This is a genomic window from Georgenia sp. Z1344, from assembly GCF_049856295.1.
Lineage (GTDB): Bacteria > Actinomycetota > Actinomycetes > Actinomycetales > Actinomycetaceae > JB111.
The window spans coordinates 1-56,009 of the sequence record NZ_JBNDMZ010000008.1 but is presented as its reverse complement, the minus strand read 5'-3'; the positions used below and the strand labels follow the sequence as shown (position 1 = coordinate 56,009).

Genomic DNA, 56,009 nt, shown 5'->3' with positions numbered 1-56,009 from the left:
TCTTCATGCGATGAAGCCAGCCTGCCAGGCCTAGCGCCACGGTCAGGATCACCTTGATCAGGATGAGCTGACCGTAGGGGTGCACGAACAGGTCCAGCGGCGTGGAGAGCCGGATCCACGCATTCGCCGCGCCGGCAACGGTCGCAACCGCAAAGGCCCAGAACGCAATGCGGGAGTACCGCTGAGTGACCTCCGCCAGGCCGGGTCCGATCCGGGAGGCGACCACGCACAGGACGCCCAGGCCCCCGACCCAGATCGCGACAGCTGCTACGTGCAACCACCACGAGGTCACAGCGAAGTCGTGGTTGGCCGCACCGGCGGCATGACCGGTCACTGAGACCGGTGAGAACGCGGCGATGGCCAGCACGGCGGCCCAGGCCGCCGACGTGTGGCCACCGATCGCCGCGGCCGCAGGTGCGACGGCCGCGGCCAGGAGAGTGGCCACACCCAGGTACCGGCCCATGTCGATCTGTGTGACGAACTGGATGAGCTGAGCACCGTATCCAGGCCCGTCGATCACCGTATCGAACGCCGCGGCATGGGTCAGGAGCAGGTGCGCCAGCTGCGCCAGTGCCCACACGGCTGCGGCGATGACGGCGATGTTGGCCACGCGCCGCCACGTCGGATCCTCGGGCACCGTGGCCGGACGGTCCGCGAGCGAATGATGACCACCAACGTCCTGCGCCGGCCCGGGCGTGTCGCGAGGCAGGACCACCGCGCACAGCACGAGCGCTCCGATCGCCACGGTCGCGGCTACGCGAGCCAGTGCGGTCACAAGTGGCAGGCCCCACCGCACCAGGGGACCGGGGTCGATGAGCTCGCGCGGAGCGGCCGCTCCACTGAGCGTGAGGCCCGCCACCATACCCACGACCACCAGCGGCAGGGCGGCCACCGCCCACGGCCACGCCGATCTGGCCACCGGCGTCCTCCCCGGGGGGAGACTGTCGAGCGTGCTCCTCGTCGGGGCGGTGCGGCCACCGCGCTCCGTCACCGCACCACCGTGGTCGCGGTCATCGCCACGGACGTCAGCGCGATCAGGTCGGCGCCGAGCCGCGCCACGAAATACCGAGCCCGGCCCGGTCGTCGGCCGTCACCGGGCCGAGGACCTCTGCCCTGCCGTGCTGCCATCGCGGACTCCTTGACATCGGCTTGAAGTTGAAGGTGCGTATCCCCACGCGCGAATGCTCGTGTTCTGGCTGCTACCAGCTCAGGTCGTGACAGCCGCCGCCGGCAACTGGTTCGACCTGCAAGGTGGCGTGGTCGATACCGTAACGATCACGCAGCACCCCGTGGGCGCCGGCAAGGACAGTGCCATGGTCGGCGCCTGTCTCGGCAACCAGGTGAGCGGTGGCCACGTTCATCCCCGACGTCAGGGTCCACAGGTGCAGGTCGTGGACCTGGGCCACGCCCTCGACCGCGTCCAGGGCGCCGGCGACATCCTCGGGGTCGATCCCCTGTGGGGCGTGCTGGGCCAGGACCGCCACCACCTGCCGGCCCAGGACGACCGCCCGGATGATGACGAAGACGGCGATGAAGGCCGCGACCACGATGTCCCAGATCGGCTGGCCGGTGAGGATGATCAGGACGCCGGCGACCATGACGCCCACCGACCCGGCGGCGTCGGCGATGACCTCGTAGTAGGCGCCCTTGACGTTCAGGCTCTCCTTGGACCCGCTGCGCAGCAGCAGCATGGAGGCGATGTTGATCACCAGGCCGGCGAACCCGACCGCGAGCATCGCCCCGGAGGCAACCTGCGGCGCATCGCCCAGCCGGCTGATGGCCTCGACCACCACATACACCCCGACCGCGAGCATCGCCAGCACCGCCAGGCCCGAGGCGAACACCTCGGCCCGGTAGGAGCCGTAGGTACGCCGGCCCGTGGAGTCCGGGCGACTCGCGATCCGGGTGGCCAGCAGGGCCGCACCCAGCACCACCACGTCCGCGGCCATGTGCCCGGCATCCGACAGCAGCGCCAACGACCCCGACACCAGCCCCGCGACGAGCTCGATGAGGAAGAAGCTGGCGGTCAGGGCGAACGCGCCGGCCAGCCGCCGGCGGTAACGGCCACCGGCGTGCCCGGCCGTCGGGGCGTGGCCGTGTCCCGCGCCCATCAGATCTGCCCCTCGTGCCGGGTGTGCTCCCGGGAGACGTCCAGCAGCATCCGCACGTGAGTGTCGGCCAGGCGGTAGTACACCATCCGCCCCTGGCGCCGGTTGGCTACCACCCCAGCGGTGCGCAGCACCCGCAGCACCTGGGACAACGACGCCTCCGGGACGTCCACGACGGCGGCCAGGTCGCACACGCACAGCTCGCCCGCCTCCAGCAACGCGTACAGCACCCGGGCCCGTCGCGGGTCCCCGAGCAGCTTGAACAGCGCGGCCAACCGGCCGGCCTCACCCTCGTCGGGGATCTTCTCCCGGGTCAGCGCCACCTTCTCCGGGTGATGAGCGGTGGCGACCTCACAGGCATCCGATGCCAACGCAACACTCATAGTATGACCATACACCTATAGAGATATGCAGGTATTGCGCGTGGCGAGCACCCGCGCCGACCGGAGAGTTCAGCGCCTGCTGTATGGTCAGCGCATGCTGACTATTGCTTCGCGGCTGGACGTGATGAACCGCTTGGGTCGGTCGATGGCCGACCCCACCCGCTCCCGGATCCTCATGACGCTCCTCGAGGGGCCGAGCTATCCGGCGGTGCTCGCCCGCGACCTGGGCCTGACCCGATCGAACGTGTCGAACCACCTCACCTGCCTGCGGCATTGCGGCATCGTCGTGGCCGAGCCCGAAGGCCGCCAGACACGGTATGAGATCGCCGACCCGCACCTGACGGCAGCGCTGACCGCGCTGGTCGAGGTCACTCTGGCCGTCGATGAGAACGCGCCGTGCGTGGATGCCACCTGCACGGTGCCCGGCTGCTGCCCGAGCGGGACCGTCGCATGAGCGCGACCACCCACGCCCCCGTCGAGCAGCACGAGAGCGACGACGAGCACGAGGCCCCGTGGTGGGGTGACCGTGCCGTCATGATCCCCGTCGCCTCGGGGGCAGCGTTCGTCGCCGGGGTCGCCTGTGAGTGGACCGGCGCCCCGACAGCGGCGCTGGTGCTGTTCTGGGTCGGCCTGCTGCTGGGGGCCTCCACGTTCGTTCCCGGTGCGCTGCGCAAGCTCGCCACCGGCAAGCTCGGCATCGCGCTACTGATGACGATGAGCGCCACCGGCGCGGTCATCCTGGGACACGTGGAGGAGGCCGCCGCCCTGGCCTTCCTCTACTCCATCGCCGAGGCCCTCGAAGACCGCGCCATGGACCGGGCACGCGCCGGGCTACGCGCGCTGCTCAAGCTCGTGCCCCAGAGCGCCACCGTGCTCACCCACGGCAAGACCGTGACCGTCCCGGCGCGTGACCTGACCCCCGGGCAGGTCATGGTCGTCAGGCCCGGTGAGCGGATCGCCACCGACGGCATCGCCCGGACCGGTCACAGCAGCCTGGACACCTCCGCCATCACCGGTGAGTCCATCCCCGTCGAGGTCGGCCCGGGCGCCGAGGTATCCGCCGGGGCGATCAACACCGCCGGGGTCCTGCGGGTGGAGGCGACCGCACCCGGCACCGACAACTCCCTGACCACCATCGTGAGCCTGGTAGAGCAGGCCCAGGCCGAGAAGGGACAACGCGCGCGGCTCGCCGACCGCATCGCCCGCCCCCTCGTGCCCGGCGTCCTGGTCCTGGCCGTGCTCGTCGCCGTCATCGGCTCCCTCGCCGGTGACCCGCAGACCTGGATCACCCGCGCCCTGGTGGTGCTCGTGGCCGCCTCACCGTGTGCGCTGGCGATCGCGGTGCCCATCACCGTGGTCTCCGCGGTCGGTTCGGCCAGCAAGTTCGGCGTCATCATCAAGAGCGGCGCGACCTTCGAACGCTTCGGCGACATCAGACACGTCGCCTTCGACAAGACCGGGACCCTGACGGCCAACCGGCCCACCGTCACCGCTGTCGTCCCCACCACCGATGGCACCGAGGAGCGGGTCCTGGCCTGGGCCGCCGCGCTCGAGCAGCACAGCACCCACCCGCTCGCCGCCGCCATCACCCAAGCCGCCCCCGCAACCCCCGCGGCCCAGGGCATCACCGAGGAAGCCGGCCTCGGCATCCACGGCTCCGTCGACGGCGTCATGATCAGGGCCGGCAGCCCGCGCGGGGTCGACCCCGGCCACCTCACCGAACGGGTCCGTGACCTCGAATCGCAGGGGATGACCGTCGTTGTTGTCCACCGCGACGGCACGGTCGCCGGGGCGATCGGGGTGCGTGACGAGCTGCGTCCCGAGGTCCCCGAGGTCATCAAGACCCTGGCGGGCCAGGGCATCGGCGTCACGATGCTCACCGGGGACAACGAGCGGGCCGCCCGCGCGCTGGCCGCGCAGGCCGGCATCAGCGACGTCCGCGCCGAACTGCGCCCCGAAGGCAAGTCAGCCGCCGTGGACGAGCTCAGCGCCCGCCGGCCCACCGCGATGATCGGCGACGGCATCAACGACGCCCCGGCCCTGGCCGCGGCCGATGTCGGGATCGCGATGGGGGCCACCGGCTCCGACGCCGCGATAGAGTCCGCCGACATCGCCTTCACCGGCCAGGACCTGCGCCTCCTGCCCCAGGCCATCACCCACGCCCGACGCGGGCGGCGCATCGTCAACCAGAACATCGTCCTTTCGCTGCTCATCATCGCCGCCCTACCGCCGCTAGCCGTCACCGGCGTCCTGGGCCTGGCCGCCGTCGTCCTCATCCACGAAGTCGCCGAGGTCCTGGTCATCCTCAACGGCCTGCGCGCGGCACGCACCCACCACACCACCACCCCCGGACACTGACCGCCCGCCGCGGGCCATCGTCGTGCACCGGCGGCAGCCGGCTGCGCTCTGAAAGGTACTCATGGAACTGCTCACCCCCGTCCTGCAGGCCATCGGCCTGTTCGTGGCCACGAACATCGACGACATCATCATCCTGTCCCTCTTCTACGCCCGCGGGGCCGGCCAACCGGGCACCACCCGCAAGATCCTCGCCGGCCAATACCTCGGCTTCGGCGGCATCCTGCTGGTCGCCGTGGTGGTCTCGCTGGGAGCTCGCACCTTCCTGCCCGAGGCCGCCCTGCCCTACTTCGGTCTCATCCCCCTCACCCTGGGCCTGTACGCGGCCTGGCAGGCGTGGCGCAACCGCGGAGATGACGATGACGACGACGAGGCCAAGGTCGGTGACCGCCAGGTCGGGACCCTGACCGTCGCCGCCGTGACCTTCGCCAACGGCGGGGACAACATCGGGGTCTACGTCCCCGTCTTCGCCACCGCCTCCACCACCGCCGTCATCGCCTACTGCGTCGTCTTCCTCGCCCTGGTCGGACTGCTCGTGCTCACCGCGCGGTACGTCGCCACCCGCCGGCCCATCGCCGAGGTCCTCGAACGCTGGGAACACGTCCTCTTCCCGCTCGTCCTCATCGGCCTGGGCATCGTCATCCTCCTCGACGGCGGTGCCTTCGGCCTATGAGGTCGCTGACGCTCGACGCATCGTTTGAAGGAGCAACCGTGAGCCCTCACGTGCAGGATGCAGGAGTCCACGCGACCGACACAGGAACGGCGGCCCCATGACCACACCGAATCGCGCCTCACCGAGGAGCGGCACCAGGGCCCGGGTCACCCTCGTCATCACCGTCGTGCTGCTGGCGGCGGTAGACCTGGCGGTGAAGGCGTGGGCCGGTGGGGCACTGGCCGACGGTCACTCGATGGACTTGGGGCCCATCGAGCTTCGGCTCGGTTTCAACGCTGGAATGGCCTTCAGTCTCGGCGATCATCTGCCAGCCGGTGTCGTGCTCGCCACCACGGGGCTCGCCATCGGCGCGCTGGCTGTTTTCGCCTGGCGTGCCACCCGCACCGCAACACGCTCAACGTGGTTGGCGCTGACCGTGATCATGGCAGGCGCGGTGGCAAACCTGATTGACCGTGCCTCCGACGGTGTCGTGACCGACTACCTGCACACCGGCTGGTTCCCCACCTTCAACCTCGCGGACGTCTACATCACTGGTGGGGCCATAACCCTGGTGCTGGTAGCCCTCACCAGCGGCGACAGGACCGAGAACCCGACCGCCGCAGAACTGTGACTCGACCCGAGGAGACCCATGGCCGCCGAGACCGCCGCCGCTGCGGCACTGACCCTGTACCTGGCCGGCTTGGCGGCCGCATTCGGCGCGCCTCCTGGCGCAGAGGTGTGGACACCACCGAGCGCACCGACCTCGTGACCTCGGGCATGTTCGCCGTGGTCCGCAAGCCCATCTTTACCGCCATGCTCACCGTCATGCTCGGACTGGCCCTGCTGGTCCCCACCGGCGTGACCGTCGCGGCGCTCCTCTGCCTGTTCCTGGCCGTGGAGATCCAGGTCCGCCTCGTCGAAGAGTCCAACCTGCTGCGTACCCACGGCCCCGCCTACACCCGCTACGCCCAGCGCGTCGGCCGGTTCCTGCCCGGTCTCGGCACGCTCGCGCCGCATCCCTCCCAAGCCGACGAACGACCTCGATCGCCTGAGCTGGTGGCGCTCTATCGGTGGGGCGGCGCCGACGACGACACCCCAGACCGGCGGCCCGGGCCTCACCAGGCCGCGCAACGCGGTGGCCGTGGTACCCGGGCGAGAAGGTACGGTACAGCCGACGCCGCACTATGAGACCTAGCCGCCGCACACCGCACCGACGAGCCGGTGGAACGCATCGCGTGAAGCAAGGATCCGAATGACCAAGAACGTGAAGCTGTCGCTGCTCCTCGTGGGCTTCTTTGCCGCCGTGGTGGCGGCCATCGTCTTCATCACCACATCTGGCTCCGGCCCACAGACCACGGCCAACGCCTCCAACGAAGGCGCCGCCGCACCGCTGGTGCGCGACGACAGCCACCACCTGTCCACCGCCCCCGACGGGCGGGTGACGCTGGTGGAGTTCATGGACTTTGAGTGCGAGGCCTGCCGGGCCGCCTACCCAACGGTGGAGCAGCTGCGCCAGGACTACGCCGGAGAGGTCACCTTCGTGGCCCGGTACTTCCCCCTCCCCGGCCACGTCAACTCCGAGAACGCGGCCGTAGCGGTCGAGGCCGCCGCCCAACAGGGCCAGTTCGAGGCGATGTACCACAAGATGTTTGAGACCCAGCCGCAGTGGGGCGACCAGCAGACCTCCCAGGCCGACCTGTTCCGCACCTTCGCCCAGGACCTCGGCCTGGACATGGCCACCTACGACCAGACCGTAGCCGACCCGGCCACCCTCGACAGGGTCCGCCAGGACATGGCCGACGGGGTGGCGCTGGGTGTACAGGGCACCCCCACGTTCTTCCTCAACGGGCAGATGATCTCCCCGGCCAGCCTCGAGGAGTTCAGCGCCCTCATCGACGCCGCGCTGGCCAGCTGATCAGATGTTGCCCCTGGCACCACCTCGCGGTCAGCGGGCCGCGGACAGCGCCACGCCCGGCCCGCCGCGCCATCTGACGGCGCTGCTGGTCGCGGCCGGCACGATCGGGCTGGTCGCTGCCGTGGTGCTCCTGGTGGAGAAGATCGCCCTCATCGCCGACCCCACCTACGTGCCCAGCTGCAGCATCAACCCGGTGCTGTCCTGCGGGTCGGTGATGAACACCCCCCAAGCCGATGCCTTCGGGTTCCCCAACCCCATCATCGGGGTGGCCGGGTTTGCGATCCTGCTCACCGTCGGTATGGGTCTGGCGGCCGGCGGCAGGTACCGGCGGTGGTTCTGGCTGGGCCTGCAGGCCGGGGTCACCTTCGGGGCCGGGTTCGTGCACTGGTTGATCTTCCAGAGCCTGTACCGCATCGAGGCGCTGTGCCCGTACTGCATGGTCGTGTGGGCCGTGACCATCCCCGTGTTCTGGTACACCACCCTGCACAACCTCAGCGCCGCCCACCTGCCCGCGCCCCGCGTCCTGCGCCGAGTTCTGCTGGAGTATCACGGGGTGCTCCTCACCGGCTGGTACCTGGTGATCCTGACGCTCATCGGCGCCCAGTTCTGGACCTACTGGCAGACCCTGCTGCCCTGAACACCACCAACCACGCGAAAGAAAAGTCTTCACCGATGCTTGACCATGCCCCAGGCCCAGGCCCAGGCCCAGGCCCAGGCCCAGGCCCAGCCCCAGGCCCAGGCCGCCGGGCTCACCGCAGCTGCGCACAGTCGCGGCGACCCGGCTTGCCCTGGCCACCCTCCCTGGCCATGTGGACCCCCGACCAGCGCGGTGAACCGATCGACATGACGGGTACCAGCTACCCCGGGGAGAGCATCGACCTGGTCAACTGGCTCGGGAACGTGGTCATGCGGAACTTCTGGTACGCCGCACGCCCCCCGTGCCGGGCCGAGGCACCAAACCTCAAGGCCATCACCGAGGACAACCAGGACCAGGGGGTGCGCATGCTGGGAGTCAACCCCCGTGACGACGCCGCCACCGCCCAGGCCTTCGAGCGCACCTTCAAGGTCCCTTACCCCTCCTTGCATGATCGGGACGCCCGTGCCGCGGCGGCCACGGGTGGGGTCGTGCCGCTGCAGGCCATGCCCACCACCGTCGTCCTTGACCAGCAGGGCCGGGTCGCCGCGCGCATCCTCGGCCAGTTCGACCGCACCACGCCGCGCGGCCTGATCGCCGACACCCTCGCCGAGAGGGCCTGAACGATGTGGGACCAGCTCGGCTCCTTCTTCGCCAGCACCGTGCTCACCGGCCCCATGCTCGCAGCCCTTCCCGTGGCGGCGATCGCCGGCTTCATCTCCTTCGCCTCCCCCTGCGTGCTGCCCCTGCTGCCCGGGTACGTCGGCTACCTCAGTGGCATGGCCGGGGTCACCACACCCGACACGCCACTGATCGGCGGACCCCAGACCAAGGTCCGTGACCGCCGGCTGCTCGCCGGGGTGCTGCTGTTCGTGGCCGGCTTCACCGCCGTGTTCGTCCTGCTCGGCGTCATCTTCGCCTGGCTCGGGATCCTGCTCGCCCCCTGGCTCGACCTCACCACCCGCATCCTCGGCGGCGTCGTCGTGCTCATGGGCCTGGCCTTCATGGGCTACGTCCCCTTCATGCAACGCAACCGGCGCCTGCACCTGACCCCCCGGCAGGGCCTGTGGGGTGCGCCGCTGCTTGGGGTCGTCTTCGGACTGGGCTGGGCCCCCTGCATGGGACCGACCCTGGCGGCAGTCCTCAGCCTCGCGTTCAACGAGGCCGACCCCGCCCGCGGCGGGATCCTCGTGTTTGCCTACAGCCTCGGGCTGGGTATCCCCTTCGTCGCCGGCGCGATGCTGCTGTCCCGCTCAACCCGGGCACTGGGCTTCCTGCGCCGACACCGCCGCGCGTTCCAGCGCCTCGGCGGTGGGCTGCTCGTCCTCCTCGGACTGGCCATGGTCACCGGTCTGTGGACCTGGGTCTCGGGCTACCTGCAGGGCCTCGTCGCCAACTTCCAAACCCTGATCTGAGGACCCCGACCCGCGCCGAGCTCACGCGCACAGACGGCGCTCGCCCCACGTCCACCCCCACGTGGCCATGAAGGTCTCCGGCGCGGTGTGCCGACCCCGGTCATAGACCCTGAAATGCAGGTGACAACCGGTGGAGTTGCCGTCATTGCCCACGGCGGCGATGACCTGCCCGGCGCCCACCCGCTGCCCGACACGGACACCCACTCCGCCGGCGTACATGTGGTTGTAGCTGGTCTGCAGCCCGCCGCCGTGGTCGATGACGATCACGTGTCCCGTCAGGCCCAGCCGGGGACCGTAGGAACTGGTGATGGACCCGTCGACCGGCGTCACCGACTGGCCACTACCCGCCTGCCCGGGCGAGAGCGCGGCGGAGGCGGGCAGGCAGTCCAGCGCCCCCGTGCTCGCGGAGGGGGTCGGCCGCAGGTTCGCGTGGGGGTGGTCGTCGTGGTTCGCGGTCACCGAGCCGCGGCCGGGCAACGGCGTCCAGCCAGCCTGCGGCTCGACGGCGTGCCAGATGGCCTGGTGTCAGATGATGTAGTCCACCAAGAGACGATCGGCGTGCTCGGTGAGGTAGGCGACGACCCGATCCCCCAAGCCCGCAGTCTTGACCGGTCATGAAGTCCACGGCCAGCCCGGCCGGGTGCCCCCCTGCGTCGACGGCGCTGGCGCGGTATCCGCCGATGTCGGCGACGCCCTCTGGGTCAACCTTTGATGAGGCACTCGGATGTTCCGGGTCAGTGCGTGGAGCGCGCCTCCAGCGCGGCGGCGTACAGGTCGTTCTTGCGCAGCCCCGTGGCCGCGGCCACCTCGCCCGCGGCCTCCTTGAGCCGCATCCCGTCCGCGCTGAGAGCGAGGACCTCCCCGACGCCGTCCGTGAGCGTGACCTCCTTCGGCGCGGCTCCCCCGACGACGACGCAGATCTCCCCGCGCACCTCGCCCTCCCACGCGGCGAGCTCGCCGAGCGTCCCGCGCCGGACCTCCTCATATGTCTTGGTCAGCTCGCGCGCCACGGCGGCCGGCCGGTCCGCACCGAACGCCTCGGCCATCGCGGCCAGCGTCTCGAGCAGCCGGTGCGGCGCCTCGAAGAACACCAGCGTGCGCTGCTCGTCGGCGACGGCGGCCAGCGCCCTCGCCCGGTCGCCCGCCTTGCGCGGCAAGAAGCCCTCGAACGCGAACCGGTCGGTCGGCAGCCCGGACAGCGCGAGGGCGGCGAGCACGGCCGACGGCCCGGGCAGCGTGGAGACCCGCACCCCGGCGTCGACGGCGTGGCGCACCAGGCGGTACCCGGGGTCGGAGACGGCGGGCATCCCGGCGTCGCTGACGACGAGCACCGTCCCGCCCGCGAGCGCGGTGTCGAGGAGCTCGGCCGAGCGCGCGTCCTCGTTGTGCTCGTAGAGGCTGACGACGCGCCCGGTGACGCTGACCTCGAGGCGGCGGGCGAGGTCCCGCAGCCGGCGCGTGTCCTCCGCCGCGACGACCTCGGCCGACGCGAGCGCCGCGCGCAGGCGGGGCGACGCGTCGCCGGCGTTGCCGATGGGGGTGGCGGCCAGAATGACGACGCCGGACTGCTCGCTCATGTGGTCAGTGTCCCCCGCGGACGGTCACCGGTCGGGCCCGCCGTCTCCCTACACTCGCCGCGTGACGTCGAGCGGACCCGGGCCCTACCCCGCGGACGACCCGGACGGCGGCGGAGCGAGCGCAGCCCCCGGGCGCGTCGGTGACCCCACGGGCGACGGAGACCCCGGGCACGCGGGCGCCGGCGAGCACTCGGACGACCCAGCGGCGACCACGTCCCGTCGGGGACGCGCTGCCGGCAGGTTCCGCCGCGATGGCGTCCCCCGCCCGATGCACGGCTCAGCCGACGAGGTCGAGCAGAACCTGCGCGCGCGGCTCGGGCTGCGCCCGCTCGGCGAGGTCCTCGACCCGCGCACCCGCCTGCTCGGCTGGCTCGTCCCGCTGCTCATGGGTGTGCTCGCGGCGGCCGTCCGGTTGCCCCGGCTCGGCGTCCCCGGCCGCCTCGCGTTCGACGAGACGTACTACGTCAAGGAGGCGTACTCCCTGCTCACCCTCGGGTACGAGGGCGACTGGGAGGGCGACGACGCGAACCCCCGGTTCGCCGAGGGCGACTTCGGTGCCCTGAGCACCGAGGCCGACTACGTCGTCCACCCCCCGCTGGGGAAGTGGCTCATCGCCATCGGCATGCGCCTGCTCGGCCCCGAGAACCCCGAGTCCTGGCGGCTGAGCTCGGTGGTGGCGGGCGTGCTCATGGTCGTCCTCGTCACCCACCTGGGCACGCGGCTGTTCCGGTCGGCGCTGCTCGGCGGGGTCGCCGGGTTCCTCCTCGCGGTCGACGGCGTCGGCATCACCTCGAGCCGCATCGGCCTGCTGGACGTCTTCCTCGCCGTCCTCGTCCTCGCCGGGACGATGCTGGTCCTCAAGGACCGGGAGTCGACGCGGGCGATCCTCGCCCGCCGCTCCGCGGAGCAGATCGCCGCCTCCCCGGACGGACGCCTGCCCTCCGGGCCGGCCCCCCGCGTGGGGATCCGCTGGTGGCTCGTCGCGGCCGGCGTCGTGCTCGGCGCCGCGTGCGGCGTCAAGTGGTCGGGCGCCTACGCCATCGCCGTCCTCGGGCTCATGGTCTACGTGTGGGACACCGCGGCCCGGCGGGCGGTCGGGTCGCGGCGCTGGATCGCGGACGGCGTGTGGCGCGGCGGCGCACCGGCGTTCTTCGCCCTCGTGCCCACCGCCGCGCTCGCCTACCTCGCGAGCTGGGCGTCGTGGTTCGCGTCGTCGGCGGGGTTCAACCGCACGTGGGCCGCCGACCAGCGGGCGGCGGGGCTCGAGACCGGGTACCCGTCCTGGCTGCCCGACTCGTTCGTCTCGTGGTGGGCTTACCACGCACGGATGATGGAGTTCCACACGGGCCTGGTCAACCCGCACGAGTCGCAGGGGCACCCGATGGTGTGGCTGCTCCAGCTGCGACCCACGCTGTTCTACCGGGCCGGCGGCGAGGAGCGGTCGGCGCTCGGCATGTGCGGCGACGAGCAGTGCATCGCCGGCGTGACCTCGATCGGCAACCCGCTGACGTGGTGGCTCGCAGTCGTCGCCCTCGGCGTGGTCCTCTACGCGGCTCTCCGGCTGCGCGACTGGCGCGCGTGGGTGATCCTCTCGGGCTACCTGTCCATGTGGCTGCCCTGGGTGGTGCTGTACTCCCACCGCACGATCTTCCAGTTCTACTCGGTCGCGTTCGTCGCGTTCGTCGTCCTCGCCCTGACCTACGCGCTCGGCTGGCTCCTGGGGATCCTGCGGCCGCCGACCGACGCGCCGCTGGGTCGCGGACCGGACGTCGAGCGCGAGGCCGAGCGGTGGGCGTGGCTGCGCCGGCACTTCGCGCGTCCCGACGACCGGACCGCGATGCCCGACTCGCGTCCCCGCCCCTCCCTCCTCGACCTCGCGGTCGCGGAGGACGCCTCGACGACGACGAACCGCTCGGGCCTGCTCGCGCTCGTCGTCGTGCTGGGCTCGGTGGCCGCCGTCTCGGCCTGGTACTACCCGGCGTGGACGGCGTGGAACCTGTCCGAGGCCGCGTGGGAGCTGCGGGTCTGGGGCGGCTGACCCCTCCCGCGCACAGCATCGGCGGTCGGTGTGGCGCAGCGTGACCGGCCGACCCTCGGCGCGTCCTACCGCCGGGGCGAGACGCCGAACATCGCCCGGATCATCGCGCCCGTCCGACGGCCGTACGGCGGCCTGACCAGCGCGAGCGTGTCGGGGCGCAGCGGCTTGGCGAGCACCGACTTCTCGTGGCTGAACCGCCGCACGGACTCCTCCCCGTGGTACGCGCCCGTTCCCGACTCGCCCACGCCGCCGAACGGCAGACCGGGGACGGACAGCTGGAGCATGGGCGCCCCGAACGACATGCCGCCCGCCCGCACCTCGCGCACGAGGCGGGTGCGGTCGGCGTCGTCGTCCGTGAAGGCGTAGGCGGCGAGCGGGTGCTCGCCCGCGCGGATGTGCCCGATCGCCTCGCCGAGACCCTCGACGGCGACGATCGGGAGGACCGGGCCGAAGATCTCCTCGGACATCACGGGGTGGTCGGGACGGACGCCGGTGAGGACGGTCGGCTCGAGGTATCGCGAGGCGGCGTCGCGCCGGCCGCCGTGATGCAGGGTCGCGCCGGCGGCGACGGTGTCGTCGAGCAGCGCCGCGACGCGCGCGTGGTGGTCCCCGCTGACGATCTGGCCGTAGTCGTCGCTCGTCGACGGGTCGGCCCCGTACATCTCCCGCGTGACGGCGGCGAGGTGGTCGGCGAGCGGTTCCGCGGCCTCCGGGGTGGTGAACACGTGGTTGGGCGCCACGCACGTCTGGCCGGCGTTGAGCCACTTGGCCCAGGCGATGCGGTTGGCCACCGCCGCGAGGTCCTGGCGCGGGTCCACCCACACGGGGCTGCACCCGCCGAGCTCGAGCGTGACGGGCGTGAGGCGCTTCGCCGCGGCGGTCGCGACGATCCGGGCCACCCGGGCGCCGCCCGTGTAGAAGATGTGGTCGAGGCGCTGCTCGAGGAGGGCGGTCGTCGTGCCGGCGCCGCCCTGGACGGTCGCGACGACGCCCGGGTCGAGGTACCGCCCCACGAGCGAGGCCAGGGCGAGCGAGGTGGCCGGGGCGATCTCGCTGGGCTTGAGAACCACCGTGTTCCCGGCGGCAAGCGCACCGACCAGCGGGGCGAGCACGAGCTGGACCGGGTAGTTCCACGGCGCGATCACGGCGACGACGCCGAGCGGCTCGCGCACGACGCTCGCCGAGGCGGGCAGGAGCGTCGCAGGCACCGGGACCCGGCGGTTGCTCGTCCAGCGCCGCAGGTGGCGCACGGTGTGGTCGAGCTCGCCGATCGTGAAGGCGATCTCGGCGAGCCAGCTCTCGGTGGGGTGGCGGCCGAGGTCGGCGGCGAGCGCGTCCGCGAGCTCGGGGCCGCCCTCGACGAGGAGGCGCCTCAGGTCGGCGAGGTGTCCACGTCGCGCGGTGCGCGCCAGGGTCGCGCCCGCCTCGAACGTCCTGCGCAGTCGGGCGGTCGCGGCGGGGACCTCGGGGGCGTCCTCGGGGACGGTCGGGCGGGTCTCGGCCATGTGCTCGACGGTAACCGGCGGAGGTCCCGGGCGCCCGTGCGGGCCGATCCCGGTCGCCCACGACCGACGCCTCCAGCGTGCCGGCGCTCCCCGCGAGCGTCGGCACAGCGGCACACCGCACGGCGGTCCACAGGTGCCGGTCGCAGCGCCGCATCCACAGATGTGCCACCACGGGGTGCGTGGGCCTCCCGGCCCGGGCGACGATGCAGACATGGCGGGGACGGGCAGGGACGAGACGGACGCGGGAACGACGACGCCGGGCACAGCGTCGGGAGGCGCCGCGGCAGCAGGCAACGCCACGGCGGCGGGAGACGCCGGGTCGGGGGACAGCGGGACGCGAGCCGACGACGGGCTCGTCGTCGGCGCGGACGGCCTGGCTCGCCCGGCCTGGGCCGCGAGCGACCCGACGCTGCGGGAGTACTACGACACCGAGTGGGGCATGCCGGTGCGGGACGAGCAGGGGCTGTTCGAGCGGATCAGCCTCGAGGTCTTCCAGTCGGGGCTGTCCTGGCTGACGATCCTGCGCAAGCGAGAGGCCTTCCGGGAGGCGTTCGACGACTTCGACCCCGACGCGGTGGCGGCGTTCGGGGACGCGGACGTCGACAGACTGATGGCCGACGCCGCGATCGTGCGCAACCACCGCAAGATCGAGTCGACGATCGACAACGCCCGGGCGACCGTGGCGCTGCGGGCGGACGGCGGGCTGGCCGAGCTCGTGTGGTCGCACCGTCCCGACGTGACGCCGGAGCCGCAATCGTTCGCCGAGGTCCCGAGCTCGTCGCCGGAGTCGGTCGCGCTCGCGAAGGCGCTCAAGGCCGCAGGCTTCCGGCACGTCGGTCCGACGACGATGTTCGCGCTGATGGAGGCCGTCGGGATCGTCGACACGCACCTGGTCGGCAGCCACCGGCGCGGAACCTCAGCGGTGTGGGACCCGGCGGGCTGAACGCACCGCAACCGCGAGTTCGTCATCGTCGAGCGCGAACGTGTCGAGACAGCCCCGCTCGTGGTCCACGAGGACGTTCGTACCGAGAATCAGCGTTCGCCCCGGGAGGCCCCGGTCTCCGGGTCGAGCATGTCGACGGCGTCCGGAACGTCGGAGACGAATCGATCGTCGGGTGGTGCGATCCCGCCGAGCGCGGCTCTCAGTTCTCGCCCCGACGCACGGCGTGCGGGCCGGACCTCGGCGACCGGTCGATCGTCACGCATCACGATCACCGTCTCCCCGGCCTCGATCGCGTCGAGCAGCTCGGAGAACCGGCGTGACGCCTCCGCGGCAGTGACCGTTCGCATGACGGCATCGTCTCCGATCATCGGATTCGACGCGAGGGCAGCCATCCGGGCGCTCGCACGGGCTCGCCGTTGCCCGTCGTCGTCGAGCCCCCGTCTCACCAGGTGAGCCGTGGCCGCTCGCGCGAGCGCAGCGAGCGCCCCGCGCGGTTCACTGCGGCACTCGCCGAGACCACCACGAGGAGCACCGCATGACCGCGCACGCCACGACCACCGAGCCCGCCACCTTCTCCGAACGCCTCGACGCCGGGCCGGTGATCTGCGCCGAGGGCTTCCTCTTCGAGCTCGAGCGGCGCGGCTACCTCACCGCCGGCGAGTTCGTGCCCGAGGTGGCGCTCGAGCACCCTGAGGCGCTCAGGGCCGTGCACGTCGACTTCCAGCGCGCGGGCTCGGACGTCGTCGAAGCGTTCACCTACAACGGGCACCGCGAGAAGATGCGGGTGATCGGCAAGGAGGACCTCCTCGAGCCCCTCAACCGCGCGGCCCTGCAGATCGCGCGTGAGGTCGCCGACGCGGTGCCGGGGAACCTCGTGGCCGGCAACATCTCCAACACCAACGTGTGGGACCCGTCCGACACGGGCACCCAGGCCGAGGTCCGGTCGATGTTCGAGGAGATGGTCGGCTGGGCGGTCGACGAGGGCGCGGACATCCTCGTCGGCGAGACCTTCTACTACGCCGGCGAGGCTCTCACCGCGCTCGAGGTGGCGCGCGCGAGCGGCCTGCCGGTGGTCCTCACGCTCGCGCCGATGGCGCTCGAGGAGATGGCCGACGGCGTGGGAATCGTCGAGACGGCGCAGCGCCTCGAGCAGGGTGGAGCCGACGTCGTCGGGCTCAACTGCTTCCGGGGGCCGGACACGATGCTCCCGTGGCTGCGCCGGATCCGGGAGACCGTGAGCTGTCACGTCGGCGCCCTCCCGATCCCCTACCGCACCACCGAGGCCGAGCCGACCTTCTTCAGCCTCACCGACCCGGGCGCGAGCGTGCCGGCGCCGCACGGCCGGCCCTTCCCCACCGCGCTCGACCCGCTGTACGCGAACCGCTACGAGATCGGCGAGTTCGCCCACGAGGCCTACGCGCTCGGCGCGCACTACCTCGGGGTCTGCTGCGGCGCGTCCCCGATCCACATCCGTCAGGTGGCCGTGGCGGTCGGGCGGACCACGGAGGCGAGCCGGTTCTCGGAGAACATGGCCAACCACTTCATGTACGGGAGCCACGAGCGGCTGCCCGAGCACATCGCCGACCTCGGCGCCCGCGCCTGACCAGCGGGTCCAACGTGCGGTCGGGCCTCGACGCACCGAGGCCCGACCGGTAGCGTGCCGGCAACCCCCGGGGAGCGCCGAACGGCGCTGAGAGTGCGGAGAGTCCGCAGACCCGTCAACCTGATCCGGTTAGCACCGGCGTAGGGAGCAGGGCACCTGCCGGACGTCTCGCTCCGGGAGGTCTCGACGTACCCGCGGGCCGGGAGAGGCACCGTGAGCACGCACGCCGGCAGAACCCAGGCCCTCGACGACGCGCAGGTCGACCCGCGAACCGCTGCGGGCACCGGCTCCGCCGACCCGACACCCGAGCAGCTCGGGATCGGGATGCGGCTGAGCATCCACCCGCACGCCGACGACTTCGTCGACGTCATCCTCGGCTCGATCACCGACGTCGAGCAGCGCGGCCTCACCGACGGGCTCGTCGTCGAGAGCGATGCCGTCAGCACGTACGTCGGGGCGCGGCGCGCGCCGGCGGAGCAGCGCCTGGCCGCGTACGCCGTCGCGCTGGTCGAGGCCGCCTCCCGCCGCACCGGCGGCGGCCACGTGGTGGCGCACCTCCTGCTCTCCCGGGGCTGCCCCGGCGAGGTGACCTGCGACCCGCGGTCGTTCGTCGAGGCGACCGACCCGGCCGCACCGATCGAGCTCGAACCCACCGGCATCCCGGCCCGCGCCCAGTGGTCGCTGTACCCGCTGCTCGACGGCTCCTCCGCCGGCGGCGACCACATGGAGCCGATCATGGCGGCGATCACCGAGGCGCAGGAGCGGGGCGTGGCGAGCGAGGCCGCGCACTACGCGACGATGCTCACCGGCGACCTCGGGGAGGTCGTGGCGACGGCGACGGACGCGTGGGCGCGGGTCGGCGCGAGCGTCCCGCACGTCGTCACCCATCTCACGGTCTCGGTGGGTTCGCCGAGCGAGCAGGTGGCGTCATGAGCGGCGCGGACCAGAGCCACGGGTACGGCCCGTGGGCGCTGAAGGACCTCGTGATCGTGGTGGTGCTCGGCGCGGTCTTCGGGTTCGCCTACTGGGCTCTCGTCCAGGGCTGGAGCGGGCTGCGCGTCCTCATGGGCCCCGCGGGCGACCTCTCCGAGCACGTCCTCTTCGGTGGTTGGCTGATCGTCGCCCCGATCGCGGTGGCCATCGTGCGGCGTCCCGGCGCCGGCGTGCTCGCCGAGGTCCTCGCCGCGACCATCGAGTTCGCGTTCCTCGGTTCACCGGTCGGCCCGCTGCTCCTCGTGGCGGCCCTGCTCCAGGGCGTCGGCTGCGAGCTCCCGTTCTTCCTCACCCGCTACCGGAGGTTCGGGTGGGGCATCTTCGCCCTGGCCGGGCTCCTCGGCGCAACGCTGGTGTTCTTCTACTCCGCGTTCCGCTCGGGCTGGTACGGGCAGGACATCTTCGCGCTGCGCCTGGCGATCCAGGCGCTGTCCGGCGTCGTCCTGGGCGGGCTCCTCGCCAAGGTGGTCGTCGACGCGCTCGCGCGCACCGGGGTCGTGGACAACTTCGCCATCGGCCGGGCCGGTCAGGCATGACGGGCCTGTCGGCACGGCCGGCCCGGACCTCCCCCGACGACGGGGCCGCCACCGGGCACGACCGTCCGGCCGTGGGCACGGCGGCGGCGTCGGCCGTCGCGCTGACCGACGTGTCGGTGCACTTCCCGCGCCGGCCGGAGCCGGCGCTGAGCGGTGTCACGCTCGGCGCCGCGCCCGGCGAGCACGTGGTGGTCCTGGGGCCCTCGGGCTCGGGCAAGTCCACGGTGCTGCAGGTGATCACCGGGGTCGTGCCCCACACGGTGACGGCACGGGTCACGGGGGAGGTGACGGTGGCCGGGGCGCACGACCTCGGCACGCCCGTGGTCGAGCGCTCCCGCCGCATCGGCGCCCTCGCACAGGACCCGGGCGCCGCGGTGTGCCTCCCGGTGGTCGAGCAGGAGCTCGCGCTCCCGCTCGAGAACCACGGCACCGACCCGGCCGCGATCGACGACCGCATCGACACCGCGCTCGACGCCGTCGGCGCGGGCGCGCTGCGCGACCGGTCCTCCGCCGACCTCTCCGGCGGCGAGTCGCAACGGGTGGCGCTCGCGGCCGCGCTCGTCACGGAGCCGGAGGTGCTCGTCCTCGACGAGCCCACCTCGATGCTCGACCCGGCCGGCATCGCCGCCGTGCGCGACGCACTGGGCACGGCGGTGCGGCGCCACCACCCGGCGGTCGTGCTCGTCGAGCACCGGCTCGACGAGTGGGCGGGCCCGGCCGGCATCGCCGGGCTGCCCTCCCGCGCCGTTGTGCTCGGCCCCGACGGCACGCTGCTCGCCGCGGGCGACACCGTCGAGATCCTGCTCGCGCACGCCGAACAGCTCGTGGCGGCCGGCTGCTGGCTTCCGCTCGAGGCGGAGCTCGCGGCGGCCTGCGGTGGACCGGGCGGGCTGTCGTCTGCCCGCTGCACCGACCACCTGCGCGGGCTCGCCGCCGAGGTAGCACCGGGGTCGGGCCCGGGGACCGAGCCGGAGACCGATCCAGGACCGGGGCCCGAGCCTGTGTCGGCGCCCGAGTCGGCGCCGACCACTGCCGGACCGCCCCTCCTGTCCGCGCGCGGGCTGAGCGCCGGCCGTGCGGCCTGGCGCGGCGGACGTCGGCGCGCGGGGCGTCGCGGTGGGCGGGACGACGGACGGGGGGCCGGCCCGGCCCCCGAGGACCACCCGGTGCTCACCGGGATCGACCTCACGGTCCGAGCCGGGGAGGTCGTGGCGGTCCTCGGCCCCAACGGGGTCGGCAAGTCCACGCTGCTGCTCACGCTCGCCGGACTCCTGCCGCCGCTCGCCGGCACCGTCACGGGGGACGCTCCGGGCATGGTGTTCCAGAACGCCGAGCACCAGTTCCTCACGCACACCGTGGCCGCCGAGATCGGGCACGGGCTCACCGGCGAGGCGGGCGAGGCCGCGGTCGCGGACCGCCTGCGGCGTCACCGGCTCGAGCACCTGGCCGGGCAGAACCCGTTCCGGCTCTCGGGCGGGGAGAAGCGCCGGCTCAGCCTCGCGGCCGTCCTCGCCCACGACGCTCCCGTCCTCCTCGCGGACGAGCCCACCCTCGGGCTCGACCGGCGCGACGCGGTCGCGACCATGGAGACGCTGCGCGCGGAGGCGACCGCGGGACGCGGGATCGTGCTCTCCAGCCACGACCTGCGCACCGTCGCCACGCTCGCCACCCGGGTGGTCCTGCTCGCCGACGGCGAGATGATCGCCGACGGTCCCACGCACGAGGTGCTCAGCGATGCGGACCTCGTGCGGCGCGCGGGCCTCAGCCTGCCCCCGCTCGTGTCCTGGCTGCTCGCGCACGTGCCCGGCAGCTCGCTCGCACACGTGCTGCGCAGGCTCGACGAGCGGGTGGGCCGATGACCGCGCTCGCCCGGGCACCGCTCGGCGACGCCCCGCTGAGCCGCCGCAACCCCACGGTCAAGCTCGCCGCGCTCACCGCGGTCTCGCTCGCGGTCGTGTTCGTGCTCGACCCGCTCACGCCGCTCGCGCTCTACGCGCTGGCCCTGACCGCCGTGGCCGTGGGCACCCGGGCCGCGCCGCGCACGCTGGTGCTGGCGCAGCTCCCGTTCCTCGTGTTCGGCCTGGGCGTGCTGTCGGTCAACGTCCTCACCCGTCCCGGGGAGGTGCTGTGGCAGTGGGGCGTGCTGCGCGTGACGGTCGAGGGGCTCGAGGTGGGAGCCGCGCTCGGCGTCCGCTCGCTGGTCATCGGGGTCTGCGTCGTCGGGTTCCTGCTGTCCACCGACGGCGTGGCACTGATGACGAGCCTGCACCACAACGCCCGGCTCGGCGCGCGGATGACCTACGCCGTCCTCGCCGGGTACCGGATGCTGCAGGAGATGCCGCGCGAGTGGTCGACGATCCGGCACGCCCACGCGGCGCGCTCCCCCGACGTGCGGGGCCGGCCCCCACGAGGGGCGCGCCACCTGGCCGGGGTGGTGTTCACCCTGCTCGTGGTGTCGCTGCGCAAGGGCGAACGGATGGCTCAGGCCCTGGAGTCCCGGGGGCTGGGGCTCGCCCCCCGCACCACGTGGCGGCCCACCCCGGTGCGCGGCGCGGACTGGGCGCTGCTGGCCGGTGTGCTCGCCGTGCTGGCCGCCGTGCTCGTCGTCAGCCACCTCGCCGGGACGCTGCGGGGGCCCGGTGCCCTCTTCGGATAGCCGGATGAACACGCCCACCGACGGACCACCACCCCCGACGGAGAGACCCATGCACCTCGTCGCCCTGGTCAACGCCCCCACCAGCCAGTACGCGGAGTCGTGGCGCCATCCGCTCTCGCGTGGGGACTGGCTGGGCGCGTCGTTCTACGCCGACCTCGCCCGCACGCTCGAGCGCGGCCGGTTCGACATGATCTTCTTCCCGGACGCCCTCGCCGTCCCCGAGGACGCGGCCGGCGACTACGCGACCACCGTCCGCACCGGCGGCAAGGGGGCGATCTACCTCGACCCCGTCACCCTGGCCACGGTGGCGGCGTCGGCCACGACGCACCTGGGTGTGGGCGCGACGATGTCGACCACCTTCCTGCCGCCCTATGCCATCGCCCGCACCATGCTCAGCCTCGACCACCTCTCCGGCGGCCGGACGGCGTGGAACGTCGTCACCTCGACCACCGACGCCGAGGCCCGCAACATGGGCCTGTCCGCGATGCCCAGCAAGGCGGCCCGCTACGACCGGGCCGACCGCGTGGTGCGCACCGTCCTGGACCTGTGGGACTCGTGGGGGCCGGACGCCCTCGTGCTCGACCGGGAACGCCGGATGTTCGCGGACCCGGCGCACGTGCACCGGGTCCCGGACACAGGCGCGAGTGCGGAGGCAGACGCGGATGCGGGTGCGGGTGCGGGTGCGGGTGCGGACCCGGAGGCGGTCGCCCTGAGCCGAGGACCGGTCACGCTGCCGCGCAGCCCGCAGGGACGACCGGTGCTCATGCAGGCGGGCGCCTCGGAGCGGGGCCGGACCTTCGCCGCCCGCTGGGCCGAGGTGGTGTTCGTCGTCGCCGAGGACGCGGCCGCGATGCGCGCGCTGCGCACCGACCTGCGCGCCCGCGCCGCCGCGTGGGGCCGGGACCCGGACGACCTGCGGGTGCTGGCCGCGGTCCAGCCCGTGGTGGCCGCGACCGACGACGCAGCCCGCGCCCGCCTGAAGGAGATGGCTGCGCTGCTCGACGAACGCGAGATCCTCACGATGCTCGGACGCCTCCTGCACGCGGACGACCTCGACCCGGATGCCCGCGCCGCCGACCTCCTCATCGCCCACCGGGGCGCGACCGGGAGCGAGGGGTTCGAGGACATGCTGCTGCGCGCGAGCCGGGCGGAGGACCTCACGGTCCGCGAGCTCGCCCAGCGGCAGGCGATCAGCCAGCTCAAGCCCCAGCCCACCGGCTCCCCGGCGACGGTCGCGGACGAGCTGTGCGCGATCGTCGACGCCGAGGCCGCCGACGGTTTCGTCGTCATGTCGGCGCTGTACCCGTCCTCGCTGACGGAGTTCGTCGACGGCGTCGTCCCCGAGCTCCAGCGCCGCGGGCGCCTGCGTCGCGACTACCGGGGCGGAACGCTCCGCGAGCACCTCGCGCCGGGCGCACCGCCCGGCCGGACGGCCGACCAGCCGTCCGCTCAGCCGCCGGGTCACCGTCCGACGGCGACGAGCCCCGACTCGTAGGCCGTGACCACGATCTGCGTGCGGTCCCGCAGGCCGAGCTTGGCGAGGATCCGGGACACGTGCGTCTTGACGGTCTGCTCGCCGAGGAACAGCTCGCCGGCGATCTCGCCGTTGGACATCCCGGTCGCGACGAGGCGCATGACGTCGAGCTCGCGCTCGGTCAGCGGCGAGAGGACGGTGGGGTCCGGCCGACCCGAGGGCCGGGCCGCGTAGTCGGTGATGACCTTGCGGGTGATCGACGGCGAGAGCAGCGCCTCGCCGGCCGCCACCACGCGCACGGCGCCGGCGAGCTCGTCGGCGGTGGCGTCCTTGAGGAGGAACCCGCTCGCCCCGGCCTGGAGGGCGGCGAACACGTACTCGTCGGCGTCGAAGGTGGTGAGCATGACGACGCGGGGGTGCTCGTCCCCCGGCATGGCGAAGACGGCGCGGGTGGCGTCGAGGCCGTTGACCTTCGGCATGCGGATGTCCATGAGGACGACGTCGGGGCGGGTGCGGCGCACGAGGTCGACGACCTCGGAGCCGTCGGACGCGCTGCCGACCACCGTCATGTCCTCCTGCGCGTCGAGCAGGGCGCCGAAGCCCTGCCGGACCATCGCCTGGTCGTCGACGACGGCGACGCGCACGACGCCCGTACCGGTCGGTGTGCTCACCCGGACACGGTAGCCGGGGACGCCTCTCGTCGTCGGGGGCGTTCCGGCGCCTCCCCTCCCCCGTGCGTAGGGGACCGATTCACACCCGCGGGTGACGCGGAGCGGCGAGGCGCGCGGCGACAGTCCCTGTCATGCACACGACCACCGCGGCACCCGGCCGCTCCGACACACTGTCCTCAACCACCAGAGACGGACGTGACCACATGACCGCCACCGCACCGACCGACGACAGTCAGGGCCGAGCGGGCCGCACCCTGCGCACCCTCGGTCGCGACCTCGGCTACCTCCTGCCGGGGATGATCCTCTCGATCATCGCCTTCGTCCTGCTCGTCACGCTCTTCGCCGTCGGGGTCGCGACGTTCATCGTCTGGATCGGCGCGCTCGTCCTGCCGCTCACCCTCGTCGTCGCCACCGGGTTCGCCCAGATCTCCCGGGCGCGGCTGCAGGCCTGGGGCGCCGAGGTCGTCCCGCCCCGCTACCGCGAGCACCGCGGCGGGATCGGCGGCTGGATCAAGCTCCTGGGTGACGGACGCCGCTGGCTCGACCTGTTCTACGAGGGCCTGCTCGCCTTCCCCCTGCGCCTGCTCACCGGGCTCGTCGCCATCATCTGGCCGGCCGCCGCGCTCGGTGGGATCACCTACTGGTTCTGGGGACTTTTCCTGCCCGAGGACGACGCGATGTCCGGCCTCACCTGGCTCCTCACCCAGCTGCCCGACGGCTGGATCTCGGAGTCCGTGGCGCAGAGCTTCTGGCTCGACGCCCTCGTCACCGGGATCGCCGGGCTCCTGCTGGCGATCAGCACGCCGGCCGTCGTGCGCCTCATGGCACTGATGGACGCGGGCGCCACCTCCGTCGCGCTCTCCGGCACACCCACGGGCACGACGATCGGTGGGCAGCAGCGATGACCGGGCGGACCCCGTCCCACGACCCGGTGGGGAACCTCCTCGCCCTCCGGTCGCCGCGCACCGGCTGGACCTGGCTGGCGACGATCTACACGGCCGTCGTCCTCGTCCCGATCACGTGGCCCGTGCTGACGAACGTCCACGACGTCCACGTCGCGATCTCCATGGTCCTCGCGTTCGCGACCTCGGGGGCTCTCGTCCTCGCCGTGCGGTGGCCCGCCGTCTCGCTCGGTCTCGCCCTCGCGGGGGCCGTGGGCACGGCGGCGGCAGCGGCGTCGTCGTCGGCCCCGTGGCCCTGGCCCGTGCCGACGATGATCGCCTTCCTCCTCAACCTGCTCGTCCTCACGCTCCTGCACGGGTGGCGGTGGGGCGCCGGCCTCTGGCTCGGCGGGTCGGCCCTCTCGGTCGTGGCCGTCCTCCTGCGGCCCGACGCGGGCGGTGCGGTCGCCAACGCGATCGTCACCGCGGGCATCGGGGCCGGCCTGCTCGCGGCCGGCAGCGGGCTCCGGCTCCTCCTGCGCGGACGGACCGCCCTGACCGAGGAGCGGCGGGCCCGCGCCGAGGAGTCCGAGCGGCGCACCGAGCTCCAGGAGCGCAACCGGATCGCGCAGGAGATGCACGACGTCGTCGCGCACTCGATGTCCGTCATCTCCGTCCAGGCGACGACGGCGCCCTTCCGCCTCAGCGACACCTCGCCGGAGGTGGACGCGGAGTTCGCGTCCATCGCGCAGTCCTCCCGCTCGGCGCTCACCGAGATGCGCGGCCTGCTCAGCATCCTGCGCGGCACCGAGGACGCGGACCTCGCTCCGCAACCGTCGCTCACCGACGTGGCCGAGCTCGTCGACGGCGCGCGCAGCTCCGGCGCGACGATCACGTTCGACCACCGGGGCGCCGGCCCGGAGACCGTCCCGCCCGCCACCGGGCTCACCGCCTACCGCATCGTCCAGGAGGGGCTGAGCAACGCCCTGCGGCACGCGCCGGGCGCCGAGGTGGCCGTCACGCTCGCCGTCGGGGCGGACGAGGTGGGTGTCGCCGTCGTCAACGGGCCCGCCACGGGCGAGGTGACGGCGTCGGCCGGTGCCGGACTCGGGCTCGCGGGCATCCGCGACCGGACCCGCGCGCTCGGTGGCACCTCGGACATCGGCCCGACGCCGGAGGGCGGGTTCGCGGTCACCGCGACCCTCCCGGTGGGGTGAGGGAACGTTCCTCGCGGGCGGGCCGCGGTGACCTCGATCGGCCGCGGTCGATCGGGGTCACCGCGGCGCGGTCAGGAGCCGAAGCGGCGCGTTCAGGAACCGAAGCCACCGACGAGCAGGCTGACGGTCATCGCGACGATGACCGTGTTGAACGCGAACGCGAGCATCGAGTGGGTCCGCATGACCGACCAGGCGCCGCTCGTCCGGCACCGCACCCCGGACCCCTGCATGGTCGAGGTGAGCACGGACATCGTCAGGTAGTCCCGGTACCCGGGCTCGGAGAGCAGATCGAACTCGAGGGCCCCTCCGGAGTCGAGCCGCATGTACCTGGTCGCGTACGCGTAGACCATGAGCGCCCAGGACCCCGCGACGGCGGCGAAGCCCAGCAGGATCATCCAGATCGAGGTCCGGAACTGATCGGTCTGGGCGATCGTGAGGACGCCGATGGCCGCGACGAGCCCGCCCTGGACGGTCCACGACTCGGCGCTCGACTCGCCGAGGACGGACCGCCACCACGACCGGCCGGCGCGCCGCTGGACCGCAGCGAACCGGCGGAGATCCCGCGCCGACATCCGGGTGAAGACCCGGTGGGTGAAGAAGACGTGCGTTGCCGCGAAGAGCACCCAGTACATGAGGAAGATCGGCATGGTCAGGGACAGGAAGTAGTCCCGCAGCCACTCCGCGGTGGTCGCGTACTCGTCCACCTCGGCCACGCGGGAGATCATGATCGGGACGAAGGCCAGGAGCGTGAGCACCAGTGCGACACCCCCGGCGGCGTTGCCCCGGAAGACCTCGCTCGCGAGCCGTGGGGTCCGGTCCATGCGTCTCCTCGTCAGGCTGTCGTCGTGGTGCGCTCGCCACCGGGTGTCGGTGTCGGCCCGTTGCGCGGCCCGCGCGTTCCGGCCGGTCGTCGCGGGCCCGAGGATGCCACGGCGCCACTCCTCCGCGTCGTACCTCACGCCGACCGTGCGACCGTCCGCTCGCATCGCCCTCCGGTCCTCCCCCTCCGTGAGGGCTCCACCGTCCCGGAGCCCGATCGTCCGGCCCCACGGGTTGCGGGCCCGGCCAGCCTCGATAGAGTGTGATCTACGCGATATTCGTCTGGGGGACGAGACAAGCCATGAGACCGGTCGAGGGCCAGGTGCAGAGCGGGCGCGGACGCCTGCCGCGCTGGGCCGACCGGAGCCTGCGGGCCCTCGGTGGGACCGGCGCCCTCGTCGTCGTCGGCATCGCGCTCGCCTCCCCGGCCGCAGCCGACGACGACGAGGGCGTCACCACGGGGGACACCCAGGACTCGGTGCTCACCTCCGTGCTCGAGGGAATCGGCGAGCACGTGGTCGATCCGGTGGCGGAGCACGTCATCGACCCCGTCGTCGAGCTGGCCGTCCCGCCATCGCCCGACCCCGAGCCGGCCGAGAGCGTTCCCGTGGCCGCCGACGAGGCGGCCACCGACGACCCGTCGGCGATCCCACCCGCTCCCGAGCACGACACCACCGTCGACGTCGACGTGCCGGCTGGAGCCGTCACCGACGACGCCGCCGCGGCCGACGAGCTCGCTGCGCCCGGCGAGGAGGTGGCACCCCCCGCCCCGGGCGACGCCGCCCCGGCCGACGATGCCGCACCGGGCCAGGAGGGCGCCGGCGACGCGGACACCGAGGGCCCGGAGCCTGGCACCTCCGACGTCGACGCGGACGAGTCGCACGAACCGGCCACGCAGACCGAGCCCGCACAGCCCGACGCGGCAACCGCGCCCGCACCGGCCGCCCAGAACGAGCCCACCCCGGAGCGCGACGCCGCCGCGGCCGACGACGCTCCGGTCGCCGACGAGGCGGGGCAGCCCGCCGACCGATCCCCGCTCACCTACCTGTCCGACGCCCTGAGCCCCGTCGTCGAGGAGGTGACCGCGCCCGTCGAGGAGCTGACGACGACGCTCGGCGAGCTCGTCGGAGAGGTGGTCGATCCGCTCACGCCGGTCACCGACGCCGTGCTCACGCCCGTGACCGACGAGGTCGTCGCGCCGGCCCTCGAGTCGGTCCGACCGGTGACGGACTCGCTGCGTCCGGTGCTCGAGCCGGTCGGCACGGTCGTCGAGCCCGTGACCACAGGCGCCGCTCCCGTCCTCGACGTCGTGGACCCCGTTCTCGACGCCGTCGCCCCGGTGGTCCGTGCGGTCGACCCGGTGGTCGCTCCGCTGCGGCCCGCCGTCGACGAGGTCGTGACGATCGCCGAGCCGGTCGTGGATGTCGAGGACGTCGTCGACATCGGCATCCTCGCGCCGTCGCTCGACGAGCCCGGCCCGACGCAGGACGACGCGCCCGCCGGCACACCGCCCGCAGCCGACGAGGTCCCGCCCACCGCCGTCGCGCCCGAGGCACCCGCGGGGGGCCCGGCGCAGACGCCCAACCCGGCGGAGTCGGTCGTCCCGTCCGGGTCGCAGAGCCCGGCGGTCGAGATCACCGCGAGCTCCACGCCCGCCGCGCGCACGGCCGTGGAGTCGGGCGTCGTCGTCGACGTCGCGACCGACCACGTCCCCGAGGTCGTTCCGGCCGCCGTCGCCACCTCCGTCCAGGTCGCCGACGACGTCGCCGCGCGGGTCGCTCCGTCGCAGGCACTGGCACCGGAGGCCGAGCACTCGGGTCCCCAGCACGGCCTCGACGCCGTCGCCCAGGCGGGCCACTCGTTCGCGGTCGTCACGCAGGGCGGCGACTCTCCGGTGCGGGCCGGCGGGGCCGACAGCACGCCCGGCGCCCGCTTCGAGTTCGACACGACCCAGCTGTCCTGGCCGGTCGGCGACTCCGCCGACCGTGCCCTCCTCGACGTCGATCACGAGGTCCCGGTCTCCCCTGCCTGAGTGATGCCCGCCGGCACGCGTGCCGGCACACGCATCCACGCGCATCCGCGCACTCACGGCAGATTCCAAGGAGACAGACCATGCATGCACTGCTACGCCATGCCCTGAGAGTCACAGTGCTCTCGGGCGGGCTGCTCGTCGCCGGGGCCGCAGCGGCCCACGCCGACGACGGCCTGCTGGACGACGACACCACGCTCGACGGCCTCGTCGAGGACGTCGTCGCCGACAACGTGGTCACCGCACCGGTGACCGCCCCGATCGACCTCGGGGACGTCACCGCCACCGTGCTCGGTGACACCGACGTCCGGTCCGAGGAGGTGCCGGCCGCCGAGGCGGTGCCGACCTCCACGGTGGAGATCACGACGGACGACGCGTCCGCGGGCGACGAGGCGCCCACCGAGCTGCCGGAGGCCGCCGGTACGGCCGTCCCGGCAGAGCCGGCCGAACCGGCGCCGACGACGGACCCCGACGAGCCGATCGCGCTCGACGTCGTCGCGGACAACACTGCCACCCTGCCGATCACGGCACCGGTCACGGCCGGCGACCCGGTCGTCACCGTGGGTGGCACCACCGACGTCGAGCGGACGGAGTCCGGGGTGACCGCGCCGGCCGCCGCACCCACGTCGACCACCAGCGTCGACGCGCCGGCAGCACCCGCTCCGGCGGACGACGCCGCGATCAGCGACGTCGTCGCGGACAACACCGTCACCGCGCCGGTGACCGTCCCCGTCGATGTCGGCGACATCACCGCCACCGTGCTCGGCGAGACCACGATCGACGAGACCGTGGCACCGAGCGACGGCGACACGGAGACGACGGGATCCGACGCACCGGTGTCGACCACCACCGTCGACGCGCCCGCAGCTCCCGCTCCGGCCGACGACGCCGCGATCAGCGACGTCGTCGCGGACAACACCGTCACCGCGCCGGTGACCGTCCCGGTCGACGTCGGCGACATCACCGCCACCGTGCTCGGCGAGACGACCGTCGACACCACCGAGACACCGGCCGCCCCGGCGCCGGTGTCGACCACCACCGTGGACACCTCGGCCCAGCCGGTCGAGGCCGCTCCCGTGGACGAGAACGGGGACAGCGGACCGGTCGACGGCCTGCTGGGCGACCTGCTCGGCGACGGACTGCTGAGCGACGTGGTCGCGGACAACACCGTCACCGCACCGATCACGGTGCCGGTCACGGTCGGCGACCTCTCGCTGTCCCTCCTCGGCGACACGACCATCGACCGGACCGCACCGGCTGCGACCACAGGACCGGTCGCCCCGGTCTCGGAGGTGGTCGTCACCCAGGAGCCCGGCTCCGACGCCGGCTCGTCCGGGTCGCTCATCGAGGACGTCCTGTCCGGCAACGTCATCACGCTGCCGATCACCGTGCCGATCGACGTCGGCGACCCGACGGTGACGATCATCGGGGAGACCGAGATCGTCGACGAGGTCACGCCGACCGACCCGACGGACCCCGTTGACCCGGTCGACCCGACCGACCCGACGGACCCCGTTGACCCGGTCGACCCGACCGACCCCACGGACCCGTCCGACCCGACGGACCCCGTTGACCCGGTGGACCCGACCGACCCGACGAATCCGAGCGACCCGGGGACCGACCCCGGCAACGGCCCGGACGTCGACGCCACCACTCCGGTCGTGGTCGAGGTCGTCGACCACGGCACCACTCCGCAGGCGCCCGCGACCGACGGGTCGGCGAACGCCGGGAGCCCGGTGAACGAGCTGCCGGAGACGGGGGCAGGAGCCTCGCTCCCGCTCGCCGCTCTCGCGGGCGGGCTCATCGTCCTCGGCCTGCTCACGCGAAAGCTCGCACGGGTCTGACCCAGGGCCCCTCGCGGTCGGACAACTGGTCGACGTCGGCCGGTCCCCGTGGCGGTATTCCGTCACGGGGGCCGGACCGGCGGCCGTGCTGTGCCCGCGGGCGCCCGCCCGATGAGGCACAACTGCACCCGCACCCCTTTGCGCAGAAGGTGCCTGTCAGCCCATCAGCCACCGGACGAGGAACACGATCGGGACGATCACGACGGCGGAGGCGCCGATCAACCCGACGATGAGGGCACCCTTGGCCTCGGCGCCCAGCTTCGGCTTCGTCCATCCCGCCCGGTCAAGGACCGCCTGCAGCGGGGTGTTGAGGTCGGCGGTGTTCAACGTGTAGTCCACGGGTGTCGTCGGTCCGTCGGCGCTCGTCCCGAGCTCGACGCGCTTCTCGAAGCGCCAGACGCGACCGCCCTCGCTGCTGCCCGTGAGCGCGCCCACGACCGGTACGCCCGCCTGCCAGTCGAGCGCGTAGTAGTGGTCGGACCGCGTGACCTTGCCGGGGCCCGCCATGACGAGGCGGGTCTCGAACACGCGGTTCGTCCCGTTCCGCTGGGCGAGCACCCACCAGGACCGGTCCTGCAGGTCCCACCGCACCTGGATGACCTCGTCGTTGTGGGCGACGACGTACGGCGTGTCCCGCAGCTCGTGGGCCAGCGCGGCGGCGACCGCGGCGAGCGGCCACGGGGTGTCGAGATCCTGGACGACCGGGTCCGGGACCGCGGGACGGAGGTCGTCGGCGCTCGACGTCCCCATCTCGCGCCTGGCGCGCGGCGCGAGGACGAGGGCGATGACACCGACGACGAGGAACAGCACGGCGACGAACCCGAGCGCGAGCCGGTCGCTCGTCCCAGATGCCACCGCCAGCGCCAGCACGGCCGCTCCGGCACCCAGGAGCGTGAAGATCACGCCGAAGATGATCATGCCGATCCACCGGTGCTGCGGCTGCAGCGTCCATCGCATACCTGCGCTCCTTCCTGGTCCGGTCACCGGTGCCCGGCGACCGCGGCGGACCACGCTAGGTGCCGTCCGCCGCGCCCCGACCGAGGGGGCGGGGGCAGATGTCCCCCGCCGACGCGCGCGCTCGGGTCCACCACCCGCACGCGCGCGAGGCGCACGAACCGCAATCTCGACGAGAGAACGCGGGCGCTGGGCCGCGCTCTCGACAGGAATGTGGCTCCCAACCGCAATCTCGACGTGCACCAACCGCAATCTCGACGAAGGGGGGCGGCTCAGGCGTGCTCCTGGCGGAGGCGAGTGAGGTGGCGGCGCTGGGCCGGGTCGTGCGTGAGGGCGATCGCCCGGTCGTAGGCGTCGGCGGCCTCGTCCGCTCGGCCCGCCAGCCGCAGCAGGTGGGCGCGCGTGGCCCAGGCGGGCTGGTACCCGCTGGTCCGGTCGGCGATCCGGTCGAGCACGGCGAGCCCGGCGTCCGGTCCGTCGGTGCGTCCAAGCACCGCGGCGAGTGCGGTGGCGCCGCCGAGCGACGGCGCGAGCTCGTCGAGCGCGAGGTGCAGCCGGCGCAGCGTCGCCCAGTCGATCGGCCCTTCCGGCGTGCGCGCGCAGTGGACGGCCTGGATCGCGGCCTCGAGCTGGAACCGGCCGACCTCGCCGCGCGCGTGGGCGGCGCGCAGGTGCTCGTGCGCCCGCGCGATCAGCGCACGGTCCCACAGCGCCGGGTCCTGCTGGTCGAGCGGGACGTACTCACCGCCCGGGCCGAGCCCCGCACCTGCGCGGGCGGCGGAGAGCAGGACGAGCGCCACGAGCCCCCGGGCCTCGGGGTCGCGCGGGGCGAGCTGGGCAACGAGCTCGGCCAGGTGCCGGGCCTCCGGCGGCAGCCGGCTCGGCTCCTGACCGGTGGACCACTCGATGACGTAGGCGCCGTACACGGCCTCGAGCACGGCGGCCATCCGCTCGGGCAGGGCGTGCCGGTCGGGGATCTCGAACGGGACCTGCGCTGCCTTGATTCGCCGCTTGGCCCGGGTCAGCCGCGTGGCCATCGTCCGGGCCGGGACGGCGAACGCCCGTCCCACCTGGGCGGCGGTGAAGCCGAGGACGACGTCGAGCATGAGCGGCGTCCGGGCCGCCCGGTCGACGTCCGGGTGGGCGCACGCGAGCAGGAGCTCGAGTCGTCGGTCTCCCACGGCGTCCGGGTCGATCTCGTCGACGACGGCGAGACGGCGGGCCACGTCGTCGTCGAGCGGGCCGGTCAGCCGGGACTCGCCGGATCGCCACCGGTCACGCATCCGGTTGCGCGCGACGGCGAGGAGCCAGGCGGCCGGGTCGTCCGGCACCCCGCGGTCCGGCCAGGTGCGCAGGGCACGCTCGAGGGCGTCGCCGACGGCGTCCTGGGCGGCCTGGAGGTCCCCGTCGGCGGCGGCGAGCAGAGCGACCACCCGACCGTAGGCGTCCCGGGCCGCGCGCGCCGCGGCGTCGTGCGCGACCTCGCGCGCGTCCCGGGTGGTGCCGGCGCTCAGGCGGTCCATGCCCCGTCGACGATCGACGTCGCGGCCGGGCGGACCTCGATCGTCCCGTAGGAGCTGGCGGGGCAGCGCTCGGCCCACGCCAGTGCGGCGTCCGCGTCGGGCACGTCGACGACGAACACGCCGGCGAGCGCCTCCTTCGTCTCGGCGAACGGCCCGTCCTGGACCTGTGTCTCCCCCGTCCGCCGCGTGACGGTGCGCGCGTCCCCGGGCGCGGTGAGGATGTCGGCGCCGACGAGCACGCCGGCCCGCGTCAGCGCGTCGGCGTACTCGCCGAACAGGCGCTGCATGTCCGCCATGTCCTCGTCCGACACCTGCCCCGGGTCCGGCACTCCGTTGTGCAGCAGCAGTGCGAATCGCATGATCGTCTCCGTCCGTCGTCGTCAGTCTCACGCAACCAGGATGTCGCGCACAGTGATGACGATCGGCCGGGGCCCGGATCGTCACCCCGGTCGATCCGGCCCGACGCCGTGGGGGGGGGGCCTACCGGTCGTGCACGCTGCGCGCGGCGGCGACGAACCGGTGGATGAGCGCGGGGTCCTTGACGCCGCGAGTGACCTCGACGCCGCTGGAGACGTCGACGCCCCACGGGTGGACACGGGAGATCATCTCGGCCACGTTGTCCGGCGTGAGCCCGCCGGCGAGCATCCACCGGCCGTGCGGGGAGGTCAGCTCCTCGACATCCCACGTGTCCCCGGATCCCGGGGTCGCCGAGTCCAGGAGGAGGACCTCCTCGTCGTGCGCCCGGACCTCGGTCGGTCCGTCGGCCCCGGAGGTGGCCCGCCACACGCGCGGGAAGGTCGCGGCACCGCGCAGGTTGTCGGCCTCGCCGTACCCGTGGAGCTGGAGGACGTCGACGCCGACGTCCCGCGCGAGAGCCACGGCGTCGTCGACCGGCAGGTCGTGGACGACGAGAACGGTGGTCGTGCCCCCCGCTGCGCGGACGAGCCCGGGGATGTCCTCGGGCGGCACGGCGCGGACGCTCGTCGAGCTGACGACGATGCCGACCGCGTCGGCGCCGGCGCCGCGGGCCTCCCGCACGTCCTCGACCGTGCGCATCCCGCAGATCTTGACGAACACCGGCTCTCCCTCCCTCGGCACGACGACGCCGCAGCTCCTCCCGGTCCGGGCCCCGCAGGACCCGGGGCGGGCCGGACGCCATTGTGCCCACAGGCCCGTGCCGGCCCACCCTGCCGCGCGACCTGTGGACGCGCACGGACGCACCGTCGGCCGCCGGGCCACGCTCGTGGCATGACGGGCAGTGACACGACGGCGGAGGTGGAGGACCATGAGCGTCATGACGGTGATGCCGCGCACGGACGGGTGGACGGTCGATGACCTCGACCGGATCCCCGACGACGGCCTGCAGTACGAGCTGCTCGACGGGATCCTCCTCGTGACCCCGGCGCCGGTCCTCGCCCACCAGCGCGCCATCGGCAACCTGCACCTCCTGCTCAGCGCCGCCCGTCCGCCCGGGTGCGAGGTGCTGCTCGCCCCGTTCGACTGGCGCCCGGACCGCCGCACCTCCCTGCAGCCGGACCTGCTGGTCATCGGGGTCGGCGACTCCGGCCCGGCGAACGTGACGACGCCGCTGCGGCTGGCCGTCGAGGTGCTCTCGCCGTCGACACGCCGCAAGGACCAGGTGCTCAAGCGCTCGAAGTACGAGGAGTCGGGCGTCGAGTCGTACTGGATCGTGGACCCTCAGGAGCCGGGCATCCTCGCCCTTGACCTCGTCGACGGCCGGTACGTGGAGGTCGCGAGTGCGAGCGGCGCCGCGGCCGCCCACCTCACCGCGCCGTTCGACGTCGACGTCGTGCCGGCCGAGCTCGTCCGCCCGCCCGACTGACCGCCGGACTCGATCCTGGCGAGCTTGCGCCATCGCGGGCGTCGTGCGCCAGTGCCGCGGTCCCGCGCCCCCCTCCGCCGATCGGCTGATCCGGCCGCGCGTCCGCGTCCATAGCGTCGACCGCATGGACCGATCAACCACCACCACGGACCCGGGACCGGCCCGCGCGCTCGCCCCCGATCTCGCCCGCGGTCTCATGCTCGCCCTCATCGCGGTCGCCAACGTGGCGATCTACCTGCACGACCGCCCCTACGGGCTACGCCAGCACATCGTCGAGGACGGCGTGCTCGACCGCGCCGTCACCCTCGTCGTCGCCCTGGCCGTCGACGCCCGCGCCTACCCGCTCTTCGCCGCGCTGTTCGGCTACGGGCTCGTGCGGATCGCCGACCGGCAGCGCGACCGCGGGCTCGGCGAGGACGACGTGCGGCGCCTGCTGCGCCGCCGCTCGCTCTGGCTCGTCGCGTTCGGCGCCGGCCACGCCCTCCTCGGGTTCTCGGGGGACATCCTCGGCTGGTACGGGCTTCTCGGTCTCGTCCTCGCCGGGGTGCTGCAGATCTCGGACCGGGCGCTGCTGCGCGCGGCCGTGGTCTGGCTCGTGGTCGCCTCCGCGATCCAGGGACTCGTCTACGCTGACGGCGCCGTGACGACCCAGCGCGGCCACATGTGGTCGTTCGCCATCGGCGACCCGATCGAGGCGCTCGTGTGGCGCCCGGTCGAGTGGCTGATGGGTCCGGTCGGCCTGCTCACCGTCGGCGCGCCGATGCTCGTCGGTGTCTGGGCGGGCCGGCGCCGGATCCTCGAACGCCCCGAGGCGCACCTCTCTCTGCTGCGCCGCACGGCCGGCGTCGGCATCACGGTCGGGCTGCTCGGCGGGGTCGGCACGGCGATGGCGACCGCCCGGGTGTGGACCCCGGGGGACATCGCCCTCGTCGGCTGGTCGTGGCTGCACATCCTCACCGGCGTCCTTGCCGGGCTCGGGTACGCGGCGGCGGTCACGCTGCTCGCCCGCCGCCTGGGCAGGGACCGCGACGGCGGCGCGGGCAGGCGCGTGATCGATGCGCTGCGGGCCACGGGCGAGCGCTCGCTGAGCTGCTACCTCGCCCAGTCCGTCATCTTCGTCGCGCTGCTGCCGGCGTGGACGCTCGGGCTCGGGGGCGACCTCGGTACCGCCGCGGCGAGTGGGCTCGCCCTGCTCGCGTGGCTGCTCACCGTGCTGGGCGCTGACGCCCTCGCCCGGCGGGGTCGACGCGGTCCTGCCGAGGCGGTGCTGCGCCGGCTCACGTACGGCGTCCCTTCGCAGCCGACGCGGTCCGCCGTACGGTGACCGTCATGGCGGACGCACCGCGCAGCAGCTGGACCGATCGGGTCTGGATCCTGCTGCCCTACGTCCTCCTCGTCGCCTCCGCGGTACTCACGCTCCTGGCCGACGGCACCGGCCGGGCCAACCTGCCCGTGCTCGTCGGCGGGAGCGTGGCGCTGCTGGCCTGGCACACCGGGTGGTTCTCCCTCCGCCCGGGAATCCTCGGCACCCGCCTCCTCCCGTCCGCCGTCTACTACGTGGGGCTGGTCGCGCTGTGCGCGGTCCTGCTCCACCAGTCGTTCAACTTCTTCCCGCTCTACGTCGTGTGCTTCCCACTCGCGTTCGACGCGCTGCCGGGCCGCTGGGCGTACGTCGGGGTCGCGCTCACGTCCGGGGTCGTCATCGCCGGACCCGGCGACGTCACCCCGACCGTGGAGAACACCGTCGTCACGCTCGCCGCGGGCCTCGTCGCCGGTCTGGCCGGCTGGTCGATCCGCACCGTCGAGCACGAGTCCGCCCGCCGACGCGCCGCGGTGACCGCGCTGGCCGCGGCCAACGACGACCTCGCCCGCAGCGTCGAGGAGAACCGCTCGCTGCAGGGCCGGCTCCTCACGGAGGCCCGGTCCTCCGGGGTGGCCAGTGAGCGGGCCCGCCTGGCGGGCGAGATCCACGACACGCTCGCCGCGGGGCTCGCCGGCGTCGTCGCCCAGCTCGAGGCCCTCGACGCGGAGCTCGGTGAGGACCACCCGGCCCGCGGGCGCGTCCGGACCAGCGTCACGCTCGCGCGGGACGGCCTGGCCGAGGCCCGTCGCTCGGTGCGGGCGCTGCGACCCGGGCCGCTGGCCCATCAGGCACTGCCGGCCGCCCTGGCGGAGTCCGCAGCGCGGGTGCAGCGGACCCACGGGCTGCCGGTCACGATGATCGTCACCGGCGAGGAGCGGGAGGTGGCCGCCGACGTCGAGGACGTCCTCGTCCGCAGCGCGCGCGAGGCGCTGAGCAACGTGGTGCGTCACGCCCGGGCCACCGAGGTCCGGGTCACGCTGTCCTACCTCGACGACGCCGTCGCGCTCGACGTCGCCGACGACGGCACCGGCACCACGCCCGCACCCGACGACGACGACGGAGGCTCCGGCTCGGGCGTGGGATCCGACGGCGGGGCCGGCGCGGGCAACGTCACCGGCACCGGCTCCGGCTCCGGCTCGGGATCCGGCCAGGGACTGGCGTTCATGCGCGGCCGGGCCGAGACCGCCGGGGGCACGATGACGGTGGACTCGACGCCCGGCGAGGGCACCGTCATCACCGTCACGGTGCCCGCAGCACCGGACGCGCGGAAGTCACCGAATCGGCCGGACGCGGCCGAGTGGCCCGATGCATCGACGGGGGCGCGCCCATGAGCGGCCCGGGCGACCGGACACCGGGCGGGTCCCCCGGTCAGGACCGTGTCCGGGTGCTCCTCGTCGACGACCACCCGGTCGTCCGCGACGGGCTGCGGGCCCAGCTCGACGCCGCCCCCGACCTGAGCGTCGTCGCCGTGGCGGCGAGCGCGGAGGAGGCGCTCGCGCTGCTGCGGCGGCACGCGGTCGACGTCGTCGTCACCGACCTGCGCATGCCCGGCCGCGGCGGCGTCGCCCTCGTCCGGGACGTCCGTGCCCACCACGAGGGGACCGAGGTGCTCGTCCTCACCACGTACGACACCGACGACGACGTCGCACCCGCCCTCGCCGCCGGCGCCCGCGGCTACCTCCTCAAGGACGCGAGCCGCGCGGAGATCGTCGCCGCGATCCACGAGGTCGTCCACGGCCGGGCCGTCCTCGCGCCCTCGGTCATCGGCCGGACCGGCGCGGCGGAGCGCCCGCCCCTGCTCTCGGCCCGCGAGAGCGAGGTGCTCGCCCTGATCGCCGAGGGGCGGACGAACCGGGACGTCGGGCGCGCGCTGTTCATCGGCGAGGCCACCGTCAAGACGCACGTGCAGAACATCCTCGCCAAGCTCGAGGTGCCGGACCGGGCGGCGGCCGTTGCTGCGGGCTACCGGCGCGGCCTGCTCTGAGCGGCGTCGCCGCCCGCGCCCGCCGGCGCACTCCCGCGTCGAGACCCGGCAGGCCGACCCAGCCGCAGCGCTCAGGGCCGCCGGCCGAGCGGCAGCGGAGATCCGGTCGGGTCGGCGAGCCGCTCGGCGGTCACGGCCACCGCGGGGACGAGCGCGCGCGGCAGTCGGAAGACGTCACCCGTGCGCTCGACGACGTCGAGGCGGGCGAGCGCGAGCAGATCGAGCCACACGAACCAGTCGTCGCTCGGCTCGGTCGTCCTGCGCGGCTCGGGCACGCTCAGGCCGTCCGGCCCAGCCGCCGCGAGCAGGGTGACGGCGGTCGCCGGAGCGGCCGCCGCGCGCCCGGGGTCGGTCTGCCAGGCGAAGAAGGCACCGAGGACGTTGGAGTGGAACAGTCGGGAGCGGCGCACCGTCTCGTCGATCGAGGGGCCACGGACGAGGACCGGCAGGCCGGGGCGGGCGCGGGTGGCGGCGAGGGTGACGGCGCCCGAGCCCACGAGCGCCGACCACACGACCGACAGCTCGAGGACGTCCCACATCGAGCTCCTGGGTTCGTTCCACGTCCTGATGCCGAGCAGCTCGGCGGCCTCCTCGGTGTCGCCACGTCGCAGTGCCCCGGTCCGCGTGGTCGGCCGGCCCTGCCCCAGCAGGTCGAGCAGCTGCCGCGCCCACCGGACCGCCCTCGAGGTGGTGAGCAGCGCCGCCTCCTCCTCGGGGCTCGGCCAGGTCCGGGCCTCGTCCGGCAGCGCGACGTCGTCGAGGAGCTCGGGCAGGCCGGGACCGAGCAGCACCGTGGGCAGCCCGTACGGGCCGCGCACGGACAGCTCGGGCGGGGGCACCAGGTCGGTCCCGCCGACCAGGCGCAGGTGGCCGCCCGTGCGCGCGTCGCCCGGCGGGGGTGTCCGTCTCCTGGCCATCCGTCCTCCGTCAGCGCTGCCGGCAACGACCGCAGGCGGCGGTGCCGTCTCGCGCGCCGCGGGCCCTCACGGCGACGCTAGCGGGATCCTGCCAGCACGTCCCGCAGGATCCACCGTGCCTGCCGCACTTCCGCATGCTGCCGCTCGCGTGGGCCCAGGCGTGGCCCTCCTCCCCGCACCTGGACCGACCGGACCGGGCGGCGCATAGCCTGGACCATGGCCCTGACGATCGCGGGACGGATCAGGCGGTACGGCGTCGCGGAGGACACCCCGCTCCCGGCGCGGCCTCGCGTACCAGGGGTGGACCGGCTGCGCGCGGGCCCGACGGTCCTCGTCCACGAGGAGCTCCTCGACACGCCCGACGGGACCCTGGCGGGTGAGGACGGGGTCCTGGCGACGCACGGGGCGGCGCTGCGCCGGACCTTCGACGGCGCCACGACGCTCGCCGTCGAGGTCCCGCACCGCGGGGGGCACCTCGTGCTGGTCGACCCGGACCAGGACGGGGAGGTCACCGACGAGGTCACCGACGCACTGCAGGCGCTGCTGCGCGGGCGCGAGGTGGACGTCGTCGCGGCACGCGCCGTGCGACGCTCACCGGTCGACGTCCTCGACCCCGGCGGACGGGTCCTCGCGACGTTCGACGACGACGTGGTCGGGAGCGCCACGCAGGGCACGACGACGACGTCGTCCCGCGAGTGGTCGATGACGTCGGACGACGCCGAGCTGCTCGAGGCGCTCGACGACGAGATCCGGACCGCCGGGGGTCGGCCCGTCCGGCGCGGGGCCGCGGCCGGGGGGCGGACCGGCGACCTGGCCGCGACCCTGTCGACTGCGCTGTCCGCCCAGGTGTCGATCCTCGTCGGCTGGGACCCGCTCGTGCGGTGCGACGTGCCGGACTCCGTCCATCGCATGCGGGTCGCCGCTCGGACGCTGCGCTCGATCGTCCAGGTCTACGCACCGCTGCTCGAGCCGGGGGCCGCGAAGGAGGTCTCGGCCATCCTCAAGGGCCTCGGCCGGGCGCTCGCGTCCGCCCGCGACGCGGAGGTGCTGCGCGAGTCGCTCGACGCCCGGCTCGCCGACCTGCCCGGAGGGGCGGAGGGTGCCGTGGCGGACCTGGTCCCCCGCAAGGCACGGCGGCGGCTGCGCCGGACCCGCGCGGCCAACTATGACAAGGCGCATCGCGCGCTTCTCTCGGCGATGGCCGGACCCGCACACTGGGCCGACCTCGAGCGGATCGAGCGGTTCGCGCGCGAGGTCCCCGTGCGGCGGGACGCCTCCCCGGACGACGCGGCGCAGGGGGCGGTGGCGAGCACGCTGGCGGGGCTCGGTCGGGCGCAGGTCGACGTCATCACCGACCTGGTCGAGCAGGCGGACGCGGAGACGGACGACGACCGGCGCCTCGAGCTCCTGCACGACGTGCGCAAGGAGGCCAAACGGCTGCGCTACGCCGTCGTGGCCGTGCAGGACGAGAACGGTACCGAGCTCGATCCCGAGCTGTCCGACCTCGTGGCTGAGGCGCACGCCGTCCAGAAACGCCTGGGCACGCACCGGGACTCCGTCATGCTGCAGGAGCACCTCCTCGACTGCGCGCGCAGGGCACGGAAGAAGGGCGAGGACACGTTCGCGTACGGGCTGCTGCTCACGGGCGAGATCGAGCACGGCGAGCGGGCGCTGCGCAGGGCCCGCAAGCGCCTCGCCCGCCTCACGGCCGGGTCACCCACGGTCTAGCGTGGCCGACGGCCGGGTCGAGCTCGGCCCGGCGTGGCATCCGGCCGCGATCACGACCACGACCACCACGACGACGAGAAGAGGCAGTCGAGCATGTTCACGGGCCTGAGCGCCTTCCCCCTCACGCCGCTCGCGGACGACCACCTCGATGAGGCCGCGTTCGCCGGACTCGTCGAGCGCCTCGTCGACGCGGGCGTGGACTCGATCACCGCCCTCGGCTCTACCGGCTCCTACGCCTACCTCGACCCCGAGGAGCGGGCGCGGGTGGCCCGGCTCGCCGTCGCGCACGCCCGGGACGTCCCGGTGCTCGTGGGGGTGGGGGCGCTGCGCACCTCGCAGGTGCTCACGCACGTCGACAGCGCCGAGCAGGCGGGTGCGGCAGGAGTGCTGCTGGCGCCGATGACGTACCAGCCGCTGACCGACGACGACGTGCTCGAGCTGTTCCGCACCGTCACCGAGCACACGGACCTGCCGGTGGTCGTGTACGACAACCCCACGACCACACGGTTCACCTTCACCACCGAGCTCTACGCCCGCGTCGCCGCACTACCCGGTATCGCGTCGATCAAGATCCCCGGCGTGCCCGCGGATCCCGCTCAGGCCCGTCGGCACGTCGACGCGATCCGCACGGCCGTCCCCGATCACGTCACCGTCGGGGTCTCCGGCGACGCCCTGGGGGCCGCCGGGCTCGTTGCCGGGTGCGACGCCTGGTACACCGCGGTCGGAGGCACGCTTCCCGCTCCGATGCTCACGATCACCAGGGCCGTGCAGGCCGGGCGTCCGGAGGAGGCGGCCGCGGAGTCGGCACGCCTCGCACCGCTCTGGGAGCTCCTCCCCGAGCTCGGCGGGAGCGCCCGGGTCTCCGCGGCGATCGCCCAGCACCTCGGCCTCGTCCCGGGCTGGTGCCTACCGCTGCCGATCCGGGCCCTCACCCGCGCTCAACGGGCGCGGGTGGCCGACGTCGTCGACGGGCTCGGGCTCGGCCGGTAGCAGCGCGGGAAGCGGCCTCCGCACGAGACGAGAACGCCGTCACCCAGAGGCAGGACCGATCGGGCTCCGGTCACCATGGGTTGGCACTGAGCTTGTGCAGCTGTCCGGGCGGCGGCGCGGAGGCAACTTGACGCCTTCGGTGAGCCCCCGCCCGGAAGAGGTGAGATGTCACACAGGTTCTCGACGTGACCGATGGTAACGACTTAGTCTCACGCGGTCACGTTCCGATAACGAGGAGAACCGACCGACGTGTTTGCACCCCCGCGCGGCCGCCACGTCCGGCGCCGCACCCTCGCCCCCCGGGTCGCCACCGCACTCCTGACCGTCGCCGCCGCGAGCGCGACCGTCACGACCGCCCAGGCGGCCGAGACGCCCTCAGGCGTCCGCACCGTCAGCCCCGTCATCCGCACCGACGCCGGCTGGCAGAACCAGGTCGCCAACGCGATCGCCGCCCAGACCAACGCCTACCGCGCCGCCAACGGCCTGTCCCAGCTCACGCGCACCGGGTCCATCGACTCGGTCGCGCAGTCCTGGTCCAACCACCAGGCGAGCATCGGCTCGATGGTCCACCGCGGGGACTACGGCCGCTCGGCCGTCCCCGCCGGCTCGACCGGCACGTCGGAGATCCTGTCCTGGGGCATCTACCCGGACCACCAGGCCGACTACTTCATGAGCCAGTGGCGCAACTCCCCGGTGCACAACAACATCCTGCTCACCGGGTCCTACACGCACTTCGGCGTCGGCGTGGCCGTCTCGGCCGACGGGCGCGTGTTCGCCACCCAGAACTTCGCCACCTACCCGGGCGGCGGCCCCGGCGGCTCGACCCCCGCGCCGGCCGAGCCCGCGCCCGCGGAGCCCGCCCCGGAGCCCGAGACCGCGCCCCAGGTCGAGGCGGAGCCGCAGGGCGAGACCGAGGCGCAGAACGACCAGGAGGCCCGGGACTCCGCCGCCGCGCGCGAGGCGGACGCCGCCTCCCGCGACGCCGCGCGCACCGAGCCGGAGCCGGCCCCCGAGCCCGAGCCCGAGCAGCTGCCCGGCACCCCGCGCTTCCTGCTCTCGGACGAGCTCGCCGGCGACGCCGCGCACAACTTCCTCTACGGCGTCGAGGGCGACGAGATCTTCGTCGGCGACTGGGACGGCGACGGGTCCGACTCGATCGCCGTGCGCCGCGGGAACGAGATCCACCTGACGAACACCCTCGGCACCGGCCCCGCCGAGCAGGTCCTCCGGCTCGGGGAGCCGGGCGACGAGATCGTCCAGGGCGACTTCGACGGCGACGGCACGGACACGTTCGCGGTCCGCGACGGCAACGTCCTGCAGATCATCAACGACCTCGAGAACCCGGGCGAGATCGAGCTCGCCGCCTTCGGCGCCGACGGGGACACCCTCCTCGTGGGTGATTTCGACGGCGACGGCACGGACACGTTCGGCGTCCGCCGCGGCTCCGACGTCATCTGGACGAACGACCCGACCGGCGCAGGCGTGGACGGCGAGATCTCGCTCGGCCGCGACGGCGACCTCGTCCTCGTGGGCGACTGGGACGGCGACGGTGCGGACAGCCTCGCCCTCCAGCGCGGCGCCGACTTCTTCGTGACGAACGAGATGGCCTCCGACGCCGAGGTGACCGAGACCCGCTACGGGCGCGACGGCGACGTCGCCGCGTTCGGCGACTGGGACGGCGACGGCGCGGACAGCCTCGGGGTCGTCCGCATCGAGCAGACCCGCTGATCCACGCTGGGCGGGCCGTCCTCTGTCGGTCCGCCCAGCGCTCCTTAGCAGCGGGACCCGACGGGGTCACCGGTCCATCGGACTGGTGACCCCGTCGTCGTTGACGGGACTGAGTCGTCCCGGCGCCGCGGGCAGGTGTCGGCACGAGCGCTGCGGGTGGCGCCGGTGGGTCAGCTGCTGCGGCGTGGGCAGGGCCGGTGAGCACGGAGAGAAAGGTCCTGTCACGGGCACGAGGTCAGTGAGGCGAAGGGGCCTGACTGTGGTCGACGCTCCTATCCCATCCTCAGCAGGCGGTGAAGGGACTCCTGACAGTCAGACGATGGTCTGGAAGTTGGCGGCGAGGCCCTGCAGGTAGCCCGAGATCCAGTTCCAGAGCCCGGTGATCATCGCCAGTCCGAGCAGGACGAGGAGCCCGCCGCCGAGGCGCTGGAAGGTGAGGCGGTGGCGCCGTAGGAACTTCAGCGCCCGGGTGGAACGGGACAGCAGCATCGCTCCGGCGACGAACGGGATCCCCAGCCCGAGACTGTAGGCGAACACGAGGATTCCGCCGCGGGCGGGATCGGCCTCGCTGAAGGCGAGGCTGAGCACCGCGGCCAAGGTCGGTCCCATGCAGGGGGCCCAGCCCAGCCCGAAGACGACGCCGAGCAGCGGCGCGCCCCAGAGGCCCTGCCGGGGGGTCAGGTGCAGGCGCCGCTCGCGCTGCATGAGGGGGACGTAGCCCGTGAAGGCCAGGCCCATGAGCACCACGAGGACACCCAGGATGCGGGTGATCATGTCCAGCCAGGGAGCGAGCAGGATCCCCAGCCAGGCGAAGATGACGCCGAGCAGGACGAACACGGCGGTGAAGCCGGCGACGAACAGCAGTACCCCGGCCAGCAGGCGCCGGTCACGAACCTTGGTCTGCTGCCCGCCGGCCAGCTGCGCACCCGGAGTGGTGGCTCCGGCCATGCCGCCGAGGTAGCCGACGTAGCCGGGCAGCAGCGGCAGCACGCACGGGGAGGCAAAGGAGATGAATCCGGCCAGCGCGGCTACGGGCAGCGCGGCGAGCATGGGGCCGGTGAGCACGGTGCTGGCGAAGAACGAGCCGACCTGGTCCCAGCTCATGCGTCTTCGGCCCTCTCGGCGAGCGTGTCGTCGATGAGGCCGCGCAGGCTGGTGGGGTCGAACTCGCCCATGATGCGGGCCGCGACCCGCCCCTGGCGGTCCAGAACCACGGTCGTGGGCATGGCCTGCAGGGGCACGAGGCCCTGGAAGGCGGCCACGGCACGTGCGCTCTGGTCATGGATGGAGGGGTAGGGGATCTGGAAGGTACGTTCGAAGGCCTGGGCGGTGGCCGTGTCATCGCGTGGGTTGACTCCGAGCAGGCGGACCCCTTGGTCCTGGTAGTCCTCGGCGATGGCCTCGAGGGCTGGCGCCTCGGCCCGGCACGGCGGACATGCGGCATACCAGAAGTTGACCACCGCCACCTCCCCGCGCCAGTCGGTCAGGTCGATGCTCTCCCCGGTGTAGCTCGTGCCCGTCATCTCGACCGGTGCACCGCGCTCGTCGGGCGTCCACAGCGACAGGGACCCGTCACCGGACACGTAGCCTGCGCCGGCCACCTCGGCGGGACTGCCGCCGCTGCCGGGTGCGCATCCGGCCAGCGTGATGGCAAGGGCGAACACGGTCGCTACGACAGCGCGCAGCCGTCCCGGGCCGCGACGAGCCTGGTGGTCGGGATCTGGGTGTGGACGAGGGGCAGGCATTATCCGGAACGTCTCTTTCACGGTTGACATGGGACAGGGCAGCGAGGTCTGCCCGGGCGTCCAGAACTGAGCGCAGACGAGCGTTGGGCGTGGTCGGCGTGCCGGAGCCCGGCGTTGTGATGAGCACGATGACGCAGCGGCGAAGGACCCCACGACCGTGCACCCACAACCGCGCGGGTCGTATCCATGCCGCGCCTCAGGACTTCACGAGGCGACTGATGGCTTCGGAGGCTTCCTTGAGCTTCTCGTCAGCGTCGGCGCCGCCGGCCTTGGCAGCCCGGACGACGCAGTGCTTGAGGTGGTCGTCGAGGAGGGCCAGGGCGACGTTCTCCAACGCGGAGGTGACGGCGCTGATCTGGGTGAGGATGTCGATGCAGTAGGTGTCCTCGTCGATCATGCGGTGGATTCCACGGGCTTGTCCCTCGATGCGCTTGAGACGAGCCAGGTAGCGGTCCTTATCGCTGATGTATCCGTGGTCAGCTTCGGTTGCTGTCGCGGTGGTGGTGTCCATCGTGTCTTCTCCGGATTCGTGCGGTCTCTGCTACGACAGCAGACGGGTGCTCATTCGGTCGTGGCCTGGTCAAGGATCTTCGCCGTGCTGGACGCGGGGGTGAGATCGAGGCGCCGCAGCAGCTGGGCATTGAGTGCAACGACGACGGTGGAGGCCGACATCAGGATTGCGCCGATGCTCATCGGCAGTACGAACCCGATCGGTGCGAGCACACCGGCGGCCAGGGGTACCGACATCAGGTTGTACCCGGCGGCCCACCACAGGTTCTGCTTCATCTTGCGGTAGCTGGCGCGGGAGAGGTCGATGACGGACAGCACCGAGCGCGGGTCGGAGGAGGCCAGGATGACTCCGGCGGACCCGATGGCTACGTCGGTACCGGCACCGATGGCGATGCCGACATCGGCCTGGGCGAGCGCAGGGGCGTCGTTGACGCCGTCACCGACCATGGCGACCTTCCTGCCTTCGTCCTGGAGCTCGGCGACCTTGGCAGCCTTGTCCTCTGGCCGCACGCCGGCGAAGACCCGGTCGATGCCCAGCTCGCGCGCGACGGTGTCGGCGACGGCCTGGGCGTCCCCGGTGATCATCACGACCTGGGCGCCGGCGGCGTGAAGGGCGTCGACAGCATCGTGGGATTCAGGGCGGATCTCATCGGCCAGACGTAGCGCCCCGATGACCTCGCCGTCGGCCAGGACGTGGAGGATGATCGCCCCCTCGTTCCGCCACTGGTCGGCGACCGGCAGTTCGTCCAGCCCGTGCTGGTCGAGCAGGTAGGGGCCACCGACCTCGACCACGGAGCTGTCGACGGTTGCCTTGACCCCGACCGCCGGCGAGGAGGAGAAATCCTGAGCCTTCGCCACTGGAACCTCGCGGGCACTGGCTGCGCCGACGATGGCCCTGGCCAGGGGGTGCTCGCTGTCGGACTCCGCAGCCGCGGCCAGCGCCAAAACGTCCTCGGCACTGCGGTTCCCGACCGGTTCGATGGCGGTGACGGTGGGCTCGCCCTTGGTCAGCGTTCCGGTCTTGTCGAACAGCACGGAATCGACGGTGCGCATCGATTCCAGGGCGAGCCTGTCCTTGACCAGCACGCCCCCGCGGGCTGCGCGCTCGGTGGCGATGGACACCACGAGGGGGATCGCCAGACCGAGTGCGTGCGGACAGGCGATGACCAGGACGGTGATGGTGCGCACCACCGCGGCGTCCGGCAGCCCGATCAGCGACCAGATGACCGCGGTGATCAATGCGGCGCCGAGGGCGAACCAGAACAGCCAGGCAGCGGCGGTGTCGGCGATCCTCTGTGCGCGCGAGGACGAGGCCTGCGCGTCGGAGACAAGTTTCTGGATGCCCGCCAGGGCGGTGTCGTCACCGGTGGCAGTGACCTCGACCCGCAGCCCGGAGTCGGTGGCGACAGTGCCGGCGACGACCTGCTCACCGATCTCGCGGCGTACCGTCTTCGATTCTCCGGTGACCATCGACTCATCCATGGAGGCCGACCCGTCGACGATCTTTCCATCGGCGGGTACCGAAGAGCCGGGACGGACGACGACGACGTCGCCGACCACGAGATCGCCGGGGGAGACCGTCACGACCTCGTCGCCGTCAACCTTCTCGGCCTCGTCCGGGAGGAGCGCTGCCAGGGAGTCGAGGGCGGAGGTGGTCTGCGCCAGGGAACGCATCTCGATCCAGTGGCCGAGCAGCATGATGACCACCAGCAGCGCCAGTTCCCACCAGAAGTTCAGCTCGTGGTCCAGGACGCCCAGGCTCGCACCCCAAGAGGCGAGGAACGCCACGGTGATGGCTAGGCCGATCAGCAGCATCATCCCGGGCTTGCGGGCGCGGAGCTCCGAGACCGCGCCGGTGAGGAACGGCTGGCCGCCCCAGACGTACATCACGGTTCCCAGGACCGGCGACACCCAACGGACCCATCCTGCCTCGGGCAACGGGTACCCGATGAGATCGGCGAACATGTCGTTGAACCCCACCACGGGCACGGCGAGGACCAGCATGATCCAGAACAGGCGTCGGAACTGCGCGACATGGTCTCCGTGACCCGCGTGCCCGCCATGTCCGTGATCGCCGTGTCCACCGTGGTTCCCGTGCGCCTCGGAGTGATCCGAGGCCTCGTCATGTCCCTGGGTGTGGGAGTGGTGGCCAGCATGCGGATCGGACCCGTGGTGCCGCGTGTCGTCGGGCGTCGAGGGTGATCGTGTTGAGTGGTCGTGGTGGCTCATGGTCGCCTCTTTCGTGTGTCCTCCAGGCTGGGAATGGAGCCTGAGCGAAGGGCCCGCGCTCTGCGAGGACGTGCGTCGAAGGAGCGCGGGAACGGATGCGGCCTCAGCCCACCGTCGCGTATCGATCGGGGTCGGCGTCGAACAATGGGCCGCAGGACGCGCAGCACAGCCAGTACCGCTGGCCGTTGTGATCGCGGACCAGACCGGCGTTCTCAGCTTCTGCCTTGACGACCGGGGTGCCGGCCATCACGGGGCACTCGGCCATCTCCTCAGCGGAGGTCTGTGCGACGGCGTCGGCGCTCGGCGCGTGTCCACAGCAGCTGCCTCCACTCGACGAAACGTCGGTCAGGTTCAGGTTCTCGTGTGCAGTCATCGGGTGTCCCTTCCTGTTGCGTGATGACGACGGTCAGACGTTCACCGGCTCACGGGCCGGTGCCGTGCCAGCAGGAGCCGCCGCGCTCTCGTCGTCCGCGCGGGCCGTGAAGGTCCGCAGCCGCAGGCTGTTCGACACGACGAACACCGACGACAGGGCCATGGCCGCTCCGGCGAGCATCGGGTTGAGCAGACCGAAGGCGGCCAGTGGGATCGCGGCGGTGTTGTAGGCGAAGGCCCAGAACAGGTTGGTCTTGATCGTGCGCAGCGTCCGCCTAGCCAGCCGGATGGCGTCCGCAGCGGCGCGCAGGTCCCCGCGCACCAGGGTGATGTCGGCGGCCTCGATCGCCACGTCGGTGCCGGTGCCCATCGCTAGACCCAGGTCGGCCTGGGCCAGGGCGGGGGCATCGTTGACGCCGTCGCCGACCATCGCGACAATCTTGCCCTCGTCCTGGAGCCGGGCGACGACACCGACCTTGTCCTTGGGTAGGACTTCGGCGATGACTTGCTCGATGCCGACCTCGGAGGCGACCTGCTCGGCCACGGACTGGTTGTCGCCGGTCAGCAGCACCGGCGTCAGTCCGAGTTCCTTGAACTGGGCGACGGCCCGGGCACTGGTGGGCTTGATCTGATCGGAGACGACCAGGACCCCACGGGCGGCGCCGTCCCATCCGACCGTGATCGCGGTCTTGCCCTGGGCCTCGGCGGCCCGCTTGGCCGAACGCAGGCTCTCGTCCACGTGCATCGACCAATCGGCCAGGAGCGACTCCCGGCCAGCGACCACTGCGTGGCCGTCGATGACGCCCTGCACACCTTGCCCCTCGACATTGTCGAAGGACTCCGGCGCAGGCAGGTCCCCGACCTCGCTGGTGGCGCCGGCCGCGATGGCTTGGGCGATCGGGTGCTCGGAGTAGTCCTCCAAGCCACCGGCCAGGCGCAGCAGCTCGGCTCGATCGCCCCCGTCGGCGGTGATGACATCGGTGAGGGTCATCTTCCCGGTCGTGACGGTGCCGGTCTTGTCGAGCACGATCGTGTCGACCTTGCGGGTCGATTCGAGGGTCTCGGGGCCCTTGATGAGCACCCCCATCTGCGCACCGCGACCGGTGCCGACCAGCAGTGCCGTCGGAGTGGCGAGGCCCAGGGCGCAGGGGCAGGCGATGATGAGCACCGCCACGGCGGCGGTGAAACCTGCCGACAGGGGGAACCCGGCGCCGATCCACGCGCCCAGGGCTGCAACGGCGATCGCGATCGCGATCGGCACGAACACCCCGGAGACGCGGTCGGCGAGGCGCTGGATCTCGGCCTTGCCCGATTGAGCGTCCTCGACCATCTTTGCCATCTGCGCCAGCTGCGTGTCCGAGCCCACCCGAGTGGCCTTCACCACGAGCCGGCCGCCGGCGTTGACGGTCGCCCCGGCCACGGTGTCGCCTTCGCCGACCTCGACGGGAACGGATTCGCCGGTGAGCATGGAGGCGTCGATCGCGGACTTGCCGGAGCTGATCGTTCCGTCGGTGGCGATCTTCTCCCCGGGCCGGACGACAAACTCCTCGCCTACGGCCAGCTCCTCGACGGAGACCCGCTGCTCCCTTCCATCGCGCAGCACCGATACTTCTTTCGCCCCAAGCTCCAGCAGGGCGCGCAGGGCGGCACCGGCGCGGCGCTTGGAGCGCTTCTCGAAGTAGCGGCCGAGCAGGATGAACGTGATCACCCCGGCTGCCACCTCGAGATAGATGTGTCCGAGCCCGTCGGAGCGAGAGATGGTCAGCTCGAAGGGGTGAACCGTGCCGGGCTGGCCGGCGGTGCCGAAGAACAGGGCCACGATCGACCAGAGCATCGCCGCGGTCGTGCCCACCGAGATGAGGGTGTCCATCGTCGCCGCGCCATGGCGCAGGTTCATCCACGCCGCCTTGTGGAAGGGCCAGCCGGCCCACACCACGACCGGAGCGGCGAGCACCAGTGACGCGAAGCCCCAGTAGTCGAACTGCAGGGCGGGAATCATCGCCATGGCGATCACCGGCACCGCGAGGATGGCAGAGCCGATGAGCCGCTGGCGCAGCGAACGCAGCTCGGCGTCCGCGGCAGACTCACCCTCCTCGCCCGGGCTCTGATCGGAACCCTTGGTAGGGGTCGGGAGTGCGGCCGTGTACCCGGTCTTCTCGACTTCGGCGACCAACAACATCGGATCGAGATCGTCGGGGCCCGTGACGCTGGCCTTCTCGGTCGCGTAGTTCACGCTGGCGGTGACGCCGTCGAGCTTGTTGAGCTTCTTCTCGATCCGGTTCGCGCACGAGGCGCAGGTCATGCCACCGATCTGCAGCTCGATGCTGGCGATGCCCGTGCTGGTGTTCTCAGTGGTCATGGCCGTCTCCGCCCTCATTCTCGTCAGCGTTTCCCGGCTCCTGGCCGGGACGCCCGTCCTCGGAGCGCTCCCCGCCGCCGGGGCCTTCGCCTGGGTCGGTGGTCGTGTCGATCACCAGCGGCGCGGTGTGGACCTCGCCGTCGATCTGGAAGTCGAGATAAAGCAGGTACCTCCCAGGCGTGGGCGCGGTGGCCTCGAACACGATCTCGGGTCCGGAGGTCTCCCCAGCCTGGGGTTCGTCCCCGTGCGGGTGGACGTGCAGGTAGGCCAGGTCCCCGTTACGAAGGGCAACCAGGTGACCGAATGCGCCCAGGTAGGGCTCCAGTTCGGTGACCGGCTCGCCGTCACGAGTGATGGTCATGGTCAGCTCGGACGCCTCACCTGCGGTGAGGCTGCCCTCCACGCTGACGTCGAAGCCGCCCACGGTCGTCTCGGTAACCGGCTCGGTCGCCGGTCCCGGGTTGTAATCGCCGGCCACCTGGACCGAGGTCGAGAGTGTGAGGCCCTCTCCGGTGTCTGCGGGGACAAAGTCCGCGAAGACCCGGTAGGAGCCAGCTCCGTCCCACTGCCAGGGGATCGACCAGGTGCCCTCGTCATCCATCTCGGGGTGCACGTGGCGGAAGTGCTGCCCGTCAGCACGGACGGCGATCAGGTGCAGCTCCTGCTCGTGCTCCACCTCGAAGTCCGTCACCGCCATGCCGTCCGGGCCGGTCACGGTCAAGGACAGCTCGCCCTCGCTGGTCGTGTCGGTCGGCGCGATCACGGCGGCCAGCCGGTAACCCCCCTGGGCCAGGCTCAGGCCCAGTGACGACACTCCGGCCTCGCGACCGTCCTGCTCGACGGCGTTCATCAGACCTTCTCCGTCGTGGTGGGCGGTGTCGTCGGTGTCGTGCGTCCAGCCCTGCACGGTCTCCTCGGAAACCACCGCGTTCGCTACGAATCCAGCCACAGCGAACACAGCCACCAGGAGCAGCCCGTACAGGCCGAGCCGCGCAGGCGCCTTCATGTCAGCTCCTGACGGCGGCGTAACCAGCCTCATCGACTGCGGCGATCACCGCGGCATCATCTACCGGCCCATCGGCCGTCACAGCCAGGTGGCCGGTGGCCGCGCTGACGTCGATGCCGGTGACGCCGGGGACCTCGCCTACCTCGGCGCGGACCGCGCTCTCGCAGTGTCCGCAGCTCATGCCAGTCACCTGGTACTCGGTCGTGGTTGCCATAGCTTCCTACTCCTTCATCTGTGTACGACGACCGTCACCCTATACCCCTAGCGGGTATCAATCAATTGTTGGAGCCGCCACGTTCTGCCTCGACCCCGATGACGCGCCGCGGTTCATCTAGGCGATCCTGTTGCCGGCGTTCACTGCCTCCGCGACTCAGGAAGGAACGCGGTGAGCAGCTCCGCGATCGCGATCACCGGCGAGGGTCACCGCACGCCCGGTAACAACACCCGGCCTGTCTCCATCGACCCGCTGTTCACCGTCCGTCACCTCGGCGATACCCCGGTTGCGCTGACCGGGGCCGACACCGCCAGTGGTGCTCCTGCACATGAGTCAGGTGTCCGGGCGGCTTGTGGTCGACCACAGGGGCGGTCGGTAACCTGGCCCGATGGTGTCCGTGCCGGCGACGCGATCCGAGAGAGCCCCTCGGGGCATCTTCCGGCGCCTCCTCTGGGGTGGTCTGCTTGTTGCCGGGATCATCGTGGGCCTGGTCGCCATGCATACGCTGAACCTGCATGGCACTCCGACTGCCCAGGCGCCCGCAGCCATCTCAGTTTCCGCCCCTGAGGCCGGAGAGGCCCACCACGCGGCAGTAGGGCAGCAGACATCCAGCGACACGGCCAAGAATCACGAGGGTGCGTGTGCGGACTGCGGCGCCAGCGACCATCTAGAGATGGCGATGGCGTGTGTGCTCGCGCTTCTGCTCGCGCTGCTCGTCCTGATGCCGCCGCGTCTCCTCCCTGGATGGATGCACAGCAACCCACGATCAGATCATCCCCAGGTCCGCCTCACCGTCCGAGTGCCACTGAGGGCACCGTCCTTACACGTTCTCTGCATCAGTCGCACGTGAGGGGCCGGTGAACCCGGCGCGTCCCAGAACGCCCAGGGTTCCCCACCTCACTCACGCGATGCCATCGAGGTTCGCGTGCCATCCAAGCGACTGTTGATATTGGAGAACACTGATGACTACCCGAACTGCGGCGACCGCTGCGCTCGCCCTCGCCGCTGCCTTGGTACTGGCCGGCTGCTCCGCCGGGAGCGAGGACGACTCGACGCCGGTCACGGAAGACGACTCGACCGAGCAAGCAGCAGGCGTCAACGATGCGGACGTGATGTTCGCATCGATGATGATCGTCCACCACGAGCAGGCCATCGAGATGAGCAACATCGTCCTCGCCAAGGACGACGTCGACCCGGAGGTGGCGACGTTGGCCGAGGAGATCAAGGCGGCCCAGGGCCCCGAGATCAACCAGCTCAATGGTTGGCTCGATGACTGGGGCGTCGACCCGGACGAACGCGAGATGGACGGGATGGACCACGGCGACGGAATGATGTCCGAGGAGGATCTCGCCGCCCTCGAAGCGGCCAGTGGCACCGAGGCGTCGCGCCTGTTCCTGGAGCAGATGATCGTCCATCACGAAGGAGCGGTCGAGATGGCCCAGACCCAGGTCGAGGACGGAAGCGACCCGGCTGCGATCGAGCTCGCACAAACGATCATCGACGACCAGACCGCAGAAATCCAGGAGATGGAAGACCTCTTGGCCTCCCTCTAACGCTCCGTCCGGGCCGGTGTCGGAACGCTCGAGCGTTCCGACACCGGCTTGCCCCCACGTCTCAAAGGATCAAACTATGACCAACCCCACCAGGACCCGACGAGGGAGTCTGCTCACCGCAGCCACCATGGCGCTCATCTCTGGCCTCGTGCTCGCCGGTTGCGCAAACTCCACCCCCGAATCAGCAACGCCGCCATCCAGCAACCAAGCTTCCGACAGCGAGTTCTTCTCCACGCACGACCTGGCGGGACTCGACGCCGCGCAGGTCATCGAGCGGCTCGACACGATGCCCGTTGCCGATCGCCCATCTGATCTGCTCGCATCCGTTCAGCCTGACGCTCTCGTGCTCACCGATGACCAGGGCCGCGAGGCACAACTGCCGATGCCCGAGGACGAGGTATACGTCTCCGTCGCGCCCTATCGCGAGCAGACGCACGACTGCTATTTCCACAGCCTGACCACCTGTATCGGTGAACTCGGCAATGCGGACGTTCAAGTCGTGCTCACCGACGCCGACGGTGAAGTTCTCATCAACGAGACGCGCGAGACGTTCGACAACGGCTTCGTCGGGTTGTGGGTGCCTCGCGACATCGAGGGAACCCTCTCGATCGCGCATGAAGGACAGGAAGGGACAGTGGCAATCACCACGCTGAACGAGGATGACCCGACGTGCATCACCACCCTGCGAGTTACCTGACCATCAGATAACAGGTTCGACAGCGCGGCGGCGAGTACAGGCTCTTCGGACATCGGGGGCTGCTCGGGTGAGCGGTCGGGAGCGGGGCGCGCCGGGTTGAGGTTGCGGGGGTAGGCGTCGGGGTCCCCTGGATGACCAGCAGTGACGAGTCATGCTGATCACCCTCGGGGACCTCGACGTTGTGCCACGCTACTCAGTGGCCTGGTGCACCCTTCTACGACTGAACTACGCCAACGGCGGGACGACCTCGTGGGACAGCCCGGGGCGCACGTCGAGGCTCCCGAGTGCACCGAGGAACTGGTGACGGTCACAGTCTCCTCGCCGCGGCAGCTGATGGGGTGCCCAACCTACGGCGTCGTCACTCCTAGCCGTGGCCGCCAGCTGCGAGCCCTGCGGAATATGCCGGCGACCGTACCGGTGGGCGTGATGTGGCAACACGAACCGCCCTGAAGCCTGCGCACGCCCACCAACGAAATACGGCTGAACTCCCGGCGCCCGGGGGTCCAGCCGTTCACGAGTCGCTGTCTCACGACTTCCTCGAATGGACGCAGGTGGACTCGGACCGAACATCTGGCGGCGGTTCGAGCGGCTCGGTTTCGCGGCTCTTCCGGATTGAGGGTGTAGACGGCCTGGCGCGGTGGTGAGCGAGGTGCCGGCGTGTCAGCGTCCAGATAGGGGTCGAGGTCTTCCGATGATGGGGGTTCTCACGCCACCCACCGGGAAGACCTCGACGTGCCTGACGCTACCTTCGCCCGCCCTGATCTGACCACGTTCGCTCGTCTGGACGAGCTCGGCTTGGAGGTCGTCGGCCAGCGCATCGAGCCTGGTCGGGCGGTCCTGGCCTGCAGGGTCGTCGAACCGGACAGCTGGTGCCGGCGGTGCGGGTGCGAGGGCGTCGCGCGGGACACCGTCACGCGCGAGCTCGCTCACGAGCCTTTGGGGTGGCGTCCCACGACGCTGGAGGTGAGGGTGCGTCGGTACCGGTGCACGGGCTGCGGGCACGTGTGGCGTCAGGACACGACCGCCGCGGCCGAGCCGCGCGCTCGGCTCTCCCGCCGCGGGTTGCGGTGGGCGCTGGAAGGGATCGTGTGCCAGCACTTGAGTGTCGCTCGTGTCGCCGAGGGGCTGGGGGTCTCGTGGAACACCGCCAACGCCGCGGTCCTGACCGAAGGACGCCGCGTCCTCATCGATGATCCGACCCGGTTCGACGGCGTCAGCGCCATCGGTGTCGACGAGCATGTCTGGCGCCACACCCGCCGCGGCGACAGGTTCGTGACCGTGATCATCGACCTCACCGCTGTTCGCGAGGGGACCGGCCCGTCCCGGCTGCTGGACATGGTCGAGGGCCGCTCGAAACACGCCTTCAAGCAGTGGCTCGCGGGCCGGCCGCAGGACTGGCGCGACGGGGTCGAGATCGTCGCGATGGACGGCTTCACCGGGTTCAAGACCGCCGCCGCCGAAGAGCTGCCCGACGCGGTCGCCATCATGGATCCTTTTCACGTGGTCCGCCTCGCTGGCGACGCGCTCGATGACTGCCGGCGCCGTGTCCAGCAGGACACCTGCGGGCACCGGGGCCGCAAGGGCGATCCGCTCTACGCCGCCCGCCGGACCCTGCACACCGGCGCCGACCTGCTCACCGAGAAGCAGTCCCAGCGCCTGGAGGGCCTGTTCGACGGCGACACCCACGTAGCGGTCGAGGCCGCCTGGGCCGTCTACCAGCGCATGATCGCCGCCTACCGCGTCCCCGACCGCGCACATGGTCGCCAGCTCATGGCCCAGCTCATCGCCTCCGTCAGCTCCACCGTGCCAGCCGCCCTGACCGAGCTGCGCAAGCTGGGCAGGACCCTGAAGCGCCGCGCCGCCGACGTGCTCGCCTACTTCGACCGGCCCGGCACGTCCAACGGCCCCACCGAGGCCATGAACGGCAGGCTCGAGCACCTGCGCGGCTCGGCCCTCGGCTTCCGCAACCTGACCAATTACATCGCCCGATCACTACTCGAGACGGGCGGATTCCGACCCCAACTACACCCTCGAATGTGAAGAGCC

General features: G+C 72.4%; 54 protein-coding genes and 1 riboswitch (1 of these 55 running past the window's edge). Of the genes, 32 read left to right on the top strand and 22 right to left on the bottom strand.

Translation table 11 applies throughout. The features are described from left to right. The 3 genes from ACPYO6_RS10020 to ACPYO6_RS10010 form a co-directional block, all read right to left on the bottom strand. Positions 1-919 carry the 5' end (the start) of a cytochrome c oxidase assembly protein gene (locus ACPYO6_RS10020; RefSeq protein WP_425714714.1) on the bottom strand. 1,055 nt of this gene lie to the left of the window's left edge, so only the first 919 of its 1,974 coding nucleotides appear in the window; its start codon is at positions 917-919; the stop codon falls past the left edge of the window. 280 nt (positions 920-1,199) lie between these two features. Further along, on the bottom strand, positions 1,200-2,111 hold the full coding sequence (locus ACPYO6_RS10015; protein WP_425714712.1) for a cation diffusion facilitator family transporter: 912 nt from the start codon (positions 2,109-2,111) through the stop codon (positions 1,200-1,202). After that, on the bottom strand, positions 2,111-2,491 hold the full coding sequence (locus ACPYO6_RS10010; protein ID WP_425714711.1) for an ArsR/SmtB family transcription factor: 381 nt from the start codon (positions 2,489-2,491) through the stop codon (positions 2,111-2,113). Before ACPYO6_RS10010 ends, ACPYO6_RS10015 begins: the two co-directional genes overlap by 1 nt. 94 nt (positions 2,492-2,585) lie before the next feature. Here ACPYO6_RS10010 and cmtR point away from each other — a divergent pair, with 94 nt between their 5' ends. The 9 genes from cmtR (at position 2,586) to ACPYO6_RS09965 (ending at position 9,462) form a co-directional block, all read left to right on the top strand. Then, entirely contained in the window at positions 2,586-2,945 is a 360-nt protein-coding gene (gene cmtR, locus ACPYO6_RS10005) for a Cd(II)/Pb(II)-sensing metalloregulatory transcriptional regulator CmtR (protein ID WP_425714849.1), read from the top strand. Further along, entirely contained in the window at positions 2,942-4,849 is a 1,908-nt protein-coding gene (locus tag ACPYO6_RS10000; protein ID WP_425714710.1) for a heavy metal translocating P-type ATPase, read from the top strand. The genes cmtR and ACPYO6_RS10000 overlap by 4 nt, the downstream gene beginning before the upstream one ends. Positions 4,850-4,910: 61 nt before the next feature. Further along, on the top strand, positions 4,911-5,519 hold the full coding sequence (locus ACPYO6_RS09995) for a cadmium resistance transporter (RefSeq protein ID WP_425714709.1): 609 nt from the start codon (positions 4,911-4,913) through the stop codon (positions 5,517-5,519). Positions 5,520-5,616: 97 nt separating this feature from the next. Continuing rightward, a complete protein-coding gene (lspA, locus tag ACPYO6_RS09990) occupies positions 5,617-6,129 on the top strand; it encodes a signal peptidase II (RefSeq protein ID WP_425714708.1) in 513 nt (170 codons plus the stop codon). A gap of 107 nt (positions 6,130-6,236) precedes the next feature. Beyond that, positions 6,237-6,686, top strand: a complete 450-nt coding sequence (locus tag ACPYO6_RS09985) for a methyltransferase family protein (RefSeq protein WP_425714707.1) — start codon at positions 6,237-6,239, stop codon at positions 6,684-6,686. Between the two features lie 64 nt (positions 6,687-6,750). Next, positions 6,751-7,413: a DsbA family protein gene (locus ACPYO6_RS09980; protein ID WP_425714705.1), complete on the top strand. Its 663-nt coding sequence runs from the start codon at positions 6,751-6,753 to the stop codon at positions 7,411-7,413. Positions 7,414-7,417: 4 nt separating this feature from the next. Beyond that, entirely contained in the window at positions 7,418-8,050 is a 633-nt protein-coding gene (locus tag ACPYO6_RS09975) for a vitamin K epoxide reductase family protein (RefSeq protein WP_425714704.1), read from the top strand. Between the two features lie 170 nt (positions 8,051-8,220). After that, positions 8,221-8,670, top strand: a complete 450-nt coding sequence (locus tag ACPYO6_RS09970; protein WP_425714703.1) for a TlpA family protein disulfide reductase — start codon at positions 8,221-8,223, stop codon at positions 8,668-8,670. Between the two features lie 3 nt (positions 8,671-8,673). Next, positions 8,674-9,462: a cytochrome c biogenesis CcdA family protein gene (locus tag ACPYO6_RS09965; RefSeq protein WP_425714702.1), complete on the top strand. Its 789-nt coding sequence runs from the start codon at positions 8,674-8,676 to the stop codon at positions 9,460-9,462. Positions 9,463-9,483: 21 nt separating this feature from the next. Here the strand turns inward: ACPYO6_RS09965 and ACPYO6_RS09960 are convergent, their stop codons facing one another. Together ACPYO6_RS09960 and rsmI are read right to left on the bottom strand one after the other, a co-directional pair. Beyond that, a complete protein-coding gene (locus ACPYO6_RS09960) occupies positions 9,484-9,921 on the bottom strand; it encodes a M23 family metallopeptidase (protein WP_425714701.1) in 438 nt (145 codons plus the stop codon). Positions 9,922-10,196: 275 nt separating this feature from the next. Beyond that, positions 10,197-11,039: a 16S rRNA (cytidine(1402)-2'-O)-methyltransferase gene (rsmI, locus tag ACPYO6_RS09955; RefSeq protein ID WP_425714700.1), complete on the bottom strand. Its 843-nt coding sequence runs from the start codon at positions 11,037-11,039 to the stop codon at positions 10,197-10,199. Between the two features lie 61 nt (positions 11,040-11,100). Here rsmI and ACPYO6_RS09950 point away from each other — a divergent pair, with 61 nt between their 5' ends. Further along, positions 11,101-13,077 carry a dolichyl-phosphate-mannose--protein mannosyltransferase gene (locus ACPYO6_RS09950; RefSeq protein WP_425714699.1) on the top strand — a complete coding sequence of 659 codons (1,977 nt, stop codon included), beginning with the start codon at positions 11,101-11,103 and terminating at the stop codon, positions 13,075-13,077. A gap of 65 nt (positions 13,078-13,142) precedes the next feature. Here ACPYO6_RS09950 and ACPYO6_RS09945 read toward each other — a convergent pair whose 3' ends face one another. After that, positions 13,143-14,582, bottom strand: coding sequence for an aldehyde dehydrogenase family protein (locus ACPYO6_RS09945; protein ID WP_425714698.1), 1,440 nt, complete (start codon positions 14,580-14,582; stop codon positions 13,143-13,145). 211 nt (positions 14,583-14,793) lie between these two features. Between ACPYO6_RS09945 and ACPYO6_RS09940 the strand changes: the two genes are divergently transcribed. Continuing rightward, positions 14,794-15,525, top strand: a complete 732-nt coding sequence (locus tag ACPYO6_RS09940) for a DNA-3-methyladenine glycosylase I (RefSeq protein ID WP_425714697.1) — start codon at positions 14,794-14,796, stop codon at positions 15,523-15,525. Positions 15,526-15,614: 89 nt separating this feature from the next. On the opposite strand, the gene ACPYO6_RS09935 is transcribed toward ACPYO6_RS09940, so the two are convergent. Further along, positions 15,615-15,872: a type II toxin-antitoxin system Phd/YefM family antitoxin gene (locus ACPYO6_RS09935; protein ID WP_425714696.1), complete on the bottom strand. Its 258-nt coding sequence runs from the start codon at positions 15,870-15,872 to the stop codon at positions 15,615-15,617. Positions 15,873-16,060: 188 nt separating this feature from the next. Here ACPYO6_RS09935 and ACPYO6_RS09930 point away from each other — a divergent pair, with 188 nt between their 5' ends. The 6 genes from ACPYO6_RS09930 to ACPYO6_RS09905 all read left to right on the top strand — a co-directional run bounded on the left by ACPYO6_RS09930 (position 16,061) and on the right by ACPYO6_RS09905 (position 22,808). Next, the gene (locus ACPYO6_RS09930) at positions 16,061-17,128 is read left to right on the top strand and encodes a homocysteine S-methyltransferase family protein (protein WP_425714695.1); all 1,068 of its coding nucleotides are present in this window, start codon (positions 16,061-16,063) and stop codon (positions 17,126-17,128) included. Between the two features lie 58 nt (positions 17,129-17,186). Next, a riboswitch (TPP riboswitch) is annotated at positions 17,187-17,294 on the top strand. Between the two features lie 47 nt (positions 17,295-17,341). After that, positions 17,342-18,061, top strand: a complete 720-nt coding sequence (locus tag ACPYO6_RS09925; protein ID WP_425714694.1) for a YkoF family thiamine/hydroxymethylpyrimidine-binding protein — start codon at positions 17,342-17,344, stop codon at positions 18,059-18,061. After that, on the top strand, positions 18,058-18,657 hold the full coding sequence (locus ACPYO6_RS09920; protein ID WP_425709303.1) for an ECF transporter S component: 600 nt from the start codon (positions 18,058-18,060) through the stop codon (positions 18,655-18,657). The genes ACPYO6_RS09925 and ACPYO6_RS09920 overlap by 4 nt, the downstream gene beginning before the upstream one ends. Then, positions 18,654-20,516 (top strand): ABC transporter ATP-binding protein, encoded by a 1,863-nt coding sequence (locus tag ACPYO6_RS09915; RefSeq protein ID WP_425714693.1) that lies wholly within the window; start codon positions 18,654-18,656, stop codon positions 20,514-20,516. The genes ACPYO6_RS09920 and ACPYO6_RS09915 overlap by 4 nt, the downstream gene beginning before the upstream one ends. Next, positions 20,513-21,313, top strand: a complete 801-nt coding sequence (locus ACPYO6_RS09910) for an energy-coupling factor transporter transmembrane component T family protein (protein WP_425714692.1) — start codon at positions 20,513-20,515, stop codon at positions 21,311-21,313. Before ACPYO6_RS09915 ends, ACPYO6_RS09910 begins: the two co-directional genes overlap by 4 nt. 49 nt (positions 21,314-21,362) lie before the next feature. Beyond that, positions 21,363-22,808, top strand: coding sequence for an LLM class flavin-dependent oxidoreductase (locus tag ACPYO6_RS09905; RefSeq protein WP_425714691.1), 1,446 nt, complete (start codon positions 21,363-21,365; stop codon positions 22,806-22,808). Here ACPYO6_RS09905 and ACPYO6_RS09900 read toward each other — a convergent pair. Then, on the bottom strand, positions 22,775-23,458 hold the full coding sequence (locus ACPYO6_RS09900) for a response regulator (RefSeq protein ID WP_425714690.1): 684 nt from the start codon (positions 23,456-23,458) through the stop codon (positions 22,775-22,777). The genes ACPYO6_RS09905 and ACPYO6_RS09900 overlap by 34 nt on opposite strands. 203 nt (positions 23,459-23,661) lie before the next feature. On the opposite strand from ACPYO6_RS09900, the gene ACPYO6_RS09895 reads away from it, so the two are divergent. Then, positions 23,662-24,363 (top strand): sensor domain-containing protein, encoded by a 702-nt coding sequence (locus tag ACPYO6_RS09895; RefSeq protein ID WP_425714689.1) that lies wholly within the window; start codon positions 23,662-23,664, stop codon positions 24,361-24,363. Continuing rightward, positions 24,360-25,556 carry a sensor histidine kinase gene (locus ACPYO6_RS09890; RefSeq protein WP_425714688.1) on the top strand — a complete coding sequence of 399 codons (1,197 nt, stop codon included), beginning with the start codon at positions 24,360-24,362 and terminating at the stop codon, positions 25,554-25,556. Before ACPYO6_RS09895 ends, ACPYO6_RS09890 begins: the two co-directional genes overlap by 4 nt. A gap of 92 nt (positions 25,557-25,648) precedes the next feature. Here ACPYO6_RS09890 and ACPYO6_RS09885 read toward each other — a convergent pair whose 3' ends face one another. Then, positions 25,649-26,377 carry a DUF1345 domain-containing protein gene (locus ACPYO6_RS09885; protein ID WP_425714687.1) on the bottom strand — a complete coding sequence of 243 codons (729 nt, stop codon included), beginning with the start codon at positions 26,375-26,377 and terminating at the stop codon, positions 25,649-25,651. Between the two features lie 299 nt (positions 26,378-26,676). Here ACPYO6_RS09885 and ACPYO6_RS09880 point away from each other — a divergent pair, with 299 nt between their 5' ends. Both ACPYO6_RS09880 and ACPYO6_RS09875 read left to right on the top strand, forming a co-directional pair. After that, on the top strand, positions 26,677-28,407 hold the full coding sequence (locus tag ACPYO6_RS09880; RefSeq protein ID WP_425714686.1) for a hypothetical protein: 1,731 nt from the start codon (positions 26,677-26,679) through the stop codon (positions 28,405-28,407). Positions 28,408-28,487: 80 nt separating this feature from the next. After that, positions 28,488-30,248 (top strand): chaplin family protein, encoded by a 1,761-nt coding sequence (locus ACPYO6_RS09875; protein WP_425714685.1) that lies wholly within the window; start codon positions 28,488-28,490, stop codon positions 30,246-30,248. A gap of 156 nt (positions 30,249-30,404) precedes the next feature. Here ACPYO6_RS09875 and ACPYO6_RS09870 read toward each other — a convergent pair whose 3' ends face one another. From ACPYO6_RS09870 to ACPYO6_RS09855, 4 genes are all read right to left on the bottom strand, one after another. Next, complete coding sequence (locus ACPYO6_RS09870) at positions 30,405-31,205, bottom strand: hypothetical protein (protein WP_425714684.1); 801 nt, start codon at positions 31,203-31,205, stop codon at positions 30,405-30,407. A gap of 269 nt (positions 31,206-31,474) precedes the next feature. Next, on the bottom strand, positions 31,475-32,725 hold the full coding sequence (locus ACPYO6_RS09865) for an RNA polymerase sigma factor (RefSeq protein ID WP_425714683.1): 1,251 nt from the start codon (positions 32,723-32,725) through the stop codon (positions 31,475-31,477). Beyond that, complete coding sequence (locus ACPYO6_RS09860) at positions 32,713-33,084, bottom strand: YciI family protein (RefSeq protein ID WP_425714682.1); 372 nt, start codon at positions 33,082-33,084, stop codon at positions 32,713-32,715. Before ACPYO6_RS09860 ends, ACPYO6_RS09865 begins: the two co-directional genes overlap by 13 nt. Positions 33,085-33,205: 121 nt before the next feature. Then, on the bottom strand, positions 33,206-33,802 hold the full coding sequence (locus tag ACPYO6_RS09855; RefSeq protein ID WP_425714681.1) for a phosphoribosylanthranilate isomerase: 597 nt from the start codon (positions 33,800-33,802) through the stop codon (positions 33,206-33,208). A 208-nt stretch (positions 33,803-34,010) separates the two neighbouring features. On the opposite strand from ACPYO6_RS09855, the gene ACPYO6_RS09850 reads away from it, so the two are divergent. From ACPYO6_RS09850 to ACPYO6_RS09835, 4 genes are all read left to right on the top strand, one after another. Next, positions 34,011-34,568 carry a Uma2 family endonuclease gene (locus tag ACPYO6_RS09850; RefSeq protein WP_425714680.1) on the top strand — a complete coding sequence of 186 codons (558 nt, stop codon included), beginning with the start codon at positions 34,011-34,013 and terminating at the stop codon, positions 34,566-34,568. A gap of 124 nt (positions 34,569-34,692) precedes the next feature. After that, positions 34,693-35,892, top strand: coding sequence for a DUF418 domain-containing protein (locus tag ACPYO6_RS09845; protein WP_425714679.1), 1,200 nt, complete (start codon positions 34,693-34,695; stop codon positions 35,890-35,892). 5 nt (positions 35,893-35,897) lie between these two features. Beyond that, a complete protein-coding gene (locus ACPYO6_RS09840) occupies positions 35,898-37,262 on the top strand; it encodes a sensor histidine kinase (RefSeq protein WP_425714678.1) in 1,365 nt (454 codons plus the stop codon). A gap of 53 nt (positions 37,263-37,315) precedes the next feature. After that, the gene (locus ACPYO6_RS09835; protein ID WP_425714677.1) at positions 37,316-37,915 is read left to right on the top strand and encodes a response regulator; all 600 of its coding nucleotides are present in this window, start codon (positions 37,316-37,318) and stop codon (positions 37,913-37,915) included. A 71-nt stretch (positions 37,916-37,986) separates the two neighbouring features. Here the strand turns inward: ACPYO6_RS09835 and ACPYO6_RS09830 are convergent, their stop codons facing one another. After that, entirely contained in the window at positions 37,987-38,832 is an 846-nt protein-coding gene (locus ACPYO6_RS09830) for a hypothetical protein (protein ID WP_425714676.1), read from the bottom strand. Positions 38,833-39,048: 216 nt separating this feature from the next. Here ACPYO6_RS09830 and ACPYO6_RS09825 point away from each other — a divergent pair, with 216 nt between their 5' ends. From ACPYO6_RS09825 to ACPYO6_RS09815, 3 genes are all read left to right on the top strand, one after another. Beyond that, positions 39,049-40,560 carry a CHAD domain-containing protein gene (locus tag ACPYO6_RS09825; protein ID WP_425714675.1) on the top strand — a complete coding sequence of 504 codons (1,512 nt, stop codon included), beginning with the start codon at positions 39,049-39,051 and terminating at the stop codon, positions 40,558-40,560. A gap of 93 nt (positions 40,561-40,653) precedes the next feature. Further along, the gene (locus tag ACPYO6_RS09820; protein WP_425714848.1) at positions 40,654-41,550 is read left to right on the top strand and encodes a dihydrodipicolinate synthase family protein; all 897 of its coding nucleotides are present in this window, start codon (positions 40,654-40,656) and stop codon (positions 41,548-41,550) included. Positions 41,551-41,799: 249 nt separating this feature from the next. Next, on the top strand, positions 41,800-43,278 hold the full coding sequence (locus ACPYO6_RS09815; RefSeq protein ID WP_425714674.1) for a CAP domain-containing protein: 1,479 nt from the start codon (positions 41,800-41,802) through the stop codon (positions 43,276-43,278). 312 nt (positions 43,279-43,590) lie between these two features. Here ACPYO6_RS09815 and ACPYO6_RS09810 read toward each other — a convergent pair whose 3' ends face one another. The 8 genes from ACPYO6_RS09810 to ACPYO6_RS09775 form a co-directional block, all read right to left on the bottom strand. Beyond that, entirely contained in the window at positions 43,591-44,382 is a 792-nt protein-coding gene (locus ACPYO6_RS09810) for a cytochrome c biogenesis CcdA family protein (protein WP_425714673.1), read from the bottom strand. Further along, the gene (locus ACPYO6_RS09805; protein WP_425710258.1) at positions 44,379-44,942 is read right to left on the bottom strand and encodes a TlpA family protein disulfide reductase; all 564 of its coding nucleotides are present in this window, start codon (positions 44,940-44,942) and stop codon (positions 44,379-44,381) included. Before ACPYO6_RS09805 ends, ACPYO6_RS09810 begins: the two co-directional genes overlap by 4 nt. 277 nt (positions 44,943-45,219) lie before the next feature. Then, positions 45,220-45,534 (bottom strand): metal-sensitive transcriptional regulator, encoded by a 315-nt coding sequence (locus tag ACPYO6_RS09800; RefSeq protein ID WP_425710259.1) that lies wholly within the window; start codon positions 45,532-45,534, stop codon positions 45,220-45,222. Between the two features lie 50 nt (positions 45,535-45,584). Then, entirely contained in the window at positions 45,585-47,762 is a 2,178-nt protein-coding gene (locus ACPYO6_RS09795; protein WP_425714672.1) for a heavy metal translocating P-type ATPase, read from the bottom strand. Positions 47,763-47,865: 103 nt separating this feature from the next. Further along, positions 47,866-48,135, bottom strand: a complete 270-nt coding sequence (locus ACPYO6_RS09790) for a hypothetical protein (protein ID WP_425710261.1) — start codon at positions 48,133-48,135, stop codon at positions 47,866-47,868. A gap of 33 nt (positions 48,136-48,168) precedes the next feature. Further along, positions 48,169-50,493 carry a heavy metal translocating P-type ATPase gene (locus ACPYO6_RS09785; RefSeq protein WP_425714671.1) on the bottom strand — a complete coding sequence of 775 codons (2,325 nt, stop codon included), beginning with the start codon at positions 50,491-50,493 and terminating at the stop codon, positions 48,169-48,171. Beyond that, a complete protein-coding gene (locus ACPYO6_RS09780; protein WP_425714670.1) occupies positions 50,483-51,499 on the bottom strand; it encodes a heavy-metal-associated domain-containing protein in 1,017 nt (338 codons plus the stop codon). The genes ACPYO6_RS09785 and ACPYO6_RS09780 overlap by 11 nt, the downstream gene beginning before the upstream one ends. A gap of 1 nt (position 51,500) precedes the next feature. Continuing rightward, positions 51,501-51,713 (bottom strand): heavy-metal-associated domain-containing protein, encoded by a 213-nt coding sequence (locus ACPYO6_RS09775; protein ID WP_425710264.1) that lies wholly within the window; start codon positions 51,711-51,713, stop codon positions 51,501-51,503. A gap of 388 nt (positions 51,714-52,101) precedes the next feature. Here ACPYO6_RS09775 and ACPYO6_RS09770 point away from each other — a divergent pair, with 388 nt between their 5' ends. From ACPYO6_RS09770 to ACPYO6_RS09755, 4 genes are all read left to right on the top strand, one after another. Next, the gene (locus ACPYO6_RS09770) at positions 52,102-52,563 is read left to right on the top strand and encodes a DUF6153 family protein (RefSeq protein WP_425710265.1); all 462 of its coding nucleotides are present in this window, start codon (positions 52,102-52,104) and stop codon (positions 52,561-52,563) included. A 112-nt stretch (positions 52,564-52,675) separates the two neighbouring features. After that, a complete protein-coding gene (locus ACPYO6_RS09765) occupies positions 52,676-53,266 on the top strand; it encodes a DUF305 domain-containing protein (RefSeq protein ID WP_425714669.1) in 591 nt (196 codons plus the stop codon). Positions 53,267-53,342: 76 nt separating this feature from the next. Continuing rightward, entirely contained in the window at positions 53,343-53,963 is a 621-nt protein-coding gene (locus ACPYO6_RS09760; protein ID WP_425714668.1) for a CueP family metal-binding protein, read from the top strand. A 732-nt stretch (positions 53,964-54,695) separates the two neighbouring features. Continuing rightward, entirely contained in the window at positions 54,696-56,003 is a 1,308-nt protein-coding gene (locus ACPYO6_RS09755; RefSeq protein WP_425713489.1) for an ISL3 family transposase, read from the top strand. Positions 56,004-56,009: the final 6 nt, after the last annotated feature.

Excerpts from the sequence above, each read along its gene's own strand:
- ACPYO6_RS10015 (WP_425714712.1), bottom strand. The coding sequence starts at position 2,111 with ATGGGCGCGGGACACGGCCACGCCCCGACGGCCGGGCACGCCGGTGGC.
- ACPYO6_RS10010 (WP_425714711.1), bottom strand. The coding sequence starts at position 2,491 with ATGAGTGTTGCGTTGGCATCGGATGCCTGTGAGGTCGCCACCGCTCAT.
- cmtR (WP_425714849.1), top strand. The coding sequence starts at position 2,586 with ATGCTGACTATTGCTTCGCGGCTGGACGTGATGAACCGCTTGGGTCGG.
- ACPYO6_RS10000 (WP_425714710.1), top strand. The coding sequence starts at position 2,942 with ATGAGCGCGACCACCCACGCCCCCGTCGAGCAGCACGAGAGCGACGAC.
- ACPYO6_RS09995 (WP_425714709.1), top strand. The coding sequence starts at position 4,911 with ATGGAACTGCTCACCCCCGTCCTGCAGGCCATCGGCCTGTTCGTGGCC.
- lspA (WP_425714708.1), top strand. The coding sequence starts at position 5,617 with ATGACCACACCGAATCGCGCCTCACCGAGGAGCGGCACCAGGGCCCGG.
- ACPYO6_RS09980 (WP_425714705.1), top strand. The coding sequence starts at position 6,751 with ATGACCAAGAACGTGAAGCTGTCGCTGCTCCTCGTGGGCTTCTTTGCC.
- ACPYO6_RS09975 (WP_425714704.1), top strand. The coding sequence starts at position 7,418 with ATGTTGCCCCTGGCACCACCTCGCGGTCAGCGGGCCGCGGACAGCGCC.
- ACPYO6_RS09970 (WP_425714703.1), top strand. The coding sequence starts at position 8,221 with ATGTGGACCCCCGACCAGCGCGGTGAACCGATCGACATGACGGGTACC.
- ACPYO6_RS09965 (WP_425714702.1), top strand. The coding sequence starts at position 8,674 with ATGTGGGACCAGCTCGGCTCCTTCTTCGCCAGCACCGTGCTCACCGGC.
- rsmI (WP_425714700.1), bottom strand. The coding sequence starts at position 11,039 with ATGAGCGAGCAGTCCGGCGTCGTCATTCTGGCCGCCACCCCCATCGGC.
- ACPYO6_RS09945 (WP_425714698.1), bottom strand. The coding sequence starts at position 14,582 with ATGGCCGAGACCCGCCCGACCGTCCCCGAGGACGCCCCCGAGGTCCCC.
- ACPYO6_RS09940 (WP_425714697.1), top strand. The coding sequence starts at position 14,794 with ATGGCGGGGACGGGCAGGGACGAGACGGACGCGGGAACGACGACGCCG.
- ACPYO6_RS09935 (WP_425714696.1), bottom strand. The coding sequence starts at position 15,872 with ATGCGAACGGTCACTGCCGCGGAGGCGTCACGCCGGTTCTCCGAGCTG.
- ACPYO6_RS09930 (WP_425714695.1), top strand. The coding sequence starts at position 16,061 with ATGACCGCGCACGCCACGACCACCGAGCCCGCCACCTTCTCCGAACGC.
- ACPYO6_RS09920 (WP_425709303.1), top strand. The coding sequence starts at position 18,058 with ATGAGCGGCGCGGACCAGAGCCACGGGTACGGCCCGTGGGCGCTGAAG.
- ACPYO6_RS09915 (WP_425714693.1), top strand. The coding sequence starts at position 18,654 with ATGACGGGCCTGTCGGCACGGCCGGCCCGGACCTCCCCCGACGACGGG.
- ACPYO6_RS09910 (WP_425714692.1), top strand. The coding sequence starts at position 20,513 with ATGACCGCGCTCGCCCGGGCACCGCTCGGCGACGCCCCGCTGAGCCGC.
- ACPYO6_RS09905 (WP_425714691.1), top strand. The coding sequence starts at position 21,363 with ATGCACCTCGTCGCCCTGGTCAACGCCCCCACCAGCCAGTACGCGGAG.
- ACPYO6_RS09895 (WP_425714689.1), top strand. The coding sequence starts at position 23,662 with ATGACCGCCACCGCACCGACCGACGACAGTCAGGGCCGAGCGGGCCGC.
- ACPYO6_RS09890 (WP_425714688.1), top strand. The coding sequence starts at position 24,360 with ATGACCGGGCGGACCCCGTCCCACGACCCGGTGGGGAACCTCCTCGCC.
- ACPYO6_RS09885 (WP_425714687.1), bottom strand. The coding sequence starts at position 26,377 with ATGGACCGGACCCCACGGCTCGCGAGCGAGGTCTTCCGGGGCAACGCC.
- ACPYO6_RS09880 (WP_425714686.1), top strand. The coding sequence starts at position 26,677 with ATGAGACCGGTCGAGGGCCAGGTGCAGAGCGGGCGCGGACGCCTGCCG.
- ACPYO6_RS09875 (WP_425714685.1), top strand. The coding sequence starts at position 28,488 with ATGCATGCACTGCTACGCCATGCCCTGAGAGTCACAGTGCTCTCGGGC.
- ACPYO6_RS09870 (WP_425714684.1), bottom strand. The coding sequence starts at position 31,205 with ATGCGATGGACGCTGCAGCCGCAGCACCGGTGGATCGGCATGATCATC.
- ACPYO6_RS09865 (WP_425714683.1), bottom strand. The coding sequence starts at position 32,725 with ATGGACCGCCTGAGCGCCGGCACCACCCGGGACGCGCGCGAGGTCGCG.
- ACPYO6_RS09860 (WP_425714682.1), bottom strand. The coding sequence starts at position 33,084 with ATGCGATTCGCACTGCTGCTGCACAACGGAGTGCCGGACCCGGGGCAG.
- ACPYO6_RS09850 (WP_425714680.1), top strand. The coding sequence starts at position 34,011 with ATGAGCGTCATGACGGTGATGCCGCGCACGGACGGGTGGACGGTCGAT.
- ACPYO6_RS09845 (WP_425714679.1), top strand. The coding sequence starts at position 34,693 with ATGGACCGATCAACCACCACCACGGACCCGGGACCGGCCCGCGCGCTC.
- ACPYO6_RS09840 (WP_425714678.1), top strand. The coding sequence starts at position 35,898 with ATGGCGGACGCACCGCGCAGCAGCTGGACCGATCGGGTCTGGATCCTG.
- ACPYO6_RS09830 (WP_425714676.1), bottom strand. The coding sequence starts at position 38,832 with ATGGCCAGGAGACGGACACCCCCGCCGGGCGACGCGCGCACGGGCGGC.
- ACPYO6_RS09825 (WP_425714675.1), top strand. The coding sequence starts at position 39,049 with ATGGCCCTGACGATCGCGGGACGGATCAGGCGGTACGGCGTCGCGGAG.
- ACPYO6_RS09820 (WP_425714848.1), top strand. The coding sequence starts at position 40,654 with ATGTTCACGGGCCTGAGCGCCTTCCCCCTCACGCCGCTCGCGGACGAC.
- ACPYO6_RS09810 (WP_425714673.1), bottom strand. The coding sequence starts at position 44,382 with ATGAGCTGGGACCAGGTCGGCTCGTTCTTCGCCAGCACCGTGCTCACC.
- ACPYO6_RS09800 (WP_425710259.1), bottom strand. The coding sequence starts at position 45,534 with ATGGACACCACCACCGCGACAGCAACCGAAGCTGACCACGGATACATC.
- ACPYO6_RS09795 (WP_425714672.1), bottom strand. The coding sequence starts at position 47,762 with ATGAGCCACCACGACCACTCAACACGATCACCCTCGACGCCCGACGAC.
- ACPYO6_RS09790 (WP_425710261.1), bottom strand. The coding sequence starts at position 48,135 with ATGACTGCACACGAGAACCTGAACCTGACCGACGTTTCGTCGAGTGGA.
- ACPYO6_RS09785 (WP_425714671.1), bottom strand. The coding sequence starts at position 50,493 with ATGACCACTGAGAACACCAGCACGGGCATCGCCAGCATCGAGCTGCAG.
- ACPYO6_RS09780 (WP_425714670.1), bottom strand. The coding sequence starts at position 51,499 with ATGAAGGCGCCTGCGCGGCTCGGCCTGTACGGGCTGCTCCTGGTGGCT.
- ACPYO6_RS09775 (WP_425710264.1), bottom strand. The coding sequence starts at position 51,713 with ATGGCAACCACGACCGAGTACCAGGTGACTGGCATGAGCTGCGGACAC.
- ACPYO6_RS09770 (WP_425710265.1), top strand. The coding sequence starts at position 52,102 with ATGGTGTCCGTGCCGGCGACGCGATCCGAGAGAGCCCCTCGGGGCATC.
- ACPYO6_RS09765 (WP_425714669.1), top strand. The coding sequence starts at position 52,676 with ATGACTACCCGAACTGCGGCGACCGCTGCGCTCGCCCTCGCCGCTGCC.
- ACPYO6_RS09760 (WP_425714668.1), top strand. The coding sequence starts at position 53,343 with ATGACCAACCCCACCAGGACCCGACGAGGGAGTCTGCTCACCGCAGCC.